Raw genomic sequence first — 57,671 nt, forward strand, 5'->3', positions numbered from 1 at the left:
GCCCGGTTACATTCCGAACCCGGAAGCTAAGCCTTTCAGCGCCGATGGTACTGCAGGGGGGACCCTGTGGGAGAGTAGGACGCCGCCGAACAATTTTTACAGAGAGCTCTGTCAGGAACATTGGTTCCCGGCAGAGCTCTTTTTTGTTGTGTTGCGGGCCACTCTGTGTTCATGTTGCCTGGGCAGGATGCCAGCCATGGGGACTCCTGCGGACGAGCTGTTGCAAGAGCTCACCAGGTCGGGCGTACGGCCGGGTGACGAGGTGGTGGTGCCGTCGTACGGCACACCCGAGGCCGCGGAAGCGGTCCTGCTGGCCGGGGCCCGGCCTGTGTTCGTGGACATCGACGCCAATACCTACTGCCTAGACCCGGCCGCGGTGGCGCAGGCGCTGACGCCTCACACCGCCGCCGTCATAGCGGTGCACACCTTCGGGCACCCGGCCGACATGGTCCGTCTCGGTGAACTCGGCAGGCGGCACGGACTGCTTGTCCTCGAATGCGGGGCGCGGCCCGAGCCGGCCGCGGAGATACTTCGGCGGCAGGCGAACGCGGCGTATCTGAACGGAAAGTTGCGCGGCGTGGTCACCCCGTGCGTGACGCCCGGGGCCCAGCACACCTATCAGCAGTACGTGGTGCGTGTTCCGGGGAATGGCAGGCCGGACCGTGACGCCTTCGCCCGTACGCTGCGTTCCCGCGGTGTCGTGTGCCATGTTCCCGTACAGACGCCGGCTCACCGCACCGCGCGATTCCGGCGGGATTTGTGGCTCGCGGAGACCGAGCGGGCCGCCGACGAGTGCCTGGCTCTGCCGGTCGACGCGGCAATGACGCGGCGCGAGTTGCAGCGTGTGGTGTCTGCCTGTAATGCGCTTGGTGGGGTGCTTCAGGTGGCGGCTTAGCGGCGGCCATTGGGGCGGTGGTACGGAGCAGTCTGATCTTCGGGGTATGATTTATTCCGTCGGCGCGCCCCAATAGCTCAGTCGGCAGAGCGTCTCCATGGTAAGGAGAAGGTCTACGGTTCGATTCCGTATTGGGGCTCTCTTTTTTATGACACCAGGCCCTCGCCAACCGGCGGGGGCCTTCGTCATGTTGCAGACGCCGTTTCAGATGGCGTTTCAGGTGTCCCGCGGCTCGGGGACGCGCATGGCGAGGATGGCCATGTCGTCGGACGGCGGCTGGGCCGCGAACCGCTCCACGGCGCGCAGCACCCGGGAGGCCACCGCGCCCGCCGTCAGACCGGTGCAGGTCGTCAGCACGTCGATGAGGCCGTCGTCGCCGAGCATCCGGGCGCCCTCGCGGCGCTCGGTCACGCCGTCGGTGACGCACAGCAGGACATCGCCCGGGTCGAGGGTGACGGTTTGCTCGTACAGTTCGAGGTCTTCCATCACGCCGAGCAGCGGCTGGGGTTCGGCCGCCGGCTCCACAGAGCCGTCCTGGCGTAGCCGCAGGGGCAGCGGGTGGCCCGCGCATACGACCTTCAGTTCGGCGCTGCCGTCCTCCTGCGGCCACAGCTCGCCGTAGAGGAGCGTCAGGAAGCGGCTGCGGGCGCCCTCGTCGAGGATGGCGGCGTTGAGGCGCTCGAGCACCGCCGGGCCGCCGAATCCCTCGCGGGCGAGCAGCCGCAGTGCGTGGCGGGCCAGGCCGGTGACCGCGGCGGCCTCGGGGCCGGTGCCGCAGACGTCGCCGATGGCGAAGCCGTACGCGCCGTCGCGGATCGGGAAGAGGTCGTAAAAGTCGCCGCCGACTTCGTTGCCCTCGCCCGCCGCGCGGTAGATGACCTCGACCTCCACACCGGAGACGTCGGGCAGTTCCGGCGGCAGCAGGCTGCGCTGCAGGGACTGGCTGATGGCGGTGCGTTCCGAGTACAGCCGGGCGTTGTCGAGCGCGAGGGCCGCCCTGCGGGAGAGGTCTTCGGCGAGTTCCAGGTTCTCCTGGCGGAAGTGCCCGTCGGTGGACTTGCCGAGGGTGAGCATGCCGATGACGCGGTTGCGGGCGACCAGCGGCAGCACCACGGTTTCCCCGCCGACCGCCGAGGCGGTGGCGAGGGAGGCGCTGGGGCCCGAGGAGGGGCGGGCGGCGTCGCCGAGGCTGAGGCCGCGCAGCGAGGTGCGCAGCGCCGCCGCGTGGGCGGCCTGGGAGGGGGCGGTCCACAGGCGGGCGCCGCCGGTGCGCACCTGCTCGGGTGGATCGATCTTCGTCAGCAGGGCTTTGAGGCCGTCGATGCGCTCCTCGTCCTCGTGCAGGACGTAGGACAGCTCGGGGTCGGAGGCGGGGTCGGCCACGGTGTAGACGGCGCACCAGTTGGCCAGTGTGGGCACGGTCATCTGGGCCATGAGGGCGAGCGTCTGGTCGCGGTCGAGGGTGCCGGCGAGCAGGTCGGAGGCCTCGACGAGGAAGGAGAGGGAGTTGCGGCGCAGCCGCTCCAGTTCGGTGAGGCGGGCGCGTTCGACGGCGAGGGCGATGCGGTCGGCGGCGAACTGCAGCCGCAGCGCTTCTTCGTTGCTGTACCGGCCGGGGGCCTCGGACGCGACGCCGAGGGAGCCGGTGAGCCGGCCCTCGACCTTCAGCGGGACGGTGACGACCGAGCGCAGGCCGGTGTTGGCGAGGAGCGGGACGGCGCCGGGCACGATGGACAGGTCTTCGTGGACGGCGGGCATCCGGGCCGAGCCGTAACGGCCGGTGCCGGCCTCGACCGGGACGCGGGCGAAGCGCTGGCGCGCGGAGGTGAGCCCGGTGGAGGCGCGGACCTCCAGTTCGGTCTCGTCGTCGGTGGCGAGCAGCAGATAGGCGGCGTCGCCGTCGAGCATGTCCCGGGCGCGTTCGACGGTGCGCTGCAGCAGCCCGTCGAGGTCGTCGGGGGCGGGGGAGCCGAGGGATACCTCGAAGGCGTCGGCGGCCGGGCCGCGCTCGGAGCTGTCGGCGGCGTCGGGCCCAGGGCCGCGCTGGTGGCTCTGGAGCACCGCGCGCTCCCGCTCGCGCACCAGCAGGCAGACGGTGGACGGATCGCCGTCGGCGTCGCGGACGCGGAGGTGGGAGGCGTATACGGGGATGACACGGCCGTCGGCGCCCCGGATGCCGTACGAGCCCTCCCAGCGGGAGAGCTGCAGGGCCTCGGCGACTCCGGTGCCGGTGCCGGGGGTGTGCGGCCAGGCTGCGAGATCGGTGAGGGGCTTGCCGATGATCTGGTCCGCCGCGTAGCCGAACAGCTCCTGTGCGTCGTCGTTCCAGGCGCTGATGAGGCCGGTGCGGTCGATCTGGGTGACCGCGACGCGGACCCGGGGGTCGGTGACGGGCAGGGCCTCGGCGGGCAGTGCGGGTCCGGCCGAGCGGGTGCCGGCCAGGCGGTCCGGGAATTCGAGGTGGAACCAGACCTGCTTGTGGGTGGCGGTGTACTCGACGCCCCAGCGTGAGGCGAGCGCGGCGCACAGCAGCAGGCCGCGGCCGCCCTCGCGGTCGGGGTTGCCGATGGGGCGGCTGGTGGTCTGCAGCGGGAGTTCGCGCTCCGGGTAGCGGTCGGTGACCTCGATGCGTGCGCCGGTGTCGGCGCGGATGCACACCACGTCGGCGGCCGTGCCGGAGTGGACGACCGCGTTGGTGACCAACTCGCTGGTCAGGACGACGGCGTCATCGACGATATCGGTCAGGCCCCACCCCTGGAGGGTGTCGCGGACGAAGGTACGGGCGGAGGCGACCGAGCGTCCCACCGGCTGGAAGGTGGCGGCTGCCCGCGCGGTGATCACAGGTCTCCTCATACGTGTCTCGGCGATCTGCTCACCCATGTGCAGCGCCCCTCCGATGCCTGGCCGGATGCCAGGTTACTTACCTCCACCGGTTCCGCGAATGCCGGTGGGGGTTGATTCCACCCAGAGTGTGCTGTCGGGGGTATGCGATGCTGCCGAACTGTTATGGCCTGGTTGGGCCATGGTGAAACACTGGGCAAGCTGGAAGAAGAACCCGACGAGGATGGTCAACCCTGCGGGAGGGACACGGTGGAGTCTGGCGCTGCGACGCGAGGCACGAGCACGCGCGCGAAAGGCGGACGGTCCCGGAGCAATGGGACGACTGAAGTGGACACGGCAGCCCTGAACCGGCTGATGACGGCGATGACGGCCATGCGGGACGGGAACTTTCGCAAGCGCCTGACGGTCTCGGGCGAGGGCGTGATGTCCGAGATCGCGGCGGTCTTCAACGAGGTTGCCGACCGTAATCTGCAGCTCACGGGCGAGCTGGCACGGGTGCGGCGGGTGGTCGGCCGTGAGGGAAAACTCACGGAGCGGCTGGAGATGGGGGCGTGCGAGGGCTCGTGGGCTGCGGCCATCGATGCCTCCAATGCGCTGGTGGACGATCTCGTGCGCCCCGTGTCCGAGGTGGGCCGGGTGCTGTCGGCGGTCTCCGAGGGCGACCTGGAGCAGCGGATGGATCTGCGCTCGCAGGGGGCGGACGGCTCGGCGCATCCGCTGCGCGGGGAGTTCCTCAAGGTGGGCCGCACGGTCAATGGCCTGGTGGATCAATTGTCGGCGTTCACCGACGAGGTGACGCGGGTGGCCAGCGAGGTGGGCACCGAGGGCAAACTCGGCGGCCAGGCCCGGGTGCGCGGAATGTCGGGTTCGTGGAAGGACCTCACGGAGTCCGTCAACACGATGGCATCCCGGCTCACCGCTCAGGTGCGTGACATCGCTCTCGTGACCACGGCCGTGGCCAAGGGTGATCTGTCCCGGAAGGTCACGGTTCATGTGGCCGGGGAGATGCTCGAACTGAAGAACACCGTCAACACGATGGTGGACCAGCTCTCGTCCTTCGCCTCGGAGGTGACGCGGGTCGCCCGCGAGGTGGGTACCGAGGGCGAGCTCGGCGGCCAGGCGAAGGTCCCCGGTGTGGCGGGGGTGTGGAAGGACCTCACGGACTCCGTCAACCTGATGGCCGGGAACCTCACCGCCCAGGTGCGCGGGATCGCCCAGGTCACCACGGCGGTCGCCAACGGCGATCTGTCGCAGAAGGTGACGGTGAGCGCGCGGGGTGAGGTCGCCCAGCTCGCCGAGACGATCAACACGATGACCGAGACGCTGCGCACCTTCGCGGACGAGGTGACGCGGGTGGCCAGCGAGGTCGGGGCCGAGGGCCTGCTGGGCGGTCAGGCGCAGGTGCCGGGTGCGGCGGGTACGTGGAAGGATCTCACCGATTCGGTGAACACCGCGTTCCGTAACCTCACCGCGCAGGTGCGTGACATCGCGCAGGTGACGACGGCGGTGGCCAACGGCGATCTGTCGCAGAAGGTCACGGTCGATGTGGCCGGCGAGATGCTGGAGCTGAAGAACACCGTCAACACGATGGTGGACCAACTGCAGTCCTTCGGCTCCGAGGTCACGCGGGTGGCGCGGGAGATCGGCGTCGAGGGCGAGCTGGGCGGTCAGGCGCAGGTGCCGGGTGCGGCGGGTACGTGGAAGGATCTCGCCGATTCGGTGAACACCGCGTTCCGTAACCTCACCGGCCAGGTCCGCAACATCGCGCAGGTGACGACGGCGGTGGCCAACGGTGATCTGTCGCAGAAGGTCACGGTCGACGTATCCGGCGAGATGCTGGAGCTGAAGAACACCGTCAACACCATGGTGGACCAGCTGTCCTCCTTTGCCGATCAGGTCACGCGGATGGCGCGGGACGTGGGCACCGAGGGCCGGCTGGGCGGCCAGGCCCGGGTGGATGGCGTCAGCGGCACTTGGAAGGACCTGACCGACTCCGTCAACTCCATGGCCGGGAACCTGACGTCGCAGGTGCGCGGAATCGCCCAGGTGACCACGGCGGTCGCGCGCGGCGATCTGTCGCAGAAGATCGACGTCGATGCGCGCGGCGAGATCCTCGAGTTGAAGAACACCATCAACACGATGGTCGATCAGCTCTCCGACTTCGCCGAGCAGGTGACCCGAGTGGCCCGCGAGGTGGGCACGGACGGCCGGCTGGGCGGCCAGGCGAGGGTGCCCGGCGTCGCGGGCGTCTGGCGCGATCTGACCGACTCGGTGAACGGCATGGCCGGCAACCTCACCGCTCAGGTCCGCAACATCGCGCAGGTCGCCACGGCGGTCGCGCGCGGTGACTTGTCGCAGAAGATCGACGTCGATGCGCGCGGCGAGATCCTGGAGCTGAAGAACACCCTCAACACGATGGTCGACCAGCTGTCCTCCTTCGCGGAGGAGGTCACCAGGGTCGCCCGCGAGGTGGGTACGGAGGGCCAGCTGGGTGGGCAGGCCGAGGTGCAGGGGGTCTCCGGCACCTGGAAGGACCTCACCCAGTCCGTGAACGGCATGGCCGACAACCTGACCTCCCAGGTGCGCAGCATCGCCGAGGTGACCACCGCGGTCGCCAAGGGCGATCTGTCGAAGAAGATCACGGTCGACGCCAAGGGCGAGATCCTCGAACTGGTCACGACCGTGAACACGATGGTCGATCAGCTGTCGTCGTTCGCCGAGCAGGTCACCCGGGTGGCCCGCGAGGTGGGCACCGAGGGCCAGCTGGGCGGCCAGGCGCGGGTGCCGGGCGTGACCGGCATCTGGAAGGACCTGAGCAACAACGTCAACCTGATGGCGAACAACCTCACCATTCAGGTGCGCAACATCTCCCAGGTCTCGGCCGCGGTCGCCAACGGGGACCTGACGAAGAAGGTGACGGTCGAGGCCAAGGGCGAGATCGCGGCGCTCGCCGACACCGTCAACACGATGGTGACGACGCTGTCGTCCTTCGCGGACGAGGTCACCCGGGTCGCGCGCGAGGTGGGCACCGACGGCATCCTCGGCGGCCAGGCTCGGGTGCCCGGCGTCTCCGGGACCTGGAAGGACCTCACCGAGTCCGTCAACTCGATGGCGAGCAACCTGACCGGACAGGTCCGCAACATCGCGATGGTCACCACGGCGATCGCCCAGGGCGACCTGACCAAGAAGATCGACATCGAGGCGCGGGGCGAGATCCTCGAGCTCAAGACGACGATCAACACGATGGTCGACCAGCTGTCGTCGTTCGCCGACCAGGTCACCCGGGTGGCCCGTGAGGTGGGCACCGAGGGACAGCTGGGCGGCCAGGCGCGGGTGCGGGACGTCGCCGGCACCTGGAAGGACCTGACCGAGTCGGTGAACGAGATGGCGGGCAATCTGACCCGCCAGGTGCGCGCGATCGCCGAGGTCGCCACCGCGGTGACCCGCGGCGACCTCAACCTCAAGATCGATGTGGATGCCGCGGGGGAGATCCAGGTCCTCCAGGACCACATCAACACCATGATCGCCAACCTGCGCGAGACGACGCTCGCCAACAAGGAGCAGGACTGGCTCAAGGGCAACCTGGCCCGCATCTCCGGTCTGATGCAGGGGCGGCGCGACCTGGCGGACGTGGCCCGGCTGATCATGAGCGAGCTGACCCCGGTGGTCTCCGCACAGCACGGCGCGTTCTTCCTGGCGGTGCCCACCGACGAGGGCGGGGAGGCCGTCGCCGAGGTGGTCGGCGACGGCGACGAGGACGCGTACGAGCTGCGGCTGACCGGCAGTTATGGCTACTCCAAGGGCACCATGCCGACGACCTTCCGCCCGGGCGACTCGCTCATCGGCACGGTCGCGGTCGAGAAGCGCAGCATCCTGATGGAGCAGGTGCCGCCGAACTACCTGAGGATCTCCTCGGGCCTCGGCGAGGCCGCCCCCGCCAATGTGATCGTGCTGCCGGTGCTGTTCGAGGGGCAGCTCCTCGGCGTGATCGAGCTGGCCTCCTTCCAGCCCTTCACTCAGATCCAGAAGGACTTCCTCAACCAGCTCGCCGAGATGATCGGCACCAGCGTCAACACCATCAGCGTCAACACCAGGACGGAGGTGCTGCTCAAGCAGTCGCAGGAGCTCGCCGGGCAGCTGCGCGAGCGGTCAGCCGAGCTGGAGAACCGGCAGAAGGCGCTGCAGGCGTCCAACGCGGAGCTGGAGGAGAAGGCCGCCCTGCTGGAGCGGCAGAACCGTGACATCGAGGTCAAGAACACCGAGATCGAAGAGGCCCGGCAGGTGCTGGAGGAGCGCGCCGAGCAGCTCGCGGTCTCGATGCGCTACAAGAGCGAGTTCCTGGCGAACATGTCGCACGAGCTGCGCACCCCGCTCAACTCCCTGCTGATCCTCGCCAAGCTGCTGGCCGACAACGCCGACGGCAATCTCTCGCCCAAGCAGGTGGAGTTCGCCGAGACCATCCACGGGGCGGGCTCGGACCTGCTGCAGCTGATCAACGACATCCTGGACCTGTCGAAGGTCGAGGCGGGCAAGATGGACGTCAGCCCGACCCGTATCGCCCTGATCCAGCTCGTCGACTATGTGGAGGCGACGTTCCGGCCGCTGACCGCGGAGAAGGGCCTGGACTTCTCCGTACGAGTGTCCCCGGAGCTCCCGGCGACGCTGCACACCGACGAGCAGCGGCTGCTTCAGGTGCTGCGCAACCTGCTGTCCAACGCGGTGAAGTTCACCGACACCGGGGCCGTGGAGCTGGTCATCAGGCCCGCGGGCGCGGATGTGCCCGACGGGATCCGGGAGCAGCTCCTGGAGCACGGCGCGCTGCGCGACCCGGACGCCGAGATGATCGCGTTCTCGGTCACCGACACCGGCATCGGCATCGCGGGCAGCAAGATGCGGGTGATCTTCGAGGCGTTCAAGCAGGCGGACGGCACCACCAGCCGCAAGTACGGCGGCACCGGCCTCGGCCTGTCCATCAGCCGGGAGATCGCCCGACTGCTCGGCGGTGAGATCCACGCCGCCAGCGAGCCGGGCCGCGGTTCGACCTTCACGCTGTACCTGCCGCTGCACCCCAGCGAGCTGCCGCCCCAGGGCTACCCGCAGTTCGGCCCCGGCGGCGACCACGCGCTGGCCCTGGAGGCCGTGCTGGACACCGGCGCCGAGGGCCCGGCCGAGGAGGGCGCCGCGGAGGCGCAGGAGGCCGTGCGGGACGCCTCGGCGGCCGCGGCGGCGCAGCGGAGGGCGCGCGGCGGCACGGGGAGCTTCCGGAGCCGTCGGCGGATCGAGCAGGAGGCGGCCGACGGCGGGGCGTCCCTGGCCCGCTCGGGCCGCCGCCCGGCCCCGCGGCGGACGGAGGCGCCCGAGCCCTGGCTGCTGGGCGGCCAGGACCTGGTCGCGCCGGAGCCGTCAGGCGGGTTCAACGGCGAGAAGGTGCTGATCGTCGACGACGACATCCGCAATGTGTTCGCGCTCACCAGCGTGCTGGAGCAGCACGGGCTGCAGGTGCTCTACGCCGAGAACGGCCGGGAGGGCATCGAGGTGTTGGAGCAGCACGACGACGTCGTGCTCGTCCTGATGGACATCATGATGCCGGAGATGGACGGTTACGCCACGACGGCCGCGATCCGCCGGATGCCCCAGTTCGCCGGACTACCGATCATCGCCCTCACGGCGAAGGCGATGAAGGGCGACCGGGAGAAGAGCATCCAGGCCGGCGCGTCGGATTATGTGACCAAGCCCGTCGACACGGATCATCTCCTCGCGGTCATGGAACAGTGGATGGGCGCGGAGTGACCGGCGGGAACGCGGCTGCAGCAAGGCTGTTGACTGAGTGTTGCCGAACACGTGTGGGAACACGGTATTCGGGGAACCTTCTGGTCTCTTACCGCGTTTCTGCTACGTGCACAGTGACATCGCGGTGACAGGGTGTGGCGAACAGCGGGGTGCGGCTACCATGACCGGCACAAGGACGGGCGGCGCAAGGGAGTCGTCCCCCGGGGCGGCGCCCGGCGCTTCCCCGAGCTCTTCGAGCAGGGGAGGCCCCATGCCGGGGCGAGGAGGGCGGGCCATGGTTCAGAAGGCCAAGATCCTCCTGGTCGATGACCGGCCGGAGAATCTGCTGGCGCTGGAGGCCATTCTCTCCGCGCTCGATCAGACACTGGTACGGGCATCGTCAGGGGAGGAAGCGCTCAAGGCGCTGCTGACGGACGACTTCGCGGTGATCCTGCTGGACGTCCAGATGCCGGGGATGGACGGTTTCGAGACCGCCGCGCACATCAAGCGGCGGGAGCGGACCCGCGACATCCCGATCATCTTTCTCACGGCGATCAACCATGGTCCGCATCACACCTTCCGCGGGTATGCGGCGGGTGCGGTCGACTACATCTCCAAGCCGTTCGACCCATGGGTGCTGCGCGCGAAGGTCTCGGTCTTCGTCGACCTGTACATGAAGAACTGCCAGCTGAGGGAGCAGGCCTCGCTGCTGCGGCTGCAGTTGGAGGGCGGCCAGCCCGCCGGTGAGGACGCCAAGGAGTCGGCGGGGCTGCTGGCCGAGCTGTCCGCGCGGCTGGCCGCGGTGGAGGAGCAGGCCGAGGCGCTGTCGAAGCAGTTGGACGAGTCCGCGGACGCGGCCGCCGTGGCCACCGCCGCTCATCTGGAGCGGAAACTGACCGGACTGCGGCGGGCGCTGGACGCGCTGGAGCCCGGCGTCGGCGGCGGAGCGGGTGCGGTGCCCTCGCAGAACTGAGCGGCGCGCGGTCACCCTCCGCCCGGCGGCCGGGCCGTGACGCCCCGTACGCTTGATGCCCTGTCACCCCGCGCCCTGTCGCCGCCTTGGCCGCCGGGGTGGTCACGGGCGTGACGTGAGTGACGCCTGGCACCGCGGTATGCGTGCTCCGTACGGCGGACGCGGGTAATCTCGCCCTCATGGCCTCTCGTACGTCCGGCAAGGGTTCCCAGAGCACGGCGGGCACCTCGAAGAAGCGCGCCGGGCAGTCCGGGGGCGCCGCGAAGAAGGCGGCTGCCAAGAAGGCGCCCGCCAAGAAGTCCGCCGCGCCCGCGAAGAAGGCCGCGCCGAAGAAGGCCGCCGCCAAGGCCGCGCCGCCCAAGCCGGCGCCGAACCCCACCGGCGGGGTGTTCCGCGCGGCGCGCGCCGTCTGGATGGGCCTGGCCCGCGGCGTCGCGGCGCTGTTCCGCGGCATAGGGCGCGGCGCGAAGGGGCTGGACCCGGCCCACCGCAAGGACGGCAGCGCGCTGCTGCTGCTCGCCCTGGCCCTGATCGTCGCGGTCGGCACTTGGTCCAATCTGCAGGGCCCGGTCGGCGACCTGGTCGAGGTGCTGGTCACCGGCGCGTTCGGCCGGCTCGACCTGGTCGTGCCGATACTGCTGGGCGCCATCGCGGTCCGCCTGATCCTCCACCCCGAGAAGCCGGAGGCGAACGGACGGATCGTCATCGGCCTGTCCGCGCTGGTGATCGGCGTCCTCGGACAGGTCCACATCGCCTGCGGGGCGCCGGGGCGCGGCCAGGGCACCCAGGCGATCCAGGACGCGGGCGGCCTGGTCGGGTGGGCGGCGTCCCGGCCGCTGATCCTCGCGATGGGTGAGGTGCTGGCCGTACCGCTGCTGGTGCTGCTCACCGTCTTCGGGCTGCTGGTCGTCACCGCGACGCCCGTGGCCGCCATCCCGCAGCGGCTGCGCCTGCTCGGCGTCAGACTCGGCCTCGTCCGGGAGCGCACCGCGGAGTATCAGGCCGACGACGAGGGCTACGGGGCCTACGACGACCACGAGCCGTACGGCGCCGGGGAATACGCCGAGGAATGGCGCGAGACGCCCGCCAGACGGCCTCGGCGTGCCTCGCTGGACAAGGGGGGCCGACAGGGCGAGAGCGACCCGGAGCGGGCCGAGGAGGAGGCGCTGCGCAAGCGCCGGCGTCCGCGCCGCGCGCCGTCCGCGCAGCCGCCGCTCGACCGCCCGATGGACGCCGTGGACGTGGCGGCCGCCGCGGCCGCGGCCCTGGACGGGGCGGTGTTGCACGGCGTCCAGCCCTCACCGCTGGTCGCCGGGCTCAGCAGCGGGATCGCCACCGACCCGGGTCCCGGGTCCGACACCGGCGCGGTGCCGGGGGCGCGCGACGCCGAGCAGAGCGGCGGGACGGGCGCCACGGCGGGCAAGCGGAAGCGGCCCGGTCGGCCGGAGGGCGCCGATGAGGAGGAGCGGTCGGCCGCCGTCCCCGACCTGACCCGGCCCGCGCCCGAGCACTCCGAGCCGCTGCCGCCGCGTGCCGAGCAGCTGCAGCTCTCCGGCGACATCACCTATGCCCTGCCCTCGCTCGAACTGCTGGACCGCGGGGGACCCGGGAAGAGCCGCAGCCCGGCCAACGACGCCGTCGTCGCCTCGCTGTCCAACGTCTTCTCCGAGTTCAAGGTGGACGCGTCCGTCACCGGCTTCACCCGCGGCCCGACGGTCACCCGCTACGAGGTGGAGCTGGGCCCGGCAGTGAAGGTCGAGCGGATCACGGCGCTGGCCAAGAACATCGCCTACGCCGTCGCCAGCCCCGATGTGCGCATCATCAGCCCGATCCCCGGCAAGTCCGCCGTGGGCATCGAGATCCCCAACAGCGACCGCGAGATGGTCCGGCTGGGGGACGTGCTGCGCTCGGCCGACGCCGTCGGCGACGACCACCCGATGATCGTCGCGCTCGGCAAGGATGTCGAGGGCGGCTATGTCTCGCACAACCTGGCGACCATGCCCCACGTGCTCGTGGCCGGCGCCACCGGCTCCGGAAAGTCGTCCTGCATCAACTGCCTGATCACCTCGGTCATGGCCCGCGCCACCCCGGACGATGTGCGGATGGTGCTGGTCGACCCCAAGCGCGTGGAGCTGACCGCGTACGAGGGCATCCCGCATCTCATCACGCCGATCATCACCAACCCCAAGCGTGCCGCCGAGGCCCTGCAGTGGGTCGTACGGGAGATGGACCTGCGCTACGACGACCTCGCGGCGTTCGGCTTCCGGCATGTGGACGACTTCAACGCGGCGGTCCGCGCCGGCAAGGTGAAGCAGCCGGAGGGGAGCGAGCGCGAGCTCAAGCCCTACCCGTATCTGCTGGTCATCGTCGACGAGCTCGCCGACCTGATGATGGTCGCGCCCCGGGACGTCGAGGACTCGATCGTCCGTATCACCCAGCTGGCCCGCGCGGCGGGCATCCATCTGGTGCTGGCCACCCAGCGGCCGTCCGTGGACGTCGTCACCGGCCTGATCAAGGCGAACGTGCCCTCACGGCTCGCCTTCGCCACCTCCTCGCTGGCCGACAGCCGGGTGATCCTGGACCAGGCCGGCGCCGAGAAGCTGATCGGCAAGGGCGACAGCCTGTTCCTGCCGATGGGAGCGAGCAAGCCGGTCCGGATGCAGGGCGCCTTCGTCACGGAGGAGGAGGTCGCCGCCGTCGTCGAGCACTGCAAGGCACAGATGGCGCCCGTCTTCCGCGACGACGTCACCGTCGGGACGGCGAAGAAGAAGGAGATCGACGAGGACATCGGCGATGACCTGGATCTGCTGTGCCAGGCCGCTGAGCTGGTCGTTTCCACACAGTTCGGGTCGACATCGATGCTGCAGCGCAAGCTGCGGGTCGGCTTCGCCAAGGCGGGGCGGCTGATGGACCTCATGGAGTCGCGGGGGATCGTCGGGCCGAGCGAGGGTTCCAAGGCGCGCGATGTACTGGTCAAACCGGATGAATTGGATGGCGTGCTCGCGGTGATCCGCGGGGAGGCTCACCCTTAAGGAATCGGCGGGCAACCGTTTCCCCTGCCGATACGTCAAGTTGAGGGAGGTGGCGGAGGGATGTCCCACGATCGCGTTCATACGGCAATCCTGATGGCGGACAAACTCCGTCCTCCCGCTTGCCCGACCCTTTCGCCCCACCCCTAGACTGAACCTCCAGCAGGTGGCTACACGCTCGAAAGGCGCCCCCGTGTCCATCGGCAACTCCCCTGGCAACTCCCCCGAAGACGACCGGCCTTCCGTCGGTCGTGCCCTCCAGCAGGCCCGCATCGCCGCGGGGCTGACCGTCGACGAGGTCAGTACCACCACACGGGTGCGCGTTCCCCTAGTGCAAGGCATCGAGCAGGACGACTACGCGCGATGCGGCGGCGACGTCTACGCCCGGGGGCACATCCGTGTGCTCGCCCGCGCTGTCGGCCTCGATCCGGACGCCCTGGTCGCCCAGTACGACGCCGAGCACGGAGGCCGCCCCGTGCCGACCCTGGCGGCGCCGGTGTTCGAGGCCGAGCGGATCCGCCCCGAGCCCCGCCGCCCCAACTGGACGGCCGCCATGGTCGCGGCGATCGTCGCGGTCGTCGGATTCGTCGGCTTCACACTCTTCAGCGGCGGAAACGAGGACGGCGGCTCCACGGTCGCCGAGGAGACCACGACGGCCAAGCCGACCCCCACCAAGCACACCACCAAGCCGACCCCCACCAAGCCGACCGACCAGAAGCCGGAACCCACCGACGGCACCGAGAGCGCCATCGCGGGTGTCCCGGCGGACAAGGTCACGGTCAGACTGACCGCGGAGGGCGGACAGAGCTGGATCTCCGCCCAGGATCACAACGGACGGCTGATCCACGAGGGGCTGCTGCGCCAGGGCGACTCCAAGACCTTCAGCGACAGCAAGCGGATCGACCTGGTGCTCGGCAACGCCCAGGCCATCAAGCTCTTCGTGAACGGCAAGGAGGTCAAGGACCTGGCGGCCAACGGGCAGGTCCAGCGGCTGAGCTACACCAAGGGAGATCCCGAGGCGGGCTGAGCCGGCAGCCGGACGGAGCCCTGGCAGCGGGAGGTGTCGGCGCGACGAAGTAGTCTGAGCCCATGCCCGAACCCCGCACCGTCGCCCTTGTCACTCTTGGCTGCGCCCGTAACGAGGTGGACTCGGAGGAGCTCGCAGGCCGCTTGGCGGCGGACGGCTGGGAGCTCGTCGAGGAAGCCGCCGAGGCGGATGTCGCCGTCGTCAACACCTGTGGATTCGTCGAGGCGGCCAAGAAGGACTCGGTCGACGCCCTGCTGGAGGCCAACGACCTGAAGGACCACGGCCGCACCCAGGCCGTGGTCGCCGTCGGCTGCATGGCCGAGCGGTACGGAAAGGAGCTGGCGGAGGCGCTGCCCGAGGCCGACGGGGTGCTCGGCTTCGACGACTACGCTCATATCTCGGACCGGCTGCGGACCATCCTGTCCGGCGGGATCCACGCCGCGCACACGCCGCGCGACCGGCGCAAGCTGCTGCCCATCAGCCCGGCCGAGCGGCAGCAGGCCGCCGAGGTCGCCCTGCCGGGCCATGCGCAGGCCGAGGCCGCGCCCGCGCCCGAGGACCTGCCCGCGGGCGTGGCCCCGGCCTCCGGGCCCCGGGCCCCGCTGCGCCGCAGACTGGTCAGCAGCCCGGTGGCCTCCGTCAAGCTGGCCTCCGGCTGCGACCGGCGGTGCTCCTTCTGCGCCATCCCGTCCTTCCGCGGATCCTTCATCTCACGCAGACCCTCCGATGTGCTCGGCGAGACACGCTGGCTGGCCGAACAGGGCGTGAAGGAGATCATGCTGGTCTCCGAGAACAACACCTCCTACGGCAAGGACCTCGGCGACATCCGGCTGCTGGAGACGCTGCTGCCCGAGCTGGCCGCGGTGGACGGCATCGAGCGGATCCGGGTCAGCTATCTGCAGCCCGCCGAGATGCGGCCCGGACTGATCGACGTGCTGACCTCGACCGAGAAGGTCGCGCCGTACTTCGATCTGTCGTTCCAGCACTCCGCCCCCTCGGTGCTGCGGGCCATGCGCCGCTTCGGGGACACCGACCGCTTCCTGGAGCTGCTCGACCGGATCCGGGCCAAGGCGCCGCAGGCGGGTGTCCGGTCCAATTTCATCGTCGGCTTCCCCGGCGAGACGGAGGACGACCTGGCCGAGCTGGAGCGGTTCCTCGGCGAGGCCCGGCTGGACGCCATCGGCGTCTTCGGGTACTCGGACGAGGACGGCACCGAGGCAGCGACCTACGAGGACAAGGTCGACCCGGACGAGGTCGCCGAGCGGCTGGCGCACATCTCGCGGCTGGCCGAGGAGCTCACCGCGCAGCGGGCCGAGGAGCGGCTGGGCGAGGTGGTCGAGGTGCTGGTCGAGGAAACCGGCGACGCGTACGTCACCGATACGACTGACGACACCGACGACGCCGACGAGGACGCGGGATCCCCGGTGGGGCGCGCCGCTCATCAGGCGCCCGAGACCGACGGTCAGACCCTGCTGACCGTGCTCGGGGCCGGCCCGGCGCCCGCCGTGGGGCGGCTGGTCACGGCGAAGGTGGTGGCGACGGAGGGCGTTGACCTGGTCGCCGAGGTGCTGGAGCAGGACGAGTCGCCGGCGGGCGGCGCGTGTTCCGAGGAGGCGGGCAGATGAGCGGAGTCCCGGCCTCCGCCGCGGGGGGCCACCACCGCCCGGCCGCGGCCGCCCGGCCCGCCGGACTGTGGAACATCGCCAACATCCTCACCATGGTCCGGCTGCTTCTGGTCCCTGGGTTCGTGTTGTTGATGCTGCACAACGGCGGGTACGACCCAGCCTGGCGCTCCTTCGCCTGGGCCGCGTTCGCCATCGCCATGATCACCGACCTCTTCGACGGGCATCTTGCGCGCCGGTACAACCTGGTCACCAACTTCGGCAAGATCGCTGACCCGATCGCCGACAAGGCGATCATGGGCGCCGCGCTGATCTGTCTGTCTGCCTTGTCCGACCTCCCGTGGTGGGTCACCGGAGTGATCCTCTTCCGTGAGATCGGGATCACGCTGATGCGCTTCTGGGTGATCAAGCACGGGGTGATCCCGGCCAGCCGGGGCGGGAAGATGAAGACGCTCGCGCAGGGCGTCGCGGTGGGCATGTACATCCTGGCGCTCACCGGGCCGCTGGCCACCCTGCGGTTCTGGGTGATGGCCCTGGCCGTGGCCCTCACCGTGCTCACCGGCATCGACTACGTCCGGCAGGCGATCGTGCTGCGCCGGGTCGGTCGGGCCGCGGAGCGGGAGTCCGTGGGATGACCGGGGGAAACGGGGGAGCGGCGGCCGAAGCGCTGGGGCTGCTGGAAGGGCGTGGGGAGACCCTTGCCGTCGCCGAGTCGCTGACCGGCGGGCTGCTGGCCGCCGAGCTGACCGCCGTGCCGGGCGCGTCCCGCACCTTCCGCGGCTCGGTGACCGCGTACGCCACCGATCTCAAGCGGGATCTGCTGGGCGTGGACGGGGCCCTGCTCGACGCCCGCGGGGCGGTGGACGCGGAGGTCGCCCGGCAGATGGCGGGGGGCGTGCGGCGGGCGCTGGGCGCGGACTGGGGTGTGGCGACCACGGGTGTGGCCGGTCCCACACCGCAGGACGGACAGCCCGTGGGCACGGTCCATGTGGCCGTGACGGGGCCGTCGGGGGCGGCCGCCGGGGCGGCGTTGCGGTTGGCCGGAGACCGCGCCGGAATTCGTGGACAGAGCGTGGAGGCGGCGGTCAAGCTGCTGTTGAGGGAATTGATCGCGACCGCGAGGGCACAGGATACGGAACAACACGGGGGGATTTGATGTTTGCAGCCCTGAGTGAACACGACATCGCTCCCCGCACGGGCGCAGCAAGAGGCGGTACGGTGGGGCGTGAAGGATCCGGATCCGAGGTCCGAGGAGGGAGCCAGCGATGATTCTGCTCCGTCGCCTGCTGGGTGACGTGCTGCGCCGGCAGCGCCAGCGCCAGGGCCGTACCCTGCGCGAGGTGTCCTCCTCCGCCCGGGTGTCCCTCGGCTATCTCTCAGAGGTGGAGCGCGGCCAGAAGGAGGCGTCCTCCGAACTGCTGTCCGCGATCTGCGACGCACTGGACGTCAGGATGTCCCAGGTCATGCGAGAGGTGAGCGACGAATTGTCGCTTGCGGAGCTGGCCGAGTCGACGGCGGCGAGCGAGAAGGTGCCCGCGCCGATGCGGTCGATGCTCAATTCGGTTTCCGTGACGTCCGTGACGGGTGTCCCGGAGGAGCGGGTGACCATCAAGGCGCCTGCGGAGGCTGTGGACGTGGTCGCGGCCTGACCGCCGTGGTGGCCTGGCGCGTCGCCCCCTGACAGCGGAGAGCTTTCGAGCCCCGGTCGGTAGTACACCGACCGGGGCTCGACGTTTGCCCGGTCGCGCACGGGTGACTCTATGGGAAGGTGGAGGGAGGGATCAAAAGCCTCAAATCGTTCAAAAGGTATTCAAAAAACAGTCAATAGGTCGAAAAGGAGGAGATGGATGTCTGTGGTGAAGAGCCCGCTCTCGGAGGAGAACCTCAAGGTCGTCAGTGACGCGCTGCAGGGGGCCCTCGTCGACCTCGTCGACCTGGCGCTCGTGGGCAAGCAGGTCCACTGGACCATCGTCGGCCCGCGTTTCCGTTCGGTCCATCTGCAGCTGGACGAGGTTGTCGCCACCGCCAGGACGCACGCCGACACCGTGGCGGAGCGGGCCTCGGCGCTCGGGGTACCCCCGGATGGCCGTGCCGCCACTGTGGCTGCGACCAGTGGCATCGAGACGGCCAAGAGCGGCTGGATCGAGGACGGGGATGCCGTGCGGGCCCTGGTGGCCGGCCTGGGGTCCGTGATCACCCGCATGCGGGACCGCATTGCGGCTACGGCCGACCCCGACCCGGTGACGCAGGACATCCTCATCGGGCTCACGCGTGATCTGGAGAAGCACCACTGGATGTTCCAGGCGGAGAACGCCAACGGCCGCTAGCCCGGTCGCCCGGGGCGGCGGTGGCCCCCGGTTCTGGGTGCGGGGGTCGGTGAGGCTGGGCAGACTGAGGGGCGCGGGACGTCTGACGCGCGCCCGCAAGCCTCCCGTGCGCCCTCCCGCTGAAAGTGAGCGGGCGTCTAGCGTCGGCCGAAGGAGGCAGTCGATGGCAGCCGTGGGAGGGGCCGACAACCAGCGTCGCGGACCGGTCCGGTGGGCGGTCGCGTTCGCCCTCGGCGGGGTGTGGTGGTGGGCGGTGCTGCGGTTGGCCGCGGCGCCGGAGCAGACCGGGCCGGTCGAGGAGGCGTTCACGGCGGGCGGCTGGGGGCTGAGTCTGCTGCCAGTGCACTGCGGTCCTTCACGGGGGCGGTCGGTGCGTCGGCTCTGGCCGCGGCCGCGGCCGGGGTCACCAGGGCATGGCGACGCCGCCGTTCGGGCGCAGGATCTGGCCGGTCATGAAGGATGAGGCGTCGGACGCCAGGTGGAGCACGGCGTGCGCGACATCCGCCGGCTCGCCCACCCGCCCCAGCGGGGTGCGCCGCACCATCGGCTCTTCCGCGAGGCGCTGCTCCTCGTCGCTGTGGCGGGCGGTCATGGGTGTGCGGATCCACCCGGGGGCGACGGCGTTGACGCGGATGCCGTGGCGGCCCACCTCGGTGGCGAGGGTCTTGGTGAGCTGGACGACGGCGGCCTTCGCGACGCCGTAGCAGAGCAGGCCGGGCGCGCCGGTGTCGATGGCGCCGGAGGCCATCGTGACGATGGTGCCGCCGGTGCCCTGCTCGATCATGGCGCGGGCGGCCTCCTGGCAGCCGTACAGCACCCCTTTGAAGTTGACGGCCAGGACGCGGTCGAGGTCGGCGTCGGCCGTCTCCAGGACGCTGCTGCTGTGCATGATCCCGGCGATGTTGGCCATGATGTCGAGGCGGCCGCCGGCGCGTACGGCGGCCACCGCGGCGGCGATCTGCGCGCGGTTGGCGACGTCGAGGGTGTGGGCGTGGGCGCTGCCCCCGGATTCGGTGATGCGGTCGGCTGTCCGTTGCGCGCCCTTGCCGTCCAGGTCCGCGCAGTGGACGGTCGCGCCGGCCTCGGCGAGCAGGGCGGCGCTGGCCCGGCCGATTCCGCCGGCCGCGCCGGTGATCAGTGCGGTGCGGCCGGTGAGGTCGTACGCGGTGAGGGTCATGGCGTGACCGTACGACCGGATCTGACGGGCCGTCAATCAGTCGGTTGGCCGGTCAGTCGTCGATGGTCGGGCCCGGCTGGCAGGCCGGGCACCAGTACGTGCTGCGCTCCTGGACGGCGCGGCCCTGCTCCATGCGCACGGGCGTGCCACAGCGCAGACAGGGCTTGCCCGCCCGGCCGTAGACCCACAGTCGGCGGTCGGCGCGCGACTCGGCCGTGGTGACGCGCGCGAGGCGGGTCTTGTTTGCCTCCAGGAGCCTTTTGGCGAGGGCCACCAGGCGCTCCAGGGACGGCATTTGGCCGGTGGGGAGCCAGGGGGAGACGCGCAGCAGGAAACACAGCTCCGACTTGTACACATTGCCGATCCCCGCGAGGTTGCGCTGGTCGAGCAGCGCCTCGCCGAGGGGGCGGGAAGGGTCGGCGAGGAGGCGGCGCAGGGCCTCGTGCGGGTCCCAGTCGGGGCCGAGCAGATCGGGGCCGAGGTGTCCGACGGCCTGGTCCTCATCCGGGGTGCGGAGCAGTTCGAGGACGGGGAGGCGGTAGCCGACGGCCGTGCGCTCGGCGGTGCTGAGGACGGCGCGGACCTGGTGGAGCGGGCCGCCGCGCCACCGCTCGCCGGGGTCGTACAGCTGCCAGGCGCCGTCCATCCGCAGATGGGAGTGGAGGGTCAGGCCGCCCTCCAGACGGGTGAGGAGATGCTTCCCGCGCGCGGTGACGTCCGTCACCTGGCGCCCGGCGAGGTCGACCGTGGCCAGCCGAGGGACGCGCAGATCGCAGCCGGTGAGCGGCCGGCCCGCCAGAGCCTGGTGCAGACGCCTGGCCGTCCGCCAGACGGTGTCTCCTTCGGGCATGGATCCTTCCTTTCGGGCTCGGTTCCCCTCCGGTGAGCGGCCCGCTGGTCAGGGGCGCAAACGCAGGCCGCGGGGGGTGGGGTGGAAGCCCGCGGCCTCCAGGGCGCGGCCCGTCGGGGAGGACAGCGCGGCCGTCCCGTTGACCCGCTCCACGGTCACCGTGCCCAGTGAGCCCGCCCGCGCGGCTTGGGCGAGCGCCCCGACCGCCGCGTCGAGCCGGGCGTCGTCGTGCCAGGCGAGCAGCGTCTTGCCGCCGCGCTCCATGTAGAGGCTCAGCTCTCCGTCGACGAGGATGACCAAAGAGCCCGCCTTTCGGCCCGGTCGGTGGGTCGCGTCCGCGGGCGGATCGGGCCAGGGGAGAGCCGCCCCGTACGCGTTGGCGGGGTCGGCCGCGGCGAGGATGACGGCGCGGCGGGCGGGGTCGCCGGTGTCACGGGCCGTGCTGACCGCGCGGAGCCGGTCGACGGCACCGTCCATGGCGAACTGGGCGGCGCCGAGCCCTTCGACCACATAGCCGCGGCGGGCCTGGCCGCTGTCCTCGAAGGCGGACAGCACGCGATAGGCGGCGGAGAACCCGCCCTCGACGCCTTCGGCGGCGACCGCGCCGCGGGTCACCACGCCGTGGCGGTCGAGGAGGGTGCGGGCCAGAGCGTGGGCGCGGTGGGTGGGCTCGGAATCGCGCTCGGGCAGCAGGGACCAGCGGCCCGCCACCGTGGGCGGCCCGTTCCGAGAGGCGGTGGGGCGGGCGGTCAGGCTCCCGTAGCGGCCTCGGGGGACCGCGCGCCTGGCCCGGTGGGCGGTGGAGCCGGCCGTGCGGCCCGAACCCATCAGAGCGCGCAGCGGGGCGAGGGTGTCGCCGGTGAGCCGGCCGGACCAGGCCAGGTCCCAGACGACCTCGGCGAGTTGAGGGTCCTGGACGTCGTGTCCGGCGGTCCGGACCTGCTCGGCGATCTGGCGGAAGAACAGGCCGTAGCCTCCGTCCAGCGCGTCCAGCACGGCCTGGTGGAGGGGGCCGATCTCCAGGGGGTGCGGTGGGTGCAGCAGCAGGGGGGCGGCCTCGGCGAGGTGAAGGGTGACCCAGCCGTCCTTGCCGGGCAGCGCGCCCGCCCCCGCCCACACGACCTCGCCGCTCGCGGTGAGCTCGTCGAGCATGGTGGGGGTGTAGTCACCGACCCGGGAGGGCAGGACCAGCTTCTCCAGGGCGGAGGCGGGGACCGGGGCGCCCTGGAGCTGCTCGACGGCGCGCACCAGGCCGTCGATCCCGCGCAGGCTGTGGGTGCCCAGGTGCTGCCACCGGGGGAGGAAGGCGGCGAGCGCGGCCGGCGGGACCGGCTCCAGCTCATGGCGCAGCGCGGCCAGGGAGCGGCGGCGCAGCCGGCGCAGCACGGTGGCGTCGCACCACTCCTGGCTGACCCCGGCGGGCGCGAACTCGCCCTGGACGATGCGGCCGCTCGCCGCGAGACCGTGCAGCGCCCCGTCGGTGATGGCGGTGCCCAGACCGAAGCGGGCGGCCGCCTGGGCGGAGGTGAACGGGCCGTGGGTGCGGGCGAAGCGCGCCAGGAGATCGCCGAGGGGGTCCTTGACCGGCTCGGTGAACGCCTCAGGGACCCCGACCGGCAGCGCCGTGCCCAGCGCGTCCCGCAACCGTCCCGCGTCCTCGACGGCCGCCCAGTGGTCCTGCCCGGCGATACGGACGCGGATGGCCCGGCGGGTGCCCGACAGATCCGGCGCCCACCGGGGATCGGCGCCGCGCTCGGCCAGCTCGGCGTCGGTCAGCGGCCCGAGGAGGCGCAGCAGGTCGGCGACGCCCTCGGCGTCCTTGACCCGGCGGTCGTCCGTGAGCCACTGCAGCTCGCGCTCCAGATCGGCCAGGACGTCGGCGTCCAGCAGCTCGCGCAGCTCGGCCTGGCCCAGGAGCTCGGCCAGCAGCCGGGAGTCGAGGGAGAGCGCGGCGGCCCGGCGCTCGGCAAGCGGGGAGTCGCCCTCGTACAGGAACTGCGCCACATAGCCGAAGAGCAGCGAGCGGGCGAACGGGGACGGTTCCGGGGTGGTCACCTCCACCAGCCGGACCCGGCGGGCCTCGAGGTCGCCCATCAGCTCGGTGAGGCCGGGGACGTCGAACACGTCCTGCAGGCATTCGCGGACTGCTTCGAGCACGATCGGGAACGAACCGAACTCGCTCGCCACCTGTAGGAGCTGCGCGGCCCGCTGGCGCTGCTGCCACAGCGGGGTGCGCTTGCCGGGGTTGCGGCGGGGCAGCAGCAGGGCGCGGGCGGCGCACTCGCGGAACCGGGAGGCGAACAGCGCCGAGCCGCCGACCTGGTCGGTGACGATCTGGCCGACCTCGTCCTTGTCGAAGGCGACATCGGCCGCTCCGACGGGCGACTGCTCGAAGTCGTACTCCCTGCCCTGGGCCATCGGGTCGGCGTCCAGCAGATCCAGGCCCATCAGATCCGCGTCGGGCAGGCGCAGCACGATGCCGTCGTCCGCGTGCATCGCCTGCGCGTCCAGCCCGAACCGCTCGGACAGGCGCGCTCCCAGCGCCAGCGCCCAGGGGGCGTGGACCTGCGCGCCGAAGGGGGAGTGGATGACGACGCGCCAGTCGCCCAGCTCGTCCCGGAAGCGCTCCACGACGATCGTGCGGTCGTCCGGCACATGGCCGCAGGCGCGACGCTGCTCGTCCAGATACTCCAGGACGTTGTCCGCGGCCCAGGCGTCGAGCCCGGCGGCCAGCAGCCGCGCCCGGGCCGCCTCGGCGGTCAGCCCGCCGATCTCCCGGAGGAACGCGCCCAGCGCGCGGCCCAGCTCCAGCGGGCGGCCCAGTTGGTCGCCCTTCCAGAACGGGAGACGACCGGGGACGCCGGGGGCGGGGGTGACCACGACCCGGTCGCGGGTGATGTCCTCGATCCGCCACGAGGTGGTGCCGAGGGTGAACACATCGCCCACCCGCGACTCGTAGACCATCTCCTCGTCGAGCTCGCCGACCCTGCCCCCGCCCTTTTTGGGGTCGGAGCCCGCCAGGAAGACCCCGAACAGGCCGCGGTCGGGGATCGTGCCGCCGGAGGTGACGGCCAGCCGCTGCGCTCCCGGGCGGCCGGTGACCGTGCCCGCCACGCGGTCCCACACCAGGCGCGGCCGCAGCTCCGCGAAGGCGTCGGACGGATAGCGGCCCGCGAGCATGTCGAGGACCGAGGTGAAGGCGGACTCGGGGAGCGCGGCGAAGGGGGCGGCGCGGCGGACCAGGGCAAGCAGCTCGTCCACGTCCCAGGTGTCCACGGCCGTCATGGCGACGAGCTGCTGGGCCAGCACGTCCAGTGGATTGGTGGGCACGCGCAGCGACTCGATGGCCCCCTCGCGCATCCGCTCGGTGACCACCGCCGCCTGCACCAGGTCGCCGCGGTACTTCGGGAAGACCACACCGGTGGAGACCGCGCCCACCTGGTGGCCGGCGCGGCCCACGCGCTGCAGCCCGGAGGCCACCGAGGGCGGCGACTCGACCTGGACGACGAGGTCCACCGCGCCCATGTCGATGCCCAGCTCCAGGCTGGAGGTGGCCACCACGGCGGGCAGCCGGCCCGCCTTGAGGTCCTCCTCCACCAGCGCCCGCTGCTCTTTGGACACCGAGCCGTGGTGCGCGCGGGCCAGCAGCGCGGGTGCCCCCTTGGCCGCCCCCGACTCGGCCATCAGCTCGGCCGGTGAGTGGTCCTCGGGCAGAGCCTCCCCGGTGGCCCGCTCGTACGCGATCTCGTTGAGCCGGTTGCACAGCCGCTCGGCGAGGCGGCGGGAGTTGGCGAAGACGATCGTCGAGCGGTGGGCCTGCACCAGATCGGCGATCCGCTCCTCCACATGGGGCCAGATCGACGGCTTCTCGCTGGTGTCGTGGTCATCGTCCCGCGCGGGGGAGCCGCCCAGCTCGCCCAGGTCCTCGACCGGGACCACCACCGACAGGTCGAACTCCTTGCCCGAGGGCGGCTGGACGATCTCCACCCTGCGCCGCGGCGACAGAAAGCGCGCCACCTCGTCCACCGGCCGCACGGTCGCCGAGAGGCCGATCCGCCGGGCCGGGCGGGCCAGCAGCTCGTCGAGCCGCTCCAGGGAGAGCGCGAGATGCGCGCCGCGCTTGGTCCCGGCGACGGCGTGCACCTCGTCCAGGATCACCGTCTCCACGCCGCGCAGCGCCTCCCGCGCGGAGGAGGTGAGCATCAGGAACAGCGACTCGGGGGTGGTGATGAGGATGTCCGGTGGGCGGCTGACCAGCGCGCGGCGCTCCGCGGCCGGGGTGTCGCCGGAGCGGACGCCCACCCGGATCTCCGGCTCGGGCAGCCCGAGCCGCACGGACTCCTGCCGGATGCCGGTGAGCGGGCTGCGGAGGTTGCGCTCGACGTCCACCGCCAGGGCCTTGAGCGGCGAGATGTACAGCACCCGGCAGCGCTTCCGGGCCTCGGCCGGCGGGGGCGCGCTGGCCAGCCGGTCGAGTGCGGCGAGGAACGCGGCCAGGGTCTTGCCCGAGCCGGTGGGGGCCACGACCAGCACGTCCGAGCCCTCGCCGATCGCTTGCCAGGCGCCCTCCTGCGCGGCCGTGGGCGCGGTGAAGGCACCCGCGAACCATCCGCGGGTGGCGGGGGAGAAACCGTCGAGTGCTGGGCCTGCCATGTCCTCCATCGTGCACCGGGCCACTGACAACGGGCGGACCCGCGGCTCACGGCCCCGGGCGGCGGCGCACAATGACCCCATGGACACCAGGGGGGCAGGGGAGCGAGCGGGGGAGTGGGCGCGGCACTGGCGCTGGACCGGGCTGCCGGGTCTCGACCTGCTGCGGGCCCGCTATGTGCACCACAGCTTCCCCCGGCACTCCCACGAAGGATATGTGTTCGGCGCGGTCACCCGCGGGGTGGAGGAGGTCGGGCTGCCGGGCCGCACGGAGCGGGCCGGTCCGGGCACCGTCGTCCTGATCAATCCGGAGGTGCCGCACTCCGCGCGCGCCGGGGTGCCGGAGGGGTGGGCCTACGCCACGCTCTATCCGTCCGCGTCGGTGATCACCGAGATCGCGGCCGAGGTCACCACGGTCCGCGGTACGGTCGGGTTCGCCGAGACCCTGGTCGAGGACGCGCACACCGCGCACCTCATCAGCGAGGTGCACCGGGCGGCCGAGGAAGACAACGCGCTCGCCGCCGACAGCCTGCTGCGCGTCGCCGTCGCTCGCCTGCTGCGTCACCACGGCGGCCCGCTCCCCGCGCGCGCGGCGCGCACAGCGGGCGCGCACATGGTGGTGCGCGCCCGCGAGATCCTCGAGGAGCGGATGGCGGACCCGCCCACCCTCGAGCAGCTGGCGGTCGAGCTCGGCACGGGCTCCTTCGCGCTCCTGCGCGCCTTCCGCGCTGCCTATGGCATGCCGCCGCACACCTGGCTCACCGACGCCCGGGTGCGCCGGGCCCGCCGCCTGCTGGACGGCGGGGCCGCGCCCGCCGAGGCCGCCGTCGCCGTCGGCTTCTCCGACCAGCCCCATCTGAACCGGCACTTCACCCGGATCGTCGGAGTGCCCCCGGGCGCCTATCGGCGCGAGCGCGCCGCCGACCGGCTGAGGAGCGCGGCCAGGCCGTAGGCGAAGCGCTCGTCCCATGACCCGCTGGGGAGCTGCAAGAACGTACAAGACCGGGCGCCATCCGGTCTCCTACTGTGCGGGGCGTGGCAGAAAAGATCGACATACGTACCGGCTCGGAGACCGGCTCCGGGCCCGGAACCGGCTCCGAGCCCAACGCGAGCGCGGCCGTGATCCGCGACGCGCTGGGAGTCGGGGTCGCGGTCGGGCTCTCCGGCTTCGCCTTCGGCGTGACGTCGGCGGGCGCCGGCCTCAGCGTCCTGCAGACCTGTGCGCTCAGCCTCCTCGTCTTCACCGGCGCCTCGCAGTTCGCCCTCGTCGGCGCGCTGGCGGCGGGTGGCAATCCGCTCACCGCCGCCGCGGGCGCGTTCTTCCTGGGCGTGCGCAACGCCTTCTACGGGCTGCGGCTGTCCGGCCTCCTCGGCCTGCCCCGGTCGGTGCGCCCCCTGGCCGCCCACTGGGTCATCGACGAGACCTCCGCCGTCGCCCTCGCGCAGTCCGACCGGCGCACCGCGCGGCTCGGCTTCACCGTCACCGGCCTGAGCCTGTACGCCCTGTGGAACCTGACCACGCTGGTCGGCGCCCTCGGGGCGGCCGCGCTCGGCGACACCGCGGCCTGGGGCCTGGACGCCGCGGGCCCGGCGGTTTTCCTCGCCCTGCTGGCCCCCATGCTCCGCGGCACGGTCGAGCGGGCCGCGGCCGGCCTCGGGGTGCTGCTCGTCCTCGGCTGCCTGCCGCTGCTGCCCGCCGGCGTGCCGGTCCTGGTGGCGGCGCTCGCCGCGCCCGCCGTCCTCGCCGTACACGGCCTGCGGGCCCGGCGGGCCACTGGGGAGGGCGGGGTCCGTTGAGCACCTGGATCGCCATCGGCGTCACCGCGGCCGGGTGCTACCTGGCCAAACTGCTGGGCCTGTCGGTGCCCGCCGGCGCCCTGGAGCGCCCTGTTGTCCGCCGCCTCGCCGCACTGCTCCCCGTCGCACTGCTGGCCGCCCTCACCGCCCAGCAGACCTTCGGCGACGGGCAGCACCTGGTCCTGGGCGCGCGGGCGGCCGGGCTCGGCGCGGCGGCGATCGCCCTGGTGCTGCGCGCTCCCTTTCTGGTGGTGGTCGCCGTCGCCGTGGTCGTCACCGCGGGCGTACGGGCCCTCTAGCCGAAAGCGCGGCCGTACGCGCGCAGCGTCAGCAGGGCCTCGATGGTCACGATCGGCCGCCATTCCAGGGCCGCCCCGGAAGCCCGCGGGTGCCTGCGGAGGGGCCAGCCGCCGTCCTCGCACTGGGAGTCCGCGAGGAAGTCCAGCGACCGCTCCACCTCGGCGTCGGTGAACCACGGGCGGGCCGGGGAGTCGGGGGTGCGCGCCACCTCGTATACGTGGATCCGCTCGCCCGGGGCGCGGCCCTCGGGCAGCGGGTGGTCCTCGGTGCGCTCGGGGTCGGGGTCCAGCACCACCAGCCCCTGCTTGCGTACCCGCCGGCCGAGCCGCTCCGCCGCCGCCAGCGCGCGGGGGCGGTCCGGCGCGCCGTCGAGGAAGGCGACGGCCGCCAGTACCTCGTGCGGCCGGGGCGCCGCGCCCTCCTCCAACGCCGCGACCGCCGCCCAGCAGAAGTCCGTCGCCCGGAACAGCCAGGCGTGCCACACGTCGTTGCGGTGCAGCAGCCCCACCACCGGACCGGTCGCGAGCAGATTTCCGGCCGAGCCGTCCGCCGCGGGGTTCCAGGAGGCCACCGCGGTGCCGGGCGGCGCGGGGCGGTGCGCCGGGAGCGCGCCGTCCGGGGTGGTGATCTCCGTCAGATAGCGGCACAGGAGCTCCACGCGCCGTCCCCCGCAGCGGCCGATCCCGTCCAGGACGCGCAGCGCGTGCGCGGCGTGCTGCGGCCGGCTGTGCGGGCCGCGCAGATCCGGCTCCAGGGCGTGGCCGTAGCCCCCGTCGTCACCCAGGTACGCGGCCAGCGCGGTCTCGACCGGGTCGGCGCCGCCACCCAGGAAGTGGTACGCGAATCTGCGCTGCTCGAGCACCCGGGCGGTCAGCCACACGAACTGCTCGGCGCGGGCCAGTGAGGAGGAGGGGGCTGCTGCGGATCGGTCCATGGGCCGACCGTAGGCCGGAAAGCCCTGGCGCACGGCGGCTCGCGTCCGACTGCACCCCCAGGAGCGCGATACTGATCGCATGCGGTTGACGGATTTCTGGCAGCGGATGGCGGACTACTTCGGCGAGGCGTACGCGGACTCCTTCGCGCGCGATCATGTGATGTCCGAGCTCGGCGGCCGTACCGTGCACCAGGCGCTGGACGCCGGCTGGGACGCCAAGGCCGTCTGGCGCGGAGTGTGCGCCGCCCTGGAGATTCCGGCCGACAGGCGCTGAGCGGCCGCCGGGCCCGTGAGCCCGGAGTTCGCGGGGTGGCCGGATATCTTTCACCGGGGTACGCCACACTTGCCCAGTGGCCCCAGCAGAAGAGACCCTCCCGCCCGACGCCGACGGCGTCCCCGTCGGCCCCCAGGCCGCCGCCCGCGAGGCGCGGCCCGGCGCGCCCATGCCGCGCTGGCTGCCGCGTGCCATGGTCCTCGCGCTCGCCCTGGTGGCCTGTTATCACCTGGCCACCTGGGCCTTCGACCAGCTGACCGGACTGCTCCTCAACATCCTGGTCGCGTTCTTCCTCGCGCTGGCCGTCGAACCGGCGGTGGACCGGATGGCCGCGCGCGGCGTGCGCCGGGGGGTGGCCACCGGGCTGGTCTTCCTCGGCATCCTGGTCGGCGTCGCGGGGTTCTTCACCCTGCTCGGATCGATGCTCGCCGACCAGATCATGACCATGGTCGAGGAGTTCCCGAAGTATCTGGATCAGTTGGTGAGCTGGGCCAATGAGACTTTCCACACCGAGTTGTCGCGGGTCGAGATCCAGGACAGTGTGCTCCACTCGGACTGGCTGCAGAGCTACGTCAAGAACAGCGCGAACAACGTGCTGGACGTCTCCGCCCAGGTCCTCGGGGGGCTCTTCAAGGTCCTGACGGTGACCCTCTTCGCCTTCTACTTCGCCGCCGATGGCCCCCGGCTGCGCCGTGCCCTGTGCTCGGTGCTGCCGCCGACCCGGCAGGCCGAGGTGTTGCGCGCCTGGGAGATCGCGGTCGCCAAGACCGGCGGCTACATCTACTCGCGCGGCCTGATGGCGCTGATCTCCGGCATAGCGCACTACGTCCTGCTGGAGTGGCTGGGCGTGCCCTACGCCCCGGCGCTGGCCGTCTGGGTGGGGCTGATCTCCCAGTTCATCCCGACCATCGGCACCTATCTGGCGGGCGCCCTGCCGATGCTGATCGCGTTCACCGTCGAGCCCTGGTACGCGCTGTGGGTGCTGGTCTTCGTCGTGGTCTACCAACAGTTCGAGAACTATCTGCTGCAGCCGCGCATCACCGCCAGGACGGTGGACATCCACCCGGCGGTCTCGTTCGGCTCGGTGATCGCGGGCACCGCGCTGCTCGGCGCGGTGGGCGCCCTGATCGCGATCCCGGCGACCGCGACGCTGCAGGCGTTCCTCGGCGCTTACATCAAGCGGTACGACGTGACGGACGACCCGCGGGTCCAGGGCCGCACGCGGCGGCGCGGCATGTCGGCCCTCGCACGGGCGCGGGACGCGCTGAAACGGCGTGGTTGACACAAAATTCGAACATCCATTCTCATGGTGGATCTCGCCTGAGTTATCCACAGGCCGAGGACGTCCGGGCCGCTTGTCAGTGGCAGAGGTTAGCGTCGTGGACGTGAAGCGATCGACTCAAGCAAACCGGGTGGAACCCATGGCAGGAACCGACCGCGAGAAGGCGCTCGACGCCGCGCTCGCACAGATTGAACGGCAATTCGGCAAAGGCGCAGTGATGCGCATGGGCGAGCGGCCGAACGAGCCGATCGAGGTGATTCCCACCGGATCGACCGCGCTCGACGTCGCCCTGGGCGTCGGCGGCCTGCCGCGCGGCCGTGTGGTGGAGGTCTTCGGTCCCGAGTCCTCCGGTAAGACCACCCTGACTCTCCACGCGGTGGCGAACGCGCAGCGGGCCGGCGGCGCGGTCGCGTTCGTGGACGCGGAGCACGCCCTCGACCCGGACTACGCGCAGAAGCTGGGAGTGGACACCGACTCCCTCATCCTGTCCCAGCCGGACAACGGTGAGCAGGCGCTCGAGATCACCGACATGCTGGTCCGCTCCGGCGCGCTCGACCTCATCGTCATCGACTCCGTCGCCGCCTTGGTGCCGCGGGCGGAGATCGAGGGCGAGATGGGCGATTCCCACGTCGGTCTGCAGGCCCGGCTGATGAGCCAGGCGCTCCGTAAGATCACCAGCGCGCTCAACCAGTCCAAGACCACCGCGATCTTCATCAACCAGCTTCGCGAGAAGATCGGCGTCATGTTCGGCTCCCCCGAGACGACGACCGGTGGCCGGGCGCTGAAGTTCTACGCCTCGGTGCGCCTGGACATCCGCCGCATCGAGACCCTCAAGGACGGCACCGACGCGGTCGGCAACCGCACCCGCGTCAAGGTCGTCAAGAACAAGGTCGCGCCGCCCTTCAAGCAGGCCGAGTTCGACATCCTCTACGGCCAGGGCATCAGCCGCGAGGGCGGCCTGATCGACATGGGCGTCGAGCACGGCTTCGTCCGCAAGTCCGGCGCCTGGTACACGTACGAGGGCGACCAGCTCGGCCAGGGCAAGGAGAACGCCCGGAACTTCCTCAAGGACAACCCCGACCTCGCCAACGAGATCGAGAGGAAGATCAAGGAGAAGCTGGGCATCGGCGTCAAGCGGGAGGAGCCGGTCGTCGAGCCCGGCGCCGACGCGGCCGCCCCGGCCGCGGCTTCCGCCGCGCCGGTGAAGGCGGCGCCCGCCACGGCGGCCAAGGCCGGAACGAAGGCGGTCAAGACCGCCGCGGCCAAGAGCTGACCGTGACGCGGCGGACCGACTGGCCGGACGGCCAAGGCCGTCCGGCCGGCCCGGACAGCGGCGGCCCCTCCTCGTCGAGGGCCGAGCAGGGGCCGCCGCGCAGCCCGGAGGAGCAGGCACGGGCGATCTGTCTGCGCCTGCTCACCGGGACCCCGCGCACCCGCAGACAGCTCGCGGACGCGCTGCGGACCCGAGGCATCCCCGACGAGGTGGCGCAGGAGGTGCTGTCCCGGTTCGAGGACGTCGGGCTGATCGACGACGCGGCGTTCGCGGACGCCTGGGTGGAGTCCCGCCACCACAGCCGGGGCCTCGCCCGCCGGGCGCTCGCGCGCGAGCTGCGCACCAAGGGCGTGGACTCGGCCCTGATCGACGAGGCCGTGGGGCAGCTCGACGCGGAGCAGGAGGAGCGCACCGCCCGTGAGCTGGTGGAGCGCAAGCTGAGGGCCACCCGCGGCCTCGACCGGGAGAAGAGGCTGCGCCGACTGGCCGGGATGCTCGCGCGCAAGGGCTATCCGGAGGTGGTGGCGCTGAGGGTGGTGCGGCGCGCGTTGGAGGAGGAGGGGGAGGACCCGGAGCTGCTGGAGCGGCATCTGCCCGACGCATAGCGGCGTCTGCTCGACGCAGGGGATGGCGCGAGGGCGAGAGGGGCGTGACCGACTATGAAGACGCCGGTCGGCAGGGCCCCGACCGGCCCTCGGAAAGCCTCCGGGGCCGGTCGGTTGTTCAGGAGTGAGGACTCAGGAGTGCGGGCTTACCGGCAGGCCCGCCGCGCGCCACGCCTGGAAGCCGCCCACCAGGTCCGTGGCGCGGGACAGCCCGAGCTGCCGCAGCGACACCGCCGCGAGGCTCGACGCGTATCCCTCGTTGCACACCACCACGATCCGCAGATCGTGGTCCGTGGCCTCGGGCAGCCGGTGGTCGCACAGCGGGTCGAGCCGCCACTCCAGCTCATTCCGCTCGACGATCAGCGCGCCCGGGATGATCCCGTCGCGCTCCCGCAGCGCGGCGTACCGTATGTCCACCAGCAGCCCGCCCTCGGCCTGCGCCGCCGCGGCCTCCGCGGGCCCGAGGCGGTCGAGGCCGACACGGGCCTCGGCCAGCAGTTCATCGATGCTCCGCTTCGCGCTCATCAGGTCACTCCCACTCGCCCGGCCGCTCGATCTGCTCCAGCCGCAGCACCTGTCCGGTGCGGCTGTAGCGGCGCATCAGCGGCAGCGGCGGGTAATAGGCGTGCACCGACACGGCATGCCGCTCCGTGGAGGTGTTGAGCACCTCGTGTACGTGGTGCGGGCCGAAGGCCCGCCCCTCTCCGGCGGGAAGCCGCCGCTCACGGTCGACGTCGTCGGCCAGTTCGAGGGTCTTCCAGCCCTCGGTGGGCAGGCGCGCGGTGAGCGACTGCTCGTGCAGCTCACCGGCCGCCGCGACGAACGCGCCGTGCGAGCCGCCGTGGTCGTGCCAGCCGGTGCCGGTGCCGGGAGGCCAGCCGATCAGCCACGCCTCGCTGCCGCCGGGCCCGTCGAGCCGCAGCCAGGTGCGGCCCTCCGGGTCGAGGGGGAGCGAGTCGACGAGCGCGGTGTCGGCGGCCGTGCGGCGGGCGAATTCGAGGAGTTCGGCCGGGCCTGGCACGGTGTCGGCGGAGGGCGGGGCGGCCGCCGAGGGCTGGGCGAGGGAGGAAGTGCGTACGTCGGGCACTGAGACCGTCCTGAGTGATCGCGAAAGGGGCGCGGCCCGAGCCGCGCGGGAAAGAAGCCGATCAACAGGAGGGGCGACAGACGCAGCCCGCGTAGCGGACGAGGTCCACATGGACCCTCCGCCAGAAGCGCGGCAGCTGAGCGTCAGTCACAGGGCGTACTCAACCACGGGCCGGAAAGCAAGGTCAACTACTGCTGTCCACTCCTCGGACGCACCCGCCGCGCACTCCGCCGCGCACTCCGCCGCGCACTCCGCCGCGCACACCGCCACGCACCCCCACGCGCACGCCGCCACGCAGGCCGTGCGCGCCGCCCTACCGGTGCGCCGTCGCCTCCGCCTCCACCGACGGCCCGTCGGCGGCGCCGCCTCGCGCGGCCTTCCCGCCCAGCGCCGCGTCCGCGCACGCGTACAGCTCGGCCGGGCGCACCCCGGTCAGCGCCGCGACCAGATGCCCGTCGGGCCGCACCAGCAGCACGGTGTGGGCCGGGGCCCCCGGGTACTCCTCGGCGACCAGCAGCTCGGCCCGCACCGGCAGCGCCGCGACCGCCGCCGCCAGCCGTGGCATCAGCCCCGCACGCAGCCAGTGACGGCGGTCCCACACCCCCGTTCCGGGAGCGACGAGGACGACCAGCAACTCTCGTCCCAGCCGCGCCCGCAGCCGGGTGAGCGCCCCGTCCGACGCGGTCACCGGCACATCGGCGGCGGGCGCGCCGATCTCGGTGTCGACCGTGACCGAGCCCTCGGGGGGCGCCGCGGGCATCAGGGGCGAGCGGCTGTGGACCGGCGGCTCGCCCAGCGGGCCGCGCCCCAGGTGACCGTCGGTGAGCAGCGCGTCGTGGGCGCGCACCGCGCCGGGCAGTACGGAGCGCCGCACCGCATGCCAGCCGCCGGACGCCCGCACCAGCGGCAGCGCCTGGTCCGCGGCGCGCAGCCGGGCGCTCACCGCACCGCGCCGCTCGGCCTGATAGCTGTCGAGCAGCGCGTCCGTCGCCCCCTGGTGCCAGGCGAGGGCCAGCTTCCAGGAGAGGTTGCCGCTGTCGCGCAACCCCTCGTCGAGCCCCTGGGTGCCGAGCGCGCCGAGCAGATGGGCGGCGTCCCCGGCGAGGAAGGCGCGGCCGACGCGCCAGCGGCGCGCGAGCCGGTGGTGCACGGTGTGCACGCCGGTGTCCACAAGCTCGTAGGGGGGCGCGGGGTCGCCGCACCACCCCGTGAGGGTGTCGTGCACCCGCGCGAGGAGCGCGTCCGGCGTGACCAGGTCGCGGCCCGGCGGCAGCAGCCAGTCCAGCCGCCAGACGCCGCGCGGCAGCGGGCGGGCGGTCACCTCCGCGTCGACGGTGCGCCACGGCGGCGAGCGGTGCAGTACGGCCTCGCCGGGCCAGGGGAGTTCGGCGCGCAGCGCGGCGACGGCGTGCCGCTCCACCGCGGTGCGGCCCGGGAAACGCACGCCCAGGAGCTTGCGGACGGTGGACCGCGGCCCGTCGCAGCCGATCAGGTAACTGCCCCGCCACCAGGTGCTCTGGGCGCCCCGGGTGTGGACGCTGACGCCCCGGGCGTCCTGTTCCAGGGCATCGACGCGGGTGCCGGAGACGATCCGTACGAGGTCCTCGCCGGGGACGGTGGCCAGCGCGGCGCGCAGGGCGCGGGTGAGCTCGTGCTGGGGCAGGTGCAGCGGCGAGGGCAGCTCCGGCTCCTCCGCCTCGTCGCCCTCCGGCCCGCCGCCGGTGCCGCCGTGGCCGCCAGCGCCGTCGTCACGGATGAAGCCGTCGTCACGGACGTAGCCGACGTCGTAGCCGCGGCCGTTCCGGCCGTCCGCGGATCCCAGGGGGAACAGCCCGTCGGGCACCAGGGTCAGCCGCCGGACGACCTGCCGCCGCCGCATCGTGCGCCAGCCGTTCCACGGCACGGCCGCCTGGGCCGCCCGGCAGCCCAGCCGCTCCAGGAGGGCGGCGGTGTCGGGGCGCAGCACGGCCGTACGGGCGGGGCGGCGCTCGTCCTCGCCCGGGCTCTCGTCGAGCAGGATGACGGGCACCTCGGCGCGTGCGAGCGCGAGGGTCAGGGCGAGGCCGACCGGGCCCGCCCCGGCGATGATCACCGGGTCCACGGCGCGGTTCCCGTGGCCCTGAGGGACGTGCGTGAGTTGAGGAAACTGGCCGTTGAAACCCGGTGCGCGATCACACAAAGTATGCAACCCACTGCGGGTCCCCGCGTCAAGCGACGGGGGCGGTGGCGCGTGCGCCACCGCCCCCGTCGGACCAGATACCAGACCGGGTATACGGTCAGTTCTTCGCCGCCGTGTCGACCGGTCCGGCGACCTGGGACTGATCGACGACGTCCAGCGCGTCTCCCGCCGCGACCGGCTGCTCGGCCGGGGCGACCGCGATGCCGCTCTTGGCGCGCCGGCCGCGCCGCTCGATCCAGTTGGCCAGGGCGGACAGCGCCATACACAGGGCCACGTAGATGGCACCGCCGACGATGATCAACGGGATGTACGGGTTGTCGTCGTTGACGACAGTGTTGCCGGCGATCTGCTGGATCTGGTACAGCAGCTCCGCGTACGTGATTGCGAAGCCGAGCGAGGTGTCCTTCAAGGTGACCACCAGCTGGCTGATGATGGTCGGCAGCATTGCGCGGACACCCTGCGGGATCAGGACCGTCATCATGACCTGGGTCTTGCGCATGCCCAGGGCGTAGGCGGCCTCACGCTGCCCCTTGGGCACCGAGTTGATGCCCGCCCGCAACACCTCGGCCTGCACCGAGCCGTTGTAGACGGTCAGGCCGACGACCAGGGCCCAGAACTCAGTCCCGTCGCCGGTGAATCCCAGATCGTTCCTGTAGGTGAGGAAGAGCACCCACAGGGCGTAGATGGTGATCAGCAGCGGGATGGCCCGGAACAGTTCGATGAAGCCGGTCGCGAACCAGCGGACCGCCTTGTGATCCGAGAGCCGGCCGACGGCCAGCACCACGCCCAGCAACAGCGACAGCACCGCGGCCACCGCGAACACCTGGAGGGTGGTCAGCAGGCCGTCGATGATGTCGTTCTGGACACCCTTGTAATTGAAGATGTCCCACATCTCGGGTGCGAACTGGCCCTTGTCGTTCAGTCGCACGATGACGAAGGCGATCAGGCCGATCACGGCGAGAGTGCCGATGACCGAGTACACGCGGTTGCGGATACGGGCCTTGGGGCCGGGTGAGTCGTACAGGACGCTTGCGCTCATCGGGCCACCTCCATGCGGCGTTCAATCAGTCGGAAGAGTCCGCTGATGGAGAAGGTGATGACCAAGTAGGCGAGGGCGATCCACAGGAAGATCCAGCCGATCGGATATCCCTTGTCACTCAGCAGCTTCGAGACGTTGAACAGCTCGGTGTTGCTGAAGACGCCCGCGATGGCGGAGTTCTTGGTCAGAGCGATGAATATGCTGCTCAGCGGCGGGATCACGGTCCGTGTGGCCTGCGGCAGGACGATCATCCGCAGCGTCTGGAAGAAGGTCATCCCCAGGCTCCGGGCCGCTTCGGCCTGTCCGATCGGCACCGTACCGATGCCGGAGCGCACAGCCTCGCAGACGAACGTCGAGGTGTAGCAGCCCAGCGCCCCCACCGCGAGCCTGTAGGGGCTCGTCCCGGGGAAGAGGATCTGGGGGATCACGAAGAACGTGATCAGGAACAGCAGGGTCAGCGGGGTGTTCCGCAGCAGGGTGACCCAGGCGGTGCCGAAGGCACGGAGCGGCGGAATGGGGGACACCCTGAAGCCGGCCATGATGATGCCGAGGATGAGGGCGAGCGCCGCGCTGGCCGCGGTGAGCGACAGGGTTCCGAGGAACCCGTCGCGGAACTCAGGAAAGTAATCGAAGAGTAGGTTCATCTGTTCTCCGCGCTAGCGGTCAGGGCAGCACGACGGATCGCACCGGCTTCAGGGCGTACGGGGAGAACCGGCTCAGTAGCGCGGCAGGGGCGTCTTCGGGGCGACGTAGGCGGAGCCGGACTTGCCGAGCGTGCCCTCGTACGCCTTCTCGTAGTCGCCGTTCTTGATGTGCTTCTCGAGCGCGTCGCTGATCGCGTCGCGCAGCGCCTTGTCGTCCTTGTTCATGCCGACGCCGTAGGGCTCCTCGGTGAACGGCTTGCCGACGACCTTGAGCTTGCTCGGGCGCTGGGCCGCGTAGCCCTTGAGGATCGCGTCATCGGTGGTGACGGCGTCCACCTGGCCGTCCAGCAGGCTCTTGACGCACAGCGAGTACTTGCCGAGCTCGGTGGTCTTGGCGCCGTACTTCGACTTCTTGATCTCCTGCAGCGGAGTGGAGCCGACGATCGAACAGACCTTCTTGCCCTTGACGGACTCCGGGCCGGTGATGTCCTTCTCGTCCTTGCGCACCAGCAGGTCCGCGCCGGCCACGTAGTACGGGCCCGCGAAGCCGACCTGCTTCTTGCGCTCGTCGTTGATGGTGTAGGTGCCGACGTAGTAGTCGACCTGGCCCTTGGAGATGGAGGTCTCGCGGACGTTGGAGTCGACCGTCTTGAACTCGATCTGGTCCTCGGAGAAGCCCAGGTCGGCGGCGACCATCTTGGCGATCTCGATGTCGAAGCCGGAGCGCTTGCCGGTGGTGTCCTCGAAGCCGAGGTAGGGCTGGTCGGCCTTGGCGCCGATGATGAGCTTGCCGCGCTTCTGGGCCGCCTTGAGGGTCGGCGAGTCCAGCTTCACGTCCTTGGCGACGGTGTACTTGCCGCTGACGACCTCGCCACCCTTGGGCTTGTCACCGGCGTTCCCCTCCTTGCCACCGCAGGCAGCGGTCGCCGCCAGAGCCAGAACCACCGAAGCCGCAGCGGCCGTCTTACGAATTCTCATCGTGCATCCCTCAAGTTTTGTTGTGCGTGTGTGAAGACTTGGGTGAGCCGTGCGGGGCTCAGTGGTGGAGCCAGGGGTGGGCTTGGGAACCCGGGTGTGGGCCTCAGTGGTGAAGGATCTTCGACAGGAAGTCCTTGGCCCGGTCGCTGCGGGGGTTGTTGAAGAACTCCTCCGGCTTGGCCTCTTCGACGATCCGGCCGTCGGCCATGAAGACCACCCGGTTCGCCGCGGACCGCGCGAAGCCCATCTCGTGGGTGACGACGACCATCGTCATGCCGTCCCGGGCGAGCTGCTGCATGACGTCCAGCACCTCGTTGATCATCTCCGGGTCGAGCGCGGAGGTCGGCTCGTCGAACAGGATCGCCTTCGGGTCCATGGCCAGCGCCCGGGCGATGGCCACGCGCTGTTGCTGACCGCCGGACATCTGCGCGGGGTACTTGTCCGCCTGCTTGCCCACGCCCACTCGGTCGAGCAGCGTGCGGGCCTTCTCCTCGGCGGACTTCTTGTCTGTCTTGCGCACCTTCAGCTGGCCCAGCATCACGTTTTCGAGCACGGTCTTGTGCGCGAAAAGGTTGAACGACTGGAAGACCATGCCTACGTCGGCGCGCAGCCGGGCGAGCTCCTTGCCCTCTTGAGGCAGTGGCTTGCCGTCGATCGTGATGGTGCCGGAGTCGATCGTCTCCAGGCGGTTGATGGTGCGGCAGAGGGTCGACTTGCCGGACCCGGAAGGGCCGATCACAACGACCACTTCGCCCCGTGCGATGTTCAGGTTGATGTCCTGGAGCACATGCAGCGCGCCGAAGTGCTTGTTGACTCCTGACAGCGCAACCAACGCGTCCGCAACCGGAGTTGCGTCCTTGGTCACCGGTACTTCGCTCATTCGGCGTTTCGCTCCGTCCTCCTCGGTTGGGAGGACCTTAGGGGGCCGCCGAGACCAGCGTCATTACATCTGAGCGGAAATTGAGGATAACGATCCGGCGGCGGAGCGACACTCTGTGTGAACGAGGTCCGAGACTGTCGTACCGGCTACGTAACGGAAACCTAAGTGTGACTAGATGCGTCTTGACTGGCACGGGCCCACTGGGCGTGGATGCCCTGTGGCCATGTTGGCGAAACACATGCGCCACTCTGTGGAAAGGTGGTGGAGGGGTCGGTGAGACTGCTGCTCGTCGAGGACGACAACCACGTCGCCGCGGCTCTGTCCGCGGTGCTCGCGAGGCACGGTTTCGAAGTCACGCACGCCAGAAACGGTGAGGAGGCGCTCAGAGCGCTGCTGCCCGACTCGGGGCCGCCGTTCGGTGTCGTGCTCCTCGACCTCGGCCTGCCGGACCAGGACGGCTTCCAGGTGTGCGGCCGCATCCGCAAGCGGACCACCACTCCTGTGATCATGGTGACCGCGCGGGCGGATGTAAGATCCCGCATCCATGGTCTCCACCTCGGTGCCGACGACTATGTGGTCAAACCCTACGACACCATGGAGCTGCTCGCCCGGATCCACGCTGTGAGTCGGCGCACGCTGCCGGCCGACCCCGCCCCTACCGCCGAGGAGGGTCCTGAAAGCCGCAATGCCCCGCTGCGGATCGGCCCCGTCACCCTCGATCTGGCCACCCGGCAGGTCGCGGTGGACGACGTGACCATCTCGCTCACCCGTAAGGAGTTCGACCTGCTCGCGCTGCTCGCCCAGCGCCCCGGCGTCGTCTTCCGCCGCGAGCAGATCATCAGTGAGGTGTGGCGCACCAGTTGGGAGGGGACCGGGCGTACCCTTGAGGTGCACATCGCCTCGCTCCGCTCCAAGCTGCGCATGCCCGCGCTGATCGAGACGGTCCGCGGCGTCGGGTACCGCCTGGTGTCACCGGCCAACTGAGGAACCGCGAGACTTCTCCCCGTGCGTACCCGACTTCTCCCGCTCCTCATCGTCCTCATGGCCGGCGTGCTGCTGGCGCTCGGCTTCCCGCTGGCCGGCAGCGTGGCCGCCCGCGAACAGCAGCGCGTGGTCGTCGACCGGATCGACGACACCGCGCGGTTCGCCGCGCTCGCCCAGTTCGTCACGGCCGGTCCGACGGCCGCCGCCACCACCGCGGAGGACGACGAACGGCTGAGCACCCTGAGGGCCGAACTCCGGCGCTACCACGACCTGTACGGCATCCGGGCCGGCGTCTACTACCGGAACGGCAGGCCCATGGCCCAGGCGCCGGACGACTGGCGGCTCCCCGGAGACGGCGACGGCGCCGAGGCGTTCGACGAGGCCCTCCAGGGCCGCCGCAGCCACGACCCGGACCAGGTCTGGCCCTGGCAGCGGGGCAGGCTCACCGTCGCCTCCCCCGTGGTGCGCGACGGCGACGTGGTGGCCGTCGTGGTCACCGACTCGCCCACCGGGCAGATGCGGTCGCGCACCCTGCACGGCTGGCTGCTGATCGGCGCGGGGGAGGCGGCCGCGATGCTCCTGGCGGTCGGGGCGGCCTTCCGGCTCACCGGCTGGGTGCTGCGCCCCGTACGCATCCTCGACACGGCCACCCACGACATCGCCACCGGGCGCATGCAGTCCCGCGTCGCGGCCGCCTCCGGGCCACCGGAGCTGCGCCGCCTGGCCCGCTCCTTCAACGAGATGGCCGACAACGTCGAGGAAGTCCTCGAACAGCAGCGGGCCTTCGTCGCCGACGCCTCCCACCAACTGCGCAACCCGCTCTCCGCGCTGCTGCTGCGCATCGAGCTGCTGGCCCTCGACCTGCCCGAGGGCCACGAAGAGATCGCCTCGGTGCGCACCGAGGGCAAGCGCCTCGCCCAGGTCCTGGACGACCTTCTGGACCTGGCCCTGGCCGAGCACTCCACCACCGACCTGGGGCCCACCGACATCGCCGAGCTCGCCGCCGACCGGGTCGACGCCTGGCTCCCGGTCGCCGACCGCGAGGGCGTCCGCCTCTCCTACGAGGGCTTGGCGGCCGTGGCCGGCTGGGCCGACCCGGTGGCGCTGTCCAGCGCGCTGGACGCGGTCGTGGACAACGCCGTGAAGTTCACGCCGGCGGGCGCGGAGGTGGTGGTCTCCGCCCAGCCGGACGGGGACACGGTCGCCATCGTCGTCGCCGACGGGGGCCCCGGCCTCACCGAGGACGAGCTCGCGCGCATAGGCGACCGTTTCTGGCGCAGCGGCCGCCACCAAAACATCAACGGCTCCGGCCTGGGGCTGTCGATCTCCCGGGCGCTGCTCGCCGCGGGCGGCGCCTCCATCGCGTACGCCCCCAACGAGCCGTGCGGGCTGCGGGTGACCATCACCGTGCCGCGCACCGGGCCGCAGTAAGGGGGCGCGGGGTGCGGGTGGCGGGCCCTACGGCTTGACCGAGCGGTAGTAGCGCGCCGCGCCCGTGTGGAGTTCCAGCGGGTCGGTGTAGATCGCGGTGCGCAGGTCCACCTTCTGCGCCGCGTGCACCTTGGAGCCGATGCGGTCCCGGTTCTCTATCACGGTCCGGGTGACGGCCTCCGCGAGCGCGGGGTCCACCCGGTCCGTGGTGACCAGGAGGTTCGGCACCGCGATCGTCTTGATGGCGTCCTGCTGGCGCATGTCCTTGTACGCGTCGGCGGGCACGGACGCGGCCCGGTAGTAGCGGGTCACGCCGCCCTGGCGGTGCAGCGGGCCGATGAGGTCGCCGAGCTGGACGAGCCGGATCGGATAGTCGTGGGCCAGGGTGCGCACGGCGGTCGTCGGCAGCCCGCCGGACCAGAAGAACGCGTCCAGCTTTCCGGCCTTCAGCAGGCCCGGCATCCGGTCGATGCCCTTCCGCACGGCCTTGACGTCCTTGTCCATGTCGAGTCCGGCGGCCTTGAGCAGCGCCTTGGTGATCAGCTGTACGCCCGAGTCGTCCTCGCCGACGCCGACCCGTAGCCCCTTGAGGTCCCGGGCGGACCGCACTCGGGAGCCCTTGGGCACCACCAGCTGCATGTAGTCGTCGTACAGCCGCGCGCAGGCGCGCAGCCGGTCGGCGCCCTCGCCGCCCTGCTCGCGGTAGGCGGCGACCGCGTCGGTGGCGGCGATGGCGAACGTGGCCCGGCCCTCGGCGAGCCGCCGGACGTTGTCCGGGGACCCCTTGGTGCGCTGCAGGGTCACGTCCAGGTCGGGGAGGTCCCGGGCGAGGTCGCGGCGCAGCATCTTGCCGTAGGTTTCGTACACGCCGGTGGGCACACCGGTCGCGAAGGTCACTCGGCCCTGGGGCGACTCGTCGCCCCCGATAGGCAGCAGCCACCACAGGAGCAGTGCGAGCGCGACGGCTCCGGCGGCGGCGGACTGCAGCGCGCGGCGCCGGCCGAGGCGGGGAAGACGGACGGCCATGAGACAGGATCATGACAGTCCTCCCGGTCCCATGGGGAGTCGGGGCCGTCGGGGCCGCACGGACGGCCTTCCCGATTCGGGACGGTGGCCTGATCGCGGCCCCTTACCCTGGATGGGTGAGCAGCAGTGAGGTAGCCGGTTTGAAGACCTACGAAGTGCGCACCTACGGGTGCCAGATGAACGTCCACGACTCCGAGCGGCTCTCCGGCCTCCTGGAGGAGGCCGGCTACGTCCGCGCGCCCGGGAGCGCGGGCGAGGGCGACGAGGCTTTCGCTGACGTCGTGGTGTTCAACACCTGCGCGGTGCGGGAGAACGCCGACAACAGGCTGTACGGCAATCTCGGCCGGCTGGCGCCGATCAAGGCCAGGCGCCCCGGCATGCAGATCGCCGTCGGCGGGTGTCTGGCCCAGAAGGACCGCGACACCATCGTCAAGAAGGCCCCCTGGGTCGACGTGGTCTTCGGCACCCACAACATCGGCAGCCTGCCGGTGCTGCTCGAGCGCGCCCGGATCCAGGAAGAGGCCCAGGTCGAGATCGCCGAATCCCTGGAGGCCTTCCCCTCCACCCTTCCGACGCGGCGCGATTCGGCGTACGCCGCGTGGGTGTCCATCTCCGTCGGCTGCAACAACACCTGCACCTTCTGCATCGTCCCGGCGCTGCGCGGCAAGGAGAAGGACCGCCGTCCGGGCGACATCCTGGCCGAGGTGGAGGCCCTGGTCGCCGAGGGCGTCAGCGAGATCACCCTGCTCGGCCAGAACGTGAACGCGTACGGATCCGACATCGGCGACCGCGAGGCGTTCAGCAAGCTGCTGCGCGCCTGCGGGAAGGTGCCCGGCCTGGAGCGCGTCCGCTTCACCTCGCCGCACCCCCGCGACTTCACGGACGACGTCATCGCCGCCATGGCCGAGACGGAGAACGTGATGCCCCAGCTGCACATGCCGCTCCAGTCCGGCTCCGACGCCGTGCTGAAGGCGATGCGCCGCTCCTACCGGCAGGAGCGCTACCTCGGGATCATCGAGAAGGTGCGCGCCGCCATGCCGGACGCCGCGATCTCGACCGACATCATCGTCGGCTTCCCCGGTGAGACCGACGCCGACTTCGAGCAGACCCTGCATGTGGTGCGCGAGGCTCGCTTCGCCCAGGCATTCACCTTCCAGTACTCCAAGCGGCCCGGCACGCCCGCCGCCGAGATGGACGGGCAGGTGCCCAAGGCCGTCGTGCAGGAGCGCTACGAGCGGCTGGTCGCCCTTCAGGAGGAGATCTCCTGGGAGGAGAACAAGAAGCAGATCGGCCGGACCGTGGAGGTGCTGGTCGCCGAGGGCGAGGGCCGCAAGGACGGCGCCACCCAGCGGCTGTCCGGCCGCGCCCCCGACAGCCGCCTCGTCCACTTCGCGCGGCCCGAAGAGAGCGTCCGTCCGGGTGATGTCGTCACCGTGGACATCACCTACGCCGCACCGCACCACCTGCTTGCCGAGGGCCCGGCCAGGGGCGTACGGCACACCCGCGCGGGCGACGCGTGGGAGCGGCGCAACGCGGCCGAGGAGAAGAAGCCCGCGGGCGTGATGCTCGGCCTGCCGACCGTCGGCGCCCCGCCGCCGGTGCCCGCGCCCGCCGCGGGCTGCGGCTGCGACTGAGCGAACGTACGACTGGGCGACTGCACGACTGCACGACAGCGATGGGGATCCGAACGGGGGAGATGGCGTGACGGGGGACGGCATGACGGGGGATGACGTGACGACGTGGTGGGGCCTGCTCATGGAGGACTACCTCCAGATCGTGGGCCCGGGCGCCAGGAACCACTCGGTCACCTCGCTGGCGCACATCAGAGGGACCCGGGAGGAGGCCCTGCAGGCGCTGCGCGAGCGCACGCTGCGCTACGAGCCGAGGCATCCGGTCAACCCGTACCGGAAGCTGGTGTACCGGGACGGCGATGTCTTCCTGATGGTCCTGGAGGCCGCGACGGGCAACTACTGCTACCGGTTCCGGGTGGCCGAGTTGCTGTGGGACTCGGCGCCCCGGCCCGAGCCCGCCGGATAGGCTGGCGATCATGCTCATCGCCGCCGCTGTCTGCCCCTGCCCGCCGCTCCTGGTGCCCGAGGTCGCCGCCGGGGCGGCCGGTGAGCTGGACACGCTGCGCGCGGCGTGCCTGGACGCGGTCGGTGTGCTGGCCGCGGCGCGGCCCGAGCGGCTGATCGTCGTCGGGCCCGCGGAGCGCGACGGGCGGGGCCCGCACCCCCAGGGCACGCCCGGGTCCTTCGAGGGCTTCGGGGTGGACCTGGGCGTACGGCTCGGGGGCTGGGCCGAGGTCGCGCCCGAGGCGTCCGAGCGGACGCTGCCGCCTTCGCTGGCCGTGGCCGCGTGGCTGCTGGAGCGCGCGAGGTGGCAGGCGGCGCCGGTCGAAGGGCTGGGGGTGGGGGAACCTCTGGCGGCCGAGCGGTGTAGAGAAGTCGGAAGGGAACTGGCGGCACAGGCCGAGCGGGTCGCGCTGCTGGTGATGGGCGACGGCAGCGCGTGCCGGTCACTGAAGGCTCCGGGCTATCTCGACGAGCGGGCGGCCGCCTTCGACGCGGAGGTGGCGCGGGCGCTGGGCGCGGCGGACGTCGGCGCGCTCGCCGCGCTGGACGAGGAGTTGGCGGCCGAGCTGAAGGCGGCGGGCCGGGCGCCGTTGCAGGTGCTCGCGGGCGCGGGCGAGGGGGCCGCGCTGAAGGGGGAGTTGCGGTATGAGGAAGCGCCGTACGGCGTGGGGTATTTCGTCGCGATGTGGTCGTAGCGCGTCGCGATCCGGTCGTAACGGCCGCGGGGGCGGGCGCCTGTCCGGGCCTGGCCGGCGCGGTGGGCGGCGGGCCGGGAGTGAACGCGGGCGCGGCCGCGGAGCGGCTGCTCCGCGGCCGTGCACCGGTGGGGCTCAGGCGCTGGGGCGACCGTGGCCCTTGGCCTTGCCCTCGCCCTCCTGCGGGTGGGAGAAGCGGCCGAGGGCGCCCTTGGCCTTGTCCGCACCGGTTTCGAGCTTGTCGCGGTACTTGCCCTTGGTCTTGGTGTCGACCGTCTTGACGGCCTTGTCCAGGCCTCGCTCGATCTTCTCTTCATGCTGCCGTGTGAAGCCGACGGCCTTGTCCTTCATGACTCCGGCCTTGGCCTTGAGGTTGTCCAGCACGCTCATGGGCCACCTTCCCTCGGTCAATGACTATCGGCGGGCGCTTTCGTCGGTCTCGTTGTCCGCGCCGCCGGAAAGCTCCCGCCCGGCCTCCGGCGCCGTCTCCTGTTCAGGATCGCGCACGGCCTCCCGCGCGGTATCGGCCTCCTGCTTGGACTGCTGCTTCGGAATGCCGATGCCTTCGCCCGCCGAGGCATCCGCCTCGCCGTGTCCCCGCGTCTTCTCGTCAGCCTGGCCGACCGCCGCTCCGGCCGGCAGAGTGTCGGCCTGGGCCTGCTCGGTTGACGCCTCGGGCGGTCGGCTCGCCTCCTTGGAAGCTCGACGAAACCAATCAAAAACACCCATATGCTTCTCCATACCCTACTCGTGCGGGCGATATCGCGTGCCGCTCAGGCAGCGACCCCGGAAGTGCTCCGTCACGTCGCTCGTTCGAGTAGGCCGTCCAGGGTTTGCGAGACTGGTCCGGTGAATACCGCAGGCCCTCCACCCCGCGTCATCGCCGTCGTCGGTCCCACCGCGGCCGGAAAGTCCGACCTGGGCGTCGCTCTCGCCCGCCACCTCGGCGGCGAGGTGGTCAACGCCGACTCCATGCAGCTCTACCGGGGCATGGACATCGGCACCGCCAAGCTGACCGAGGAGGAGCGGCAAGGGGTGCCGCACCGGCTGCTGGACATCTGGGACGTCACCGAGACGGCCAGCGTCGCCGAGTACCAGCGGCTGGCCCGCGCCGAGATCGACCGGCTGCTCGCGGAGGGCCGCACCCCCGTCCTGGTCGGCGGCTCGGGGCTGTACATCCGCGGGGCGATCGACGCCCTCGAGTTCCCCGGCACGGACCCGGCCGTCCGGGCCCGGCTGGAGGCCGAGCTGGCGGAGCTGGGCTCGGGGGCGCTGCACGCCCGGCTGGCCGCCGCCGACCCGGAGGCGGCCCGCGCGATCCTGCCCAGCAACGGCCGGCGGGTGGTCCGGGCGCTCGAGGTCATCGAGATCACCGGCCGCCCCTTCACCGCCAATCTGCCGGGCCATGAGGCCGTCTACGACACCCTGCAGATCGGCGTCGACGTCGAGCGCCCCGAGCTGGACGAGCGGATCGCCCGGCGCGTGGACCGCATGTGGCAGGCCGGCCTCGTGGACGAGGTACGGCGGCTGGAGGGCGCCGGGCTGCGCGCCGGGCGCACCGCCTCCCGCGCGCTGGGCTATCAGCAAGTGCTCTCGGCGCTGGCCGGGGAGTACGGAGAGGACCAGGCGCGCGCCGAGACCGTGCGGGCCACCAAACGGTTCGCGCGTCGCCAGGACTCCTGGTTCCGCCGCGACCCGCGCGTCCACTGGCTCAGCGGCGCGGCAACCCGTCGCGGAGCGCTTCTGCCGGACGCGCTGGCGTTGGTCGATCGGGCGGTCACAGCCTGATCACGTGATGGCATCGGGACGCTCCGTGTGCCATACCGGCCCCCACGAGCATGCCATCATCGAGCTCCGATCGTGCTGTTGTTCAGGAGTTGGGAGGGCGGGTGGCGATGGAGGCCGGCCCTCGCGACGCATCGCGGCAGTCGCCCCACGGCGATCCGGGACCGCTCGCCTCCGACGGTCCGGACCTCGCCTCCGACGGTCTCGCCTCCGACGGTCCGGACCTCGCCTCCGACGGTCCGGACGACGACGCGGTGCCCGGTGAGCCCGGCGCCCCGGCCATCGACGACGGCACTGAGGGCCTCCCCGCCGCCGGTGAGTCCTTCAGCGAGCTGCGCCCGCCCCGCCGACTGCGGATCTGGCAGATCGCGCCGATCGTGGGCCTCGCCATCCTGGGCTCCCTGATGTTCGCCTTCCCGCTCGCCTTCGAGTTCGGCGACGGCGGGGCGGTGGTCGCCATGCTCGGCCTGCTGCTCAGCTGCTGCGCCGCAGGGTGGGGTCTGATGGCCGCCCGCCGTGTGGGCTACACCTGGCCCGGGCTGCCGCCCCGGGGCTCCGGGCGCCGCCCCGACTGGCGGTTCGTCGTGCTGTATGTGCTGGTCGTGGCGGTGCTGGCCACCCTCACCTTCTGGCGCGTGGCCCGCCTCCGCTGAGCCCTGCCGGCAGCGGAGCCCTGTCCGGGCGGTTGTCCTGGGCGCCCCGTAGGATCGAGGGATGAGTGACGCGCCTCGCCCGGCCTTTCTCAAGGGCCACGGCACCGAGAACGACTTTGTCATCGTCCCCGACCCGGACGGACGGCTCGAGCTGCCCCCGGCCGCCGTCGCCCGTATCTGCGACCGTCGGGCCGGCATCGGTGGTGACGGGCTGATCCGTGTCGTACGGTCCTCGGCGCACCCCGAGGCGCGGGACATGGCCGACGAGGCCGAATGGTTCATGGACTACCGCAACAGCGACGGCAGCATCGCCGAGATGTGCGGCAACGGCGTCCGTGTCTTCGCCCGCTATCTGGAGCGGGCCGGGCTCGTCGAGGCAGGTGATCTGGTGATCGCCACCCGGGCCGGAGTGCGCCACATCCACATCGCCAAGGACGACCTCGGCGGCGCGGACAGCACCGGCGGGGCGATCACCGTCGGGATGGGCAAGGCCTCGCTGCCCGAGCCCGGCCCCGACGGCCCGGTCACGGTCACCGTGGGCGAGCACAACTGGCCCGCCCGCCATGTGGACATGGGCAATCCTCACGCGGTCGCGTTCATCGACGACCTCGGCCAGGCGGGGCGCCTGCTCGACCCTCCCGCCGTGACCCCCGGCTCCGCGTATCCGCACGGCACCAACGTCGAGTTCGTGGTCGACCGCGGCCCGCGCCATGTGGCGATGCGGGTGCATGAGCGCGGTTCGGGCGAGACCCGCTCCTGCGGCACCGGCGCCTGCGCCGTGATGGTGGCCGCCGCCCGGCGGGACGGCGCCGACCCCGCTGCCGACGGCCACCCCGTGACCTACACCGTGGACGTCCCCGGCGGACGCCTGGTGATCAGCGAGTTTCCGGACGGGACGGTGGAGATGACCGGCCCGGCAGTGATCGTCGCCGAGGGTGAGCTCGACCCCGCCTGGCTGGACACGGTCCTCGCCTGACAGTTCACCCCAATGGGTGATCCATTTCACTCTGGGCGAGAGCCGGTCGGCCGTGCGTGATGGGCTCGGTAGCATCAAGCACCGGCCCAGGGGGAGTGCCCACGCCGGTTGACGCTCGACGCCGCCGGAGGTGCCCATGAGCGCAGAGGCCACCGACCACGCCGCTCTAGGCCGCAGGCGCGGCCTCCCGCGCATCGACCTGCGCAATCTCCGCAGGTTCAGCCGGGCCGCCTTGTTGGGCTCGCCTGCCCGCGGCCGCCTGCCGGACGCGATCGAGCATGTGGCCAAGGTGCATCGGGCCCACCATCCCGGGGCCGATCTCGACGTGCTGCGCCAGGCGTATGTGCTCGCGGAGTCCTCGCACCGCGGCCAGATGCGCAAGAGCGGCGAGCCGTACATCACCCATCCGCTAGCCGTCACCCTCATCCTTGCCGAACTGGGCGCCGAGACCACGACCTTGACGGCGTCGCTCCTCCACGACACGGTCGAGGACACCGACGTGACGCTGGATCAGGTCGGCGAGCAGTTCGGCGAGGAGGTCCGCTATCTCGTCGACGGTGTCACCAAGTTGGAGAAGGTCGACTACGGTGCGGCGGCCGAGCCCGAGACCTTCCGCAAGATGCTGGTCGCCACCGGCAACGACGTGCGCGTGATGTCCATCAAGCTCGCCGACCGCCTGCACAACATGCGCACCCTGGGCGTGATGCGCCCCGAGAAACAGGCCCGCATCGCGAAGGTCACCCGCGATGTGCTGATTCCGCTCGCCGAGCGGCTGGGTGTGCAGGCCCTCAAGACCGAGCTGGAGGACCTGGTCTTCGCCATCCTCCACCCCGCGGAGTACGCCCGCACCCGCGAGCTCCTGCTGGACCACGCGGGCCGCCCGGACCCGCTCGCCCGCGCCGCCGAGAACGTACGCACCGTGCTGCACGAGGCGGGCATCGCCGCCGAAGTTCTCGTCCGGCCCCGGCACTTCGTGTCCGTCCACCGGGTCGGCCTCAAGCGCGGCGAGCTGACCGGCTCCGACCTCGGCCGACTGCTCGTCCTGGTCTCGGAGGACGCCGACTGTTACGCGGTCCTCGGCGAGCTCCACACCTGTTTCACCCCGGTCATCTCGGAGTTCAAGGACTTCATCGCGGTCCCCAAGTTCAACCTGTACCAGTCGCTGCACACGGCCGTGGCCGGGCGCGACGGCGAGGTCGCCGAAGTCCTCATCCGCACCCACCAGATGCACCGGGTCGCCGAGGCCGGAGTGATCGCCCTCGGCAATCCGTACGCGCCTCTGGAGGCCGCCGACGCCCCTGACGGCGAGCGTGCCGACCCCACCCGCCCCGGCTGGCTGTCGCGGCTGCTGGCCTGGCAGAGCGCCGCCCCCGACCCCGATACCTTCTGGTCCTCGCTGCGCGCCGAGCTCGCCCAGGACCGGGAGATCACCGTCTTCCGGTCCGACGGCGGCACGCTGGGCCTGCCCGCGGGCGCGAGCTGTGTGGACGCCGCGTACGCCCAGTACGGCGAGGCCGCCCACGACTGCATCGGGGCCAGGGTCAACGGCCGTATCGCGACGCTGAGCACCGTGCTGCGCGACGGCGACATGCTCCAGTTGCTCATGGCGCGCGACACCCGGGACGCCGCCTCCTCAGGGCCCTCGCCCGAGTGGCTCGACCACGCCCGTACGCCCGCCGCGCGCATTGCCATCAGCCGCTGGCTGGCCGCCAATCCGGAGCGGCAGCAGCCCCCGTCGGCCACCGGCCCGGACCCCGCCCCGGCCGAGGACCCGGCCGGGGCCGCTGGGACTGCTGGGGCCGGTGCGCCCGGTGGGGCCGCGGTCCGGACGGCGGTCGCCCCGAGCGTCGCCGCGGACCTGCCCGGAGCTGCCGTGCGGCTGGCGGGCTGCTGCACCCCCGTGCCCCCGGACGCCGTCATCGGCTTCGCGGTGCGCGGCGGGGCCGTCACCGTCCACCGCGAGCAGTGCCCCGCGGTGTCCCGCATGACGGCGGCCGGGCGCAGCACGGTCGGGGTGCGCTGGCTGGACGGGGAGGGGGGCGACGGGGGCGACTACCGCGTGACCCTCCTGGCCGAGGCGTTCAGCAGACCTCACTTGCTGGCCGACCTCACCGAGGCCATCGCCGCCGAAGGGGTGGCCGTGGTCTCGGCCGCCGTCGAGCCGCCCCGCGAGCAGCGCGTCCGTCATACGTACACGCTCCAGCTGCCCGACCCCGGTCGGCTGCCGACGCTGATGCGGGCCATGCGCGATGTGCCCGGCGTCTACGACGTGACGCGGGCGGGCCGCAGCATGGCGGCGACGCGGTCCTGAACCCGGACCCGTTCGAGTGGACTTGGGCCGCGCCGTCGGCCGCTTTTGTCCGGGCGTTGATAGCCGTAGGTCATGCTGTCTTCCCCGAGGGGCCGCCCCTCGTCAGCCCGGCGCGCGGGGCGTCGCAGGACCGCCGCCGCGGCCGCCGCGATGACCGCCGCCCTCGTCGTGGTCTGCCCGTCCTCCGCCGCCGGGCGGGTGTCCACGGCGGAGCCGCCCCCGGCCCCCCGGGGCATCGGCGACCGGCTCTTCCCGTATCTCGGCAACCCCGGCTACGACGTCGCGGCCTATGACATCGCCTTCCGCTACCACGGCAACGACCGGCCGCTGGACGCCGTCACCACCCTCAGCGCCCGCGCCACCGCCCCGCTGCGCACCTTCAACCTCGACTTCACACACGGCGCCGTGCGCTCCGTGCGGGTCGACGGCAGGCCCGCCCGGTTCGCCGGCGCGGAGGAGGACCTCGTCATCACCCCGGCCCGGCCCGTGCGGAGCGGCGCCTTCTTCCGGGTCACCATCGCGCACACCAGCGACCCGAGCGGCGGGAACGGCGGCTGGATCCGCACCCACGACGGGCTCGCGATGGCCAACCAGGCCGACGCCGCCCACCGCGTCTTCCCGTGCAACGACCACCCCTCCGACAAGGCGCGCTTCACCTTCCGCGTCACCGCCCCCGAGCACCTCACGGTCGTCACGAACGGGAAGTCGCTGGGGCGTAGCCGCAAGGGGGACAGCGTCACCTGGCGATACCGACTCGCCCACCCCATGGCCACCGAGCTGGCGCAGATCTCCATCGGCCGTTCGGCCGTCCCGCACCGCACCGGCCCCGAAGGGCTGCCGGTGCGCGACGTCGTGCCCGCGGCGGACCGCGCGCTCCTGGCCAAGTGGCTGGCGCGCACGCCGGGACAGCTGGAGTGGATGGAGAAGAAGGTCGGTCCCTACCCCTTCGAGACGTACGGCGTGCTGATCGCCAAGGCCACGACCGGCTTCGAGCTGGAGACCCAGACGCTCTCCCTCTTCGAGAGCGGCCTGTTCACCACCTCCGGACTGCCCTCGTGGTACATCGAGTCGATCATGGTGCATGAGATGGCGCACCAGTGGTTCGGCGACAGCGTCAGCCCGCGCCGGTGGTCCGACCTGTGGCTCAACGAGGGCCATGCCACCTGGTACGAGGCGCTCTACGGGGACGAGCGCGGGAAGATGCCGCTCGACAAGCGGATGCGCCTCGCCTACGGGCAGTCCGACGCCTGGCGCGCCTCCGGGGGCCCGCCCGCCGCCCCCCTGCAGTCCGACCCCGACCACCAGATCGGCATCTTCCGTCCGGTCGTCTACGACGGCAGCGCCCTGGTCCTGTACGCGCTGCGGCAGCGGATCGGGCGGCCGGCGTTCGAACGGCTGGAGCGGCGGTGGGTGCACCGGTACCGCGACGGCGTGGCCTCTACCTCGGACTTCGTCCGGCTGGCGTCGGAGGTGGCGGGCAGCGATCTGACCGGTTTCCTGAGGCCCTGGCTGTACGGGAGGACGACGCCGAAGATGCCGGGGCACCCCGACTGGAAGCCCGCAACCAGGTCCTCCGGGAGGGCCATGGCGAAGGCCGAGGGGAAGGCGGACCGACGGGCGTACGGAAAGGTTCCCGGGCGGGCGCTCGGAAGGGCCGGCGGGGGCGGCTGAGGGGATGCCCCAGACGCGGCTGAGGGGTGGGGTCCGGGGCGGCTCAGGGGATGGTCTCGGGGCCGAGCCGCAGGAACCCGCCGGGAAACCCGGGTGACGGCCCGGCCGCCGCGTGCGACCATCGACAGGTCGGCGCCGCGGTCGGCGGCCGGGAATCCTCCGGGTCCGCCACGCGTTGTCGACTGTGACAGTACTCAACGACGTAAGGATCGATTTGACCCACTCCTCTTCCCTTCCGCAGGACCGGCAGCGCCTCGCCTTCGCCGAGAGCCTTCGGGCCGACGCCCTGATGGAAGAGGACGTCGCCTGGAGTCACGAGGTCGACCAGGAGCGTGACGGCGATCAGTACGACCGCTCCGAGCGGGCCGCGCTCCGGCGTGTCGTGGGCCTGTCCACCGAGCTGGAGGACGTCACCGAGGTCGAGTACCGGCAGCTGCGTCTGGAGCGCGTGGTGCTGGTCGGCGTCTGGACCTCCGGCACCGTGCAGGACGCGGAGAACTCCCTGGCGGAGCTGGCCGCGCTCGCGGAGACCGCGGGCGCCCTTGTGCTCGACGGGGTCACCCAGCGGCGCGACAAGCCGGATGCGGCCACGTACATCGGCTCCGGCAAGGCCCAGGAGCTGCGCGACATAGTGATCGAGTCCGGTGCCGACACCGTCGTGTGCGACGGTGAGCTGAGCCCTGGCCAGCTGATCCACCTGGAGGATGTCGTCAAGGTCAAGGTGGTGGACCGCACCGCCCTGATCCTCGACATCTTCGCCCAGCACGCCAAGTCCCGCGAGGGCAAGGCGCAGGTCTCCCTGGCCCAGATGCAGTACATGCTGCCGAGGCTGCGCGGCTGGGGTCAGTCGCTGTCCCGGCAGATGGGTGGCGGTGGCTCCGGAGCGGCGGGCGGTGGTATGGCCACCCGTGGTCCCGGTGAGACCAAGATCGAGACGGACCGGCGCCGTATCCGCGAGAAGATGGCGAAGATGCGCCGGGAGATCGCGGAGATGAAGACCGGCCGCGACATCAAGCGGCAGGAGCGCAAGCGCCACAAGGTGCCTTCGGTCGCCATCGCCGGATACACCAACGCGGGAAAGTCCTCGCTGCTCAACCGGCTGACCGGCGCGGGCGTGCTGGTGGAGAACGCGCTGTTCGCCACCCTTGACCCGACCGTGCGCCGGGCCGAGACGCCCAGCGGGCGGCTGTACACCCTCGCGGACACCGTCGGCTTTGTGCGGCATCTGCCGCACCACTTGGTCGAGGCGTTCCGCTCCACCATGGAGGAGGTCGGCGACGCCGATCTGATCGTCCATGTGGTGGATGGCTCGCATCCGATGCCGGAGGAGCAGCTGGCCGCCGTGCGTGAGGTGATCCGCGACGTGGGCGCGGTGGCCGTGCCGGAGATCGTGGTGATCAACAAGGCGGATATGGCGGACCCACTGGTGCTGCAGCGGCTGCTGCGTGTCGAGAAGCGCGCCATCGCGGTGTCGGCCCGTACGGGGCAGGGCATCGACGAGCTGCTCGGGCTGATCGACAGCGAGCTGCCGCGGCCTCAGGTCGAGATCGAGGCGCTGGTGCCGTACACCCAGGGCAAGCTGGTCGCGCGCACGCATGCCGACGGCGAGGTGATCTCCGAGGAGCACACCCCGGAGGGCACGCTGCTCAAGGCGCGGGTGCACGAGGAGCTGGCCGCCGAGCTGCGGCGATACGTGCCCGCGGCCACCCGCGCGCAGGGCTAGCCCTCGCCCCTTCCACGGCGAAGGCCCGCCCCCGGGATACCGGGGGCGGGCCTTCGCCGTCTGGCCTGTGTCTGTATCTCTGTATCTGTGACCTCCGGCTGGGCCGGCTGGTCCTACCGGTTGGCGAACTTCTTGCTGACCGCGTTGTAGACGGCCTTCGCCTCAGGGCCGAGGTGCGGACCCGCCAGCCAGGTGGCGTTGGACGGGCCGATCGAGGTGTTCGACACCAGCGCCGGCTTGCCGTCCGAGCCGGCCGCGACCCAGCCACCGCCGGACGAACCCGCGGTCATCGTGCAGCCGATGCGGTACATCGTCGGCTGCTTGGCGTCGAGCGAGAGCCTGCCCGGCTTGTCCGCGCACTGGTTCATCTTCTGGCCGTCGAACGGCGGCGCGGCCGGGTAGCCCGTGGCCGTGATCTTGCTGATGGACTTCACCGTCGGGGCGTTGAAGTCGACTGGCAGTGCGCCGCCGACCGTCTCCTCGAGTGACTTGCCGCCGCTGGTCTCGGGCTTCACATGCAGCACCGCGAAGTCGTACGGGGCGCCCTTGCCACCGACGGCCGCGCCGTTGTCGATCCACTGCGAGGAGGTCTGCGCCCAGTCGGCCCACCAGACGCCCTTCGGCGCCAACTGCTCCTTGGTGGCGTTCTTCAGCTCGTCGACCGACTTGCCGGCGTCGTTGTACGAGGGGACGAACATCAGGTTCTTGTACCAGCCGCCGCCCTTGCCCGCGTGGACGCAGTGGCCCGCCGTCCACACCAGATTGGACTTGCCCGGGTGCGCCGGGTCCTGCACGACGGTGGCGGAGCAGACCATCGAGCCCTCGGGACCGTCGAAGAAGACCTTGCCCGCCTCGGGGACGCTGGCGCTGTAAGGGCTCGCGACCTCCTTGGCCGTGACCGGCTGGGGGTCGGGGTCGGTGACGCCCTGGTCGCCCGAGATGTCGTTGTCGTCGACCGGGGTGTCAGGCTCCTGGGCCTCCTTCATCCGGTCCGGCTTCCACAGGTCCTTGATGATGGGGTTGATGAAGTCGCCGGCCTCACGCAGCCAGTCGTCCTTGTCCCACTTGTTCCAAGCGCCGCTCTTCCACTTGTCCAGGTCGACCCCGAGCTCCTTCAACTTGTCGTTGAGGTTGTCGGGAAGGGTGATGTCCCCTGCGCTCTGCGACGCCGAGGCACTCGGCTCGGACCCCGCGTTGTCGTCCGAGGGGCCGCATGCGGTGGCGGTCAGCGCCAGTACCGAGGCGATGGCCGCGGCGGCCAGCACGGGGGAGTTGCTGCGGGCGCGCAGCGCCCTCCACCTGGACGCTGGGCGCGAGGCTGGCTGGCGATTGGATGGCATGGGCGGAACTCCCCCTGATGTTCTGGGCTGCTCTGAGTGCTGCTGTGAAATTGTCATGCACTGCCCCGATGAGGGGACGGCCCCCACTATGCCGGTGCCGCCTACGACGGCCGCAGCCGGGTCCTTGGTTCCCGGCCGCACGGATCTTCCGGTTGCCCGTGATCCCGCGCCTCGCACGTCGTTGGTACGTGCGGGGGACAGCCGAAAGGCGCTCAGCAGCAGGAGGACCGACAGCCGTGCCCGCACCCGATATGCCGCACTCCCCCGGGGGACACCACCTCCACCTCCCGTCGGCACCGCAGACCGCTGCCGTGACGACTCGGACCGACACCCAGGAGCGGCCCAGCCCCCCGGCCGACGCGACCGACGGCGACCGCGACGCGGTGGTCCATGGTGAGGCGGTCCATGGCGAGGGGGGCGCCGAGGCGGCGGCCGTCCCACGGCAGGGCCGCCGCGCCGACGGCGCACACGACGCCGCCCCGGACGATGCCCTGGACCACCCCGACCCCTGGGTCGCGGCGGACGCCTGCGCCGCCGAGAACCTGCTGCGCTGCTGGGTGCGCGAGAGCGGCGCCGCGCCCCCCGTCGCCGGCACCTTGCGCATCCCGCTGCCCGCCGCCGGCACCGCCCTGCTCGTGCCCGTGCGCCACTGGTCCACCACCGGATGGCACCGCTTCGGCCCGCCCGCGCTCGACGGTGGCGCCCAGGACGCGCCCGCCCTCGACGCGGTCACCCTTGCGGCCCTCCTCAGCCGAGAGGCGGCACATGGTGCCGAGCGGCCCAGCTCCCGGGCACGGGTCACCGAACTCGTCGGCCGGGTCGCGGATTCCGTGCGACACACCGCCCAATTCCTGTCCCGCCGACGGGCCACGCCCGCCGACCCCGCTACGGACACCCCCTTTCTGAGCGCCGAACAGTCCCTCCTCCTGGGGCACCCCTTCCATCCCGCCCCCAAGAGCCGCGAGGGGCTCTCCGAGGCCGAATCGCCGGTCTTCTCACCGGAGTCGCGTGGCTCCTTCCCCCTGCACTGGATCGCCGTCGACCGGTCCGTCCTGGCCCGCGACTCGGCCTGGACCGAACGCGGCCGGACCGTGCCCGCCGAGCGGCTCGCCCTCTCGCTCGCGGGCCCGGACCCCGAACGGCCGCCCGGCACCGTGCCGTTGCCGCTGCACCCCTGGCAGGTCCGGGAGATCCGCTATCGCCCGGACGTCACCGCGCTCTTCGATGCGGGGCTGCTGCACGACCTGGGACCGGCCGGCGAGCACTGGCATCCCACCTCCTCCATCCGCACCGTCTACCGGACCGGCGCACCCGCGATGCTCAAGCTGTCGCTCGCCCTGCGGATCACCAACTCCCGCCGTGAGAACCTCCGCAAGGAGCTGTGGCGTGGCGTCGAGATGCACCGGCTGCTGCGCAGCGGCCTCTCCGGGCAGTGGCGGGCGGCCTGCCCGGGGCGTCCCGGCTTCGACATCGTCCGTGACCCCGCCTGGCTCGCGGTCGACAAGCCCGACGGCACCCCGCTGAGCGGACTCGACGTCGTCATCCGGCACAACCCGTTCGGCCCTGGCGACGAGGCCGTATGTCTGGCCGGCCTCACCTCGCTCCGCCCCTGGCCTGACCGGAGGACGATGTGCTCCCGCCTCGCCCGGATCGTCACCCGGATCGCCGCCCGCAGCGGCCACCGCCCGGCAACCGTCAGCATCGAATGGTTCCTGCGCTATCTGCACACCGTCGTACGGCCCGTGCTCTGGCTGGACGGCGAGGCCGGCATCGCCCTGGAGGCACACCAGCAGAACACCCTGGTACTACTCGATCCCGACGGCTGGCCGGTCGGCGGCCGCTACCGCGACAACCAGGGGTACTACTTCCGTGAGTCCCGGCGCGCCGACCTCCAGCGGCGACTGCCCGAAATCGGCGCCCACAGCGGCACCTTCGTCTCCGACGAGGTCGCCGACGAACGGTTCGCCTACTACCTCGGTGTCAACAACGTCCTCGGTCTGATCGGCGCGTTGGGCTCCCAGCGGCTCACCGACGAGCGCCTTCTGCTGGCCGCGTTCCGCCGCTTCCTCGCCGAGGCCGCGTCCGGCCCCGCGAAGATCCGCTCGACACTGCCCGCCAGGCTCCTGGAGACGCCCACCCTGCGCTGCAAGGCCAACCTGCTCACCCGGCTGCGCGGCCTGGACGAGCTCGTGGGACCGGTGGACACCCAGTCCGTCTATGTCACCATCGCCAACCCCCTTTTCCGCTCGGTGCCGTCCATGGCGTGACGTCCTCGACATGACATCCACGGCGTGACGCCCGGGCCGACGATCAGGCGCCCCCACGCCGCCCCGGTAACGACGAGAGGAGACGTCGCCATGCCGCCCACCGACTCCGGCATCAGCTCCAGCACGGAGGACACCCTCGACATGCGGCCCTCCGAGGAACACGCCGCACGCCTCGTCGAGGGGCACCTCGCCGGGCCGGAGGCCCCCGACCGGCCGGACCTGCTCGACCAGGTCGCCCAGTGGGGGCCCGCCGGCACGGCAGTGGGGGCCTTCCAACTCGTCCCGGTCCACCTCGAGCGCGA

At 71.7% G+C, this 57,671-nt stretch carries 46 protein-coding genes, 1 tRNA gene, 1 rRNA gene and 1 pseudogene (1 of these 49 running past the window's edge); 32 read left to right on the plus strand and 17 right to left on the minus strand.

Annotated features, from left to right (window positions below):
- The 3 genes from rrf to PV419_RS49615 form a co-directional block, all read left to right on the plus strand.
- A 5S ribosomal RNA gene (gene rrf / locus PV419_RS49605) occupies nt 1-91 on the plus strand; the annotation flags it as partial.
- A gap of 105 nt (nt 92-196) precedes the next feature.
- Nucleotides 197-895 carry a DegT/DnrJ/EryC1/StrS family aminotransferase gene (locus tag PV419_RS49610; RefSeq protein WP_319700585.1) on the plus strand — a complete coding sequence of 233 codons (699 nt, stop codon included), beginning with the start codon at nt 197-199 and terminating at the stop codon, nt 893-895.
- A gap of 66 nt (nt 896-961) precedes the next feature.
- A tRNA-Thr gene (locus PV419_RS49615) sits at nt 962-1,034 on the plus strand.
- A gap of 77 nt (nt 1,035-1,111) precedes the next feature.
- Here the strand turns inward: PV419_RS49615 and PV419_RS49620 are convergent.
- On the minus strand, nt 1,112-3,736 hold the full coding sequence (locus tag PV419_RS49620) for a SpoIIE family protein phosphatase (RefSeq protein WP_319700587.1): 2,625 nt from the start codon (nt 3,734-3,736) through the stop codon (nt 1,112-1,114).
- Between the two features lie 249 nt (nt 3,737-3,985).
- Here PV419_RS49620 and PV419_RS49625 point away from each other — a divergent pair, with 249 nt between their 5' ends.
- From PV419_RS49625 to PV419_RS49665, 9 genes are all read left to right on the plus strand, one after another.
- A complete protein-coding gene (locus PV419_RS49625; RefSeq protein ID WP_319700589.1) occupies nt 3,986-9,526 on the plus strand; it encodes a HAMP domain-containing protein in 5,541 nt (1,846 codons plus the stop codon).
- Nucleotides 9,527-9,800: 274 nt separating this feature from the next.
- Nucleotides 9,801-10,478, plus strand: a complete 678-nt coding sequence (locus PV419_RS49630) for a two-component system response regulator (RefSeq protein WP_319700591.1) — start codon at nt 9,801-9,803, stop codon at nt 10,476-10,478.
- A 179-nt stretch (nt 10,479-10,657) separates the two neighbouring features.
- The gene (locus tag PV419_RS49635) at nt 10,658-13,510 is read left to right on the plus strand and encodes a DNA translocase FtsK (RefSeq protein WP_319700593.1); all 2,853 of its coding nucleotides are present in this window, start codon (nt 10,658-10,660) and stop codon (nt 13,508-13,510) included.
- 190 nt (nt 13,511-13,700) lie between these two features.
- Nucleotides 13,701-14,534 carry a helix-turn-helix domain-containing protein gene (locus tag PV419_RS49640; protein ID WP_319700596.1) on the plus strand — a complete coding sequence of 278 codons (834 nt, stop codon included), beginning with the start codon at nt 13,701-13,703 and terminating at the stop codon, nt 14,532-14,534.
- 62 nt (nt 14,535-14,596) lie between these two features.
- Complete coding sequence (gene rimO, locus PV419_RS49645) at nt 14,597-16,159, plus strand: 30S ribosomal protein S12 methylthiotransferase RimO (protein ID WP_319700598.1); 1,563 nt, start codon at nt 14,597-14,599, stop codon at nt 16,157-16,159.
- Entirely contained in the window at nt 16,156-16,791 is a 636-nt protein-coding gene (gene pgsA / locus PV419_RS49650) for a CDP-diacylglycerol--glycerol-3-phosphate 3-phosphatidyltransferase (RefSeq protein ID WP_319700600.1), read from the plus strand. The genes rimO and pgsA overlap by 4 nt, the downstream gene beginning before the upstream one ends.
- Nucleotides 16,788-17,312 (plus strand): CinA family protein, encoded by a 525-nt coding sequence (locus PV419_RS49655; RefSeq protein WP_319700602.1) that lies wholly within the window; start codon nt 16,788-16,790, stop codon nt 17,310-17,312. The genes pgsA and PV419_RS49655 overlap by 4 nt, the downstream gene beginning before the upstream one ends.
- 109 nt (nt 17,313-17,421) lie before the next feature.
- Nucleotides 17,422-17,805: a helix-turn-helix transcriptional regulator gene (locus tag PV419_RS49660; RefSeq protein WP_319700603.1), complete on the plus strand. Its 384-nt coding sequence runs from the start codon at nt 17,422-17,424 to the stop codon at nt 17,803-17,805.
- Between the two features lie 198 nt (nt 17,806-18,003).
- Nucleotides 18,004-18,483: a DNA starvation/stationary phase protection protein gene (locus tag PV419_RS49665; RefSeq protein ID WP_319700604.1), complete on the plus strand. Its 480-nt coding sequence runs from the start codon at nt 18,004-18,006 to the stop codon at nt 18,481-18,483.
- Nucleotides 18,484-18,886: 403 nt separating this feature from the next.
- Here PV419_RS49665 and PV419_RS49670 read toward each other — a convergent pair whose 3' ends face one another.
- The 3 genes from PV419_RS49670 to PV419_RS49680 are packed head-to-tail and all read right to left on the minus strand — an operon-like array spanning nt 18,887 to nt 25,163.
- Nucleotides 18,887-19,660 carry an SDR family NAD(P)-dependent oxidoreductase gene (locus tag PV419_RS49670; RefSeq protein ID WP_319700606.1) on the minus strand — a complete coding sequence of 258 codons (774 nt, stop codon included), beginning with the start codon at nt 19,658-19,660 and terminating at the stop codon, nt 18,887-18,889.
- Nucleotides 19,661-19,712: 52 nt separating this feature from the next.
- Nucleotides 19,713-20,510, minus strand: coding sequence for an Fpg/Nei family DNA glycosylase (locus tag PV419_RS49675; protein ID WP_319700607.1), 798 nt, complete (start codon nt 20,508-20,510; stop codon nt 19,713-19,715).
- A gap of 48 nt (nt 20,511-20,558) precedes the next feature.
- Nucleotides 20,559-25,163: an ATP-dependent helicase gene (locus PV419_RS49680; protein WP_319700609.1), complete on the minus strand. Its 4,605-nt coding sequence runs from the start codon at nt 25,161-25,163 to the stop codon at nt 20,559-20,561.
- A gap of 79 nt (nt 25,164-25,242) precedes the next feature.
- Here PV419_RS49680 and PV419_RS49685 point away from each other — a divergent pair, with 79 nt between their 5' ends.
- The 3 genes from PV419_RS49685 to PV419_RS49695 all read left to right on the plus strand — a co-directional run bounded on the left by PV419_RS49685 (nt 25,243) and on the right by PV419_RS49695 (nt 27,256).
- Complete coding sequence (locus tag PV419_RS49685) at nt 25,243-26,112, plus strand: AraC family transcriptional regulator (RefSeq protein WP_319700611.1); 870 nt, start codon at nt 25,243-25,245, stop codon at nt 26,110-26,112.
- 101 nt (nt 26,113-26,213) lie between these two features.
- Nucleotides 26,214-26,957: an AzlC family ABC transporter permease gene (locus tag PV419_RS49690; protein WP_319700669.1), complete on the plus strand. Its 744-nt coding sequence runs from the start codon at nt 26,214-26,216 to the stop codon at nt 26,955-26,957.
- Nucleotides 26,954-27,256, plus strand: a complete 303-nt coding sequence (locus PV419_RS49695) for an AzlD domain-containing protein (RefSeq protein ID WP_319700612.1) — start codon at nt 26,954-26,956, stop codon at nt 27,254-27,256. Before PV419_RS49690 ends, PV419_RS49695 begins: the two co-directional genes overlap by 4 nt.
- On the opposite strand, the gene PV419_RS49700 is transcribed toward PV419_RS49695, so the two are convergent.
- Nucleotides 27,253-28,191 carry a hypothetical protein gene (locus PV419_RS49700; protein WP_319700614.1) on the minus strand — a complete coding sequence of 313 codons (939 nt, stop codon included), beginning with the start codon at nt 28,189-28,191 and terminating at the stop codon, nt 27,253-27,255. The two genes, PV419_RS49695 and PV419_RS49700, sit on opposite strands and share 4 nt — an antisense overlap.
- Before the next feature lie 79 nt (nt 28,192-28,270).
- Here PV419_RS49700 and PV419_RS49705 point away from each other — a divergent pair, with 79 nt between their 5' ends.
- The 4 genes and pseudogenes from PV419_RS49705 to recX form a co-directional block, all read left to right on the plus strand.
- Nucleotides 28,271-28,465 (plus strand): DUF3046 domain-containing protein, encoded by a 195-nt coding sequence (locus PV419_RS49705; protein WP_319700617.1) that lies wholly within the window; start codon nt 28,271-28,273, stop codon nt 28,463-28,465.
- Between the two features lie 76 nt (nt 28,466-28,541).
- The gene (locus PV419_RS49710) at nt 28,542-29,747 is read left to right on the plus strand and encodes an AI-2E family transporter (protein ID WP_319700619.1); all 1,206 of its coding nucleotides are present in this window, start codon (nt 28,542-28,544) and stop codon (nt 29,745-29,747) included.
- Between the two features lie 139 nt (nt 29,748-29,886).
- Nucleotides 29,887-31,020, plus strand: coding sequence for a recombinase RecA (recA, locus tag PV419_RS49715; protein ID WP_319700622.1), 1,134 nt, complete (start codon nt 29,887-29,889; stop codon nt 31,018-31,020).
- Nucleotides 30,945-31,625, plus strand: a pseudogene (gene recX, locus PV419_RS49720) (recombination regulator RecX); the annotation flags it as partial. The gene recA and the pseudogene recX, both read left to right, overlap by 76 nt.
- A 132-nt stretch (nt 31,626-31,757) precedes the next feature.
- Here recX and PV419_RS49725 read toward each other — a convergent pair.
- From PV419_RS49725 to PV419_RS49755, 8 genes are all read right to left on the minus strand, one after another.
- Nucleotides 31,758-32,150, minus strand: coding sequence for a rhodanese-like domain-containing protein (locus PV419_RS49725; RefSeq protein WP_319700623.1), 393 nt, complete (start codon nt 32,148-32,150; stop codon nt 31,758-31,760).
- A 4-nt stretch (nt 32,151-32,154) separates the two neighbouring features.
- On the minus strand, nt 32,155-32,712 hold the full coding sequence (locus PV419_RS49730; RefSeq protein WP_319700625.1) for a cysteine dioxygenase: 558 nt from the start codon (nt 32,710-32,712) through the stop codon (nt 32,155-32,157).
- A gap of 61 nt (nt 32,713-32,773) precedes the next feature.
- Nucleotides 32,774-32,863 carry a putative leader peptide gene (locus PV419_RS53630; protein ID WP_415925545.1) on the minus strand — a complete coding sequence of 30 codons (90 nt, stop codon included), beginning with the start codon at nt 32,861-32,863 and terminating at the stop codon, nt 32,774-32,776.
- Nucleotides 32,864-33,025: 162 nt separating this feature from the next.
- Nucleotides 33,026-34,813, minus strand: a complete 1,788-nt coding sequence (locus PV419_RS49735; RefSeq protein WP_319700627.1) for an FAD-dependent monooxygenase — start codon at nt 34,811-34,813, stop codon at nt 33,026-33,028.
- 175 nt (nt 34,814-34,988) lie between these two features.
- Nucleotides 34,989-35,930 carry an amino acid ABC transporter permease gene (locus PV419_RS49740; RefSeq protein ID WP_319700628.1) on the minus strand — a complete coding sequence of 314 codons (942 nt, stop codon included), beginning with the start codon at nt 35,928-35,930 and terminating at the stop codon, nt 34,989-34,991.
- Nucleotides 35,927-36,574, minus strand: a complete 648-nt coding sequence (locus PV419_RS49745) for an amino acid ABC transporter permease (protein ID WP_319700630.1) — start codon at nt 36,572-36,574, stop codon at nt 35,927-35,929. The genes PV419_RS49740 and PV419_RS49745 overlap by 4 nt, the downstream gene beginning before the upstream one ends.
- Nucleotides 36,575-36,646: 72 nt before the next feature.
- Nucleotides 36,647-37,552, minus strand: a complete 906-nt coding sequence (locus tag PV419_RS49750) for a glutamate ABC transporter substrate-binding protein (RefSeq protein ID WP_319700632.1) — start codon at nt 37,550-37,552, stop codon at nt 36,647-36,649.
- A 103-nt stretch (nt 37,553-37,655) separates the two neighbouring features.
- Nucleotides 37,656-38,432, minus strand: a complete 777-nt coding sequence (locus tag PV419_RS49755) for an amino acid ABC transporter ATP-binding protein (RefSeq protein WP_319700634.1) — start codon at nt 38,430-38,432, stop codon at nt 37,656-37,658.
- 273 nt (nt 38,433-38,705) lie between these two features.
- Between PV419_RS49755 and PV419_RS49760 the strand changes: the two genes are divergently transcribed.
- Together PV419_RS49760 and PV419_RS49765 are read left to right on the plus strand one after the other, a co-directional pair.
- Complete coding sequence (locus PV419_RS49760) at nt 38,706-39,416, plus strand: response regulator transcription factor (RefSeq protein WP_319700636.1); 711 nt, start codon at nt 38,706-38,708, stop codon at nt 39,414-39,416.
- A gap of 21 nt (nt 39,417-39,437) precedes the next feature.
- The gene (locus PV419_RS49765; RefSeq protein WP_319700638.1) at nt 39,438-40,847 is read left to right on the plus strand and encodes a HAMP domain-containing sensor histidine kinase; all 1,410 of its coding nucleotides are present in this window, start codon (nt 39,438-39,440) and stop codon (nt 40,845-40,847) included.
- A gap of 27 nt (nt 40,848-40,874) precedes the next feature.
- Here the strand turns inward: PV419_RS49765 and PV419_RS49770 are convergent, their stop codons facing one another.
- Nucleotides 40,875-41,873, minus strand: a complete 999-nt coding sequence (locus PV419_RS49770) for a TAXI family TRAP transporter solute-binding subunit (protein WP_319700640.1) — start codon at nt 41,871-41,873, stop codon at nt 40,875-40,877.
- 116 nt (nt 41,874-41,989) lie between these two features.
- Between PV419_RS49770 and miaB the strand changes: the two genes are divergently transcribed.
- From miaB to PV419_RS49785, 3 genes are all read left to right on the plus strand, one after another.
- The gene (gene miaB, locus PV419_RS49775; RefSeq protein ID WP_319700641.1) at nt 41,990-43,507 is read left to right on the plus strand and encodes a tRNA (N6-isopentenyl adenosine(37)-C2)-methylthiotransferase MiaB; all 1,518 of its coding nucleotides are present in this window, start codon (nt 41,990-41,992) and stop codon (nt 43,505-43,507) included.
- 82 nt (nt 43,508-43,589) lie between these two features.
- Nucleotides 43,590-43,910, plus strand: coding sequence for a hypothetical protein (locus PV419_RS49780; RefSeq protein ID WP_319700643.1), 321 nt, complete (start codon nt 43,590-43,592; stop codon nt 43,908-43,910).
- Between the two features lie 10 nt (nt 43,911-43,920).
- Nucleotides 43,921-44,643 carry a class III extradiol dioxygenase subunit B-like domain-containing protein gene (locus PV419_RS49785; RefSeq protein WP_319700645.1) on the plus strand — a complete coding sequence of 241 codons (723 nt, stop codon included), beginning with the start codon at nt 43,921-43,923 and terminating at the stop codon, nt 44,641-44,643.
- Between the two features lie 135 nt (nt 44,644-44,778).
- Here the strand turns inward: PV419_RS49785 and PV419_RS49790 are convergent, their stop codons facing one another.
- Together PV419_RS49790 and PV419_RS49795 are read right to left on the minus strand one after the other, a co-directional pair.
- Nucleotides 44,779-45,033: an antitoxin gene (locus PV419_RS49790; RefSeq protein WP_319700648.1), complete on the minus strand. Its 255-nt coding sequence runs from the start codon at nt 45,031-45,033 to the stop codon at nt 44,779-44,781.
- Nucleotides 45,034-45,057: 24 nt separating this feature from the next.
- The gene (locus tag PV419_RS49795; protein ID WP_319700650.1) at nt 45,058-45,384 is read right to left on the minus strand and encodes a hypothetical protein; all 327 of its coding nucleotides are present in this window, start codon (nt 45,382-45,384) and stop codon (nt 45,058-45,060) included.
- A 108-nt stretch (nt 45,385-45,492) separates the two neighbouring features.
- Here PV419_RS49795 and miaA point away from each other — a divergent pair, with 108 nt between their 5' ends.
- The 6 genes from miaA (at nt 45,493) to hflX (ending at nt 53,762) form a co-directional block, all read left to right on the plus strand.
- Nucleotides 45,493-46,431 (plus strand): tRNA (adenosine(37)-N6)-dimethylallyltransferase MiaA, encoded by a 939-nt coding sequence (gene miaA / locus PV419_RS49800; protein WP_319700653.1) that lies wholly within the window; start codon nt 45,493-45,495, stop codon nt 46,429-46,431.
- Between the two features lie 107 nt (nt 46,432-46,538).
- The gene (locus PV419_RS49805; RefSeq protein WP_319700655.1) at nt 46,539-47,081 is read left to right on the plus strand and encodes a hypothetical protein; all 543 of its coding nucleotides are present in this window, start codon (nt 46,539-46,541) and stop codon (nt 47,079-47,081) included.
- Nucleotides 47,082-47,142: 61 nt separating this feature from the next.
- The gene (dapF, locus tag PV419_RS49810) at nt 47,143-48,057 is read left to right on the plus strand and encodes a diaminopimelate epimerase (RefSeq protein WP_319700656.1); all 915 of its coding nucleotides are present in this window, start codon (nt 47,143-47,145) and stop codon (nt 48,055-48,057) included.
- A gap of 136 nt (nt 48,058-48,193) precedes the next feature.
- Nucleotides 48,194-50,368: a RelA/SpoT family protein gene (locus PV419_RS49815; protein WP_319700658.1), complete on the plus strand. Its 2,175-nt coding sequence runs from the start codon at nt 48,194-48,196 to the stop codon at nt 50,366-50,368.
- A 72-nt stretch (nt 50,369-50,440) separates the two neighbouring features.
- Complete coding sequence (locus PV419_RS49820) at nt 50,441-52,039, plus strand: M1 family metallopeptidase (RefSeq protein ID WP_319700660.1); 1,599 nt, start codon at nt 50,441-50,443, stop codon at nt 52,037-52,039.
- A 214-nt stretch (nt 52,040-52,253) separates the two neighbouring features.
- Complete coding sequence (gene hflX / locus PV419_RS49825) at nt 52,254-53,762, plus strand: GTPase HflX (protein WP_319700662.1); 1,509 nt, start codon at nt 52,254-52,256, stop codon at nt 53,760-53,762.
- A gap of 113 nt (nt 53,763-53,875) precedes the next feature.
- Here hflX and PV419_RS49830 read toward each other — a convergent pair whose 3' ends face one another.
- Nucleotides 53,876-55,102, minus strand: a complete 1,227-nt coding sequence (locus tag PV419_RS49830; protein WP_319700664.1) for a hypothetical protein — start codon at nt 55,100-55,102, stop codon at nt 53,876-53,878.
- A gap of 251 nt (nt 55,103-55,353) precedes the next feature.
- Between PV419_RS49830 and PV419_RS49835 the strand changes: the two genes are divergently transcribed.
- Nucleotides 55,354-57,369 carry an IucA/IucC family protein gene (locus PV419_RS49835; RefSeq protein WP_319700671.1) on the plus strand — a complete coding sequence of 672 codons (2,016 nt, stop codon included), beginning with the start codon at nt 55,354-55,356 and terminating at the stop codon, nt 57,367-57,369.
- Nucleotides 57,370-57,459: 90 nt separating this feature from the next.
- Nucleotides 57,460-57,671 carry the 5' portion of a GNAT family N-acetyltransferase gene (locus PV419_RS49840; RefSeq protein WP_319700666.1) on the plus strand. The gene runs 484 nt beyond the window's last position, so the window shows 212 of its 696 coding nt (coding positions 1-212); the start codon lies at nt 57,460-57,462; its stop codon lies off the right edge, out of view.

Source organism: Streptomyces sp. ME19-01-6 (assembly GCF_033793745.1).
Classification (GTDB): domain Bacteria; phylum Actinomycetota; class Actinomycetes; order Streptomycetales; family Streptomycetaceae; genus Streptomyces.

Coding starts and splice junctions, on each gene's coding strand:
- PV419_RS49610 (WP_319700585.1), top strand. CDS start 197: ATGGGGACTCCTGCGGACGAGCTGTTGCAAGAGCTCACCAGGTCGGGC.
- PV419_RS49630 (WP_319700591.1), top strand. CDS start 9,801: ATGGTTCAGAAGGCCAAGATCCTCCTGGTCGATGACCGGCCGGAGAAT.
- PV419_RS49635 (WP_319700593.1), top strand. CDS start 10,658: ATGGCCTCTCGTACGTCCGGCAAGGGTTCCCAGAGCACGGCGGGCACC.
- rimO (WP_319700598.1), top strand. CDS start 14,597: ATGCCCGAACCCCGCACCGTCGCCCTTGTCACTCTTGGCTGCGCCCGT.
- pgsA (WP_319700600.1), top strand. CDS start 16,156: ATGAGCGGAGTCCCGGCCTCCGCCGCGGGGGGCCACCACCGCCCGGCC.
- PV419_RS49655 (WP_319700602.1), top strand. CDS start 16,788: ATGACCGGGGGAAACGGGGGAGCGGCGGCCGAAGCGCTGGGGCTGCTG.
- PV419_RS49660 (WP_319700603.1), top strand. CDS start 17,422: ATGATTCTGCTCCGTCGCCTGCTGGGTGACGTGCTGCGCCGGCAGCGC.
- PV419_RS49665 (WP_319700604.1), top strand. CDS start 18,004: ATGTCTGTGGTGAAGAGCCCGCTCTCGGAGGAGAACCTCAAGGTCGTC.
- PV419_RS49670 (WP_319700606.1), bottom strand. CDS start 19,660: ATGACCCTCACCGCGTACGACCTCACCGGCCGCACCGCACTGATCACC.
- PV419_RS49675 (WP_319700607.1), bottom strand. CDS start 20,510: ATGCCCGAAGGAGACACCGTCTGGCGGACGGCCAGGCGTCTGCACCAG.
- PV419_RS49680 (WP_319700609.1), bottom strand. CDS start 25,163: ATGGCAGGCCCAGCACTCGACGGTTTCTCCCCCGCCACCCGCGGATGG.
- PV419_RS49685 (WP_319700611.1), top strand. CDS start 25,243: ATGGACACCAGGGGGGCAGGGGAGCGAGCGGGGGAGTGGGCGCGGCAC.
- PV419_RS49700 (WP_319700614.1), bottom strand. CDS start 28,191: ATGGACCGATCCGCAGCAGCCCCCTCCTCCTCACTGGCCCGCGCCGAG.
- PV419_RS49705 (WP_319700617.1), top strand. CDS start 28,271: ATGCGGTTGACGGATTTCTGGCAGCGGATGGCGGACTACTTCGGCGAG.
- recA (WP_319700622.1), top strand. CDS start 29,887: ATGGCAGGAACCGACCGCGAGAAGGCGCTCGACGCCGCGCTCGCACAG.
- PV419_RS49725 (WP_319700623.1), bottom strand. CDS start 32,150: ATGAGCGCGAAGCGGAGCATCGATGAACTGCTGGCCGAGGCCCGTGTC.
- PV419_RS49740 (WP_319700628.1), bottom strand. CDS start 35,930: ATGAGCGCAAGCGTCCTGTACGACTCACCCGGCCCCAAGGCCCGTATC.
- PV419_RS49745 (WP_319700630.1), bottom strand. CDS start 36,574: ATGAACCTACTCTTCGATTACTTTCCTGAGTTCCGCGACGGGTTCCTC.
- PV419_RS49750 (WP_319700632.1), bottom strand. CDS start 37,552: ATGAGAATTCGTAAGACGGCCGCTGCGGCTTCGGTGGTTCTGGCTCTG.
- PV419_RS49755 (WP_319700634.1), bottom strand. CDS start 38,432: ATGAGCGAAGTACCGGTGACCAAGGACGCAACTCCGGTTGCGGACGCG.
- PV419_RS49770 (WP_319700640.1), bottom strand. CDS start 41,873: ATGGCCGTCCGTCTTCCCCGCCTCGGCCGGCGCCGCGCGCTGCAGTCC.
- PV419_RS49780 (WP_319700643.1), top strand. CDS start 43,590: ATGACGGGGGATGACGTGACGACGTGGTGGGGCCTGCTCATGGAGGAC.
- PV419_RS49785 (WP_319700645.1), top strand. CDS start 43,921: ATGCTCATCGCCGCCGCTGTCTGCCCCTGCCCGCCGCTCCTGGTGCCC.
- PV419_RS49790 (WP_319700648.1), bottom strand. CDS start 45,033: ATGAGCGTGCTGGACAACCTCAAGGCCAAGGCCGGAGTCATGAAGGAC.
- PV419_RS49795 (WP_319700650.1), bottom strand. CDS start 45,384: ATGGAGAAGCATATGGGTGTTTTTGATTGGTTTCGTCGAGCTTCCAAG.
- PV419_RS49805 (WP_319700655.1), top strand. CDS start 46,539: ATGGAGGCCGGCCCTCGCGACGCATCGCGGCAGTCGCCCCACGGCGAT.
- dapF (WP_319700656.1), top strand. CDS start 47,143: ATGAGTGACGCGCCTCGCCCGGCCTTTCTCAAGGGCCACGGCACCGAG.
- PV419_RS49815 (WP_319700658.1), top strand. CDS start 48,194: ATGAGCGCAGAGGCCACCGACCACGCCGCTCTAGGCCGCAGGCGCGGC.
- PV419_RS49820 (WP_319700660.1), top strand. CDS start 50,441: ATGCTGTCTTCCCCGAGGGGCCGCCCCTCGTCAGCCCGGCGCGCGGGG.
- PV419_RS49830 (WP_319700664.1), bottom strand. CDS start 55,102: ATGCCATCCAATCGCCAGCCAGCCTCGCGCCCAGCGTCCAGGTGGAGG.
- PV419_RS49835 (WP_319700671.1), top strand. CDS start 55,354: ATGCCGCACTCCCCCGGGGGACACCACCTCCACCTCCCGTCGGCACCG.